This window comes from Sporomusa malonica (assembly GCF_900176355.1).
Lineage (GTDB): Bacteria > Bacillota > Negativicutes > Sporomusales > Sporomusaceae > Sporomusa > Sporomusa malonica.
In genome coordinates this window covers 1-57671 of the sequence record NZ_FWXI01000025.1, presented here as the reverse complement: position 1 = coordinate 57671, position 57671 = coordinate 1, and the positions used below count along the sequence as shown (strand labels likewise).

Genomic DNA, 57671 nt, shown 5'->3' with positions numbered 1-57671 from the left:
ACGGATTTCCTTCACCTTTTGCCCATTATTCACGCGGCCCCGGCTATGTGCGTATGAGCATGATTTTTGACACACTGCTGTGGAAAGATGCCAATGGCTACGTTCCTGCGCTGGCTGACAGCTGGGAATATCTCGCAGCAGAGAACGCTTATATCTTTCAATTAAACAACAAAGCGTTATGGCATGACAATCGCAAAGTTACTGTCGATGATGTTGTCTTCACTTTTGAATATCTTAAAAAGTATCCCTATCAGACCAGCAATCTGAGCATGATTAAATCAGTCCAAGCCGCTGGCAATAATGCCGTGAAGATCAGCTTATCCCGTGTACACGCGCCGTTTTTAGACCAGGTAGCCGGGACTATTCCTATCCTGCCGCAGCATATCTGGCAAAATGTAACCGATCCGGCTCAATTCCGGCAGAAAGAAGCACTAATTGGTTCCGGCCCCTTCCAGCTTGCTGATTACAACAAAGAACAAGGCTCTTATTTATATCAGCCTTTTGCCAGCTACTATCAGGGTAAACCTAAATTCAACCAAATCAAATTTGTCAAAATGAGTACCGAAATGGCGGCTGCCGCCCTTAAGCAAAAACAGATTGATATGGCGCAAATACCGGCAGAATTAGTTAAACCACTGGAACAGTCCGGACTTAAAATTCTTACCATGCCTCATGACTGGGTGGCTAAATTAATGATTAACCACCAAAAGGACCCTTTAGCAAGTATTGAGTTCAGACAAGCCCTGGCCTGCGCTATTGATCGCCAAGCCCTGATTGATACCACCTTGCGTGGTCAGGGACTTAAAGGCAGCCCGGGACTCCTCCCGTTTGACAACGAGTGGTATAACCCTGCCTTAGACAACGTTTACAAGTATAGCCCGGAGGCGGCAGCCACGCTTTTATCTAAACTTGGTTACAGCAAAAGAGGCAGCTATTGGGAGAAAAACGGTACTATCCTTGAACTGGAACTATTGGTCAGTCCCGGGTCAGGTCTTGCCGGTTCGCCCGGTGAGCGCCAGGGTGAATTTGTAAAAAGTCAGCTTGAACAGCTTGGTATAAAAGTCAATCTGCGCGCACTTGAAGGTAAAACGCTCGACAGCCTGATCAATGACGGCAAATATGATCTAGCCATCAACGGACATGGCGGTCTTGGGTCAGACCCTGATTATCTTACCAGCATCATTACCGGTAAGAGCTTTCAGAGCGCTAAATACCAAACTAATGACAAGCTGAATAAACTGCTTGCTCAGCAGGCCTCCACAATGGACAAACATCTGCGTAAGGAACTGTTTAACCAAATCCAGAGCGAATTTGCCAATGCTGTGCCTGCATTGCCGCTGTATTATCCTACCTGGTATTATGCGCACAGCAATAAAACTACCTTGTTTTTTACCAAACAAGGTCTAGGGTCAGGTGCCCCAATCCCGTTAAATAAGATGTCGTTTGTTAAATAGAGGCTATTTATGTTCAAAGCAAAAACCACTGCCGACTATATCATCGCACTGGCGATTATTCTGCTTGTAAACTTTATCCTGCCCAGGCTGCTGCCCGGTGATCCGCTACACGCCATCTATGGCGAAGAAGCGCTGATGACCATGACACCTGAGGTACAAGCTGAACTCATTAAGCGGTTTGCTCTTGACCAGCCCTGGTCAGAGCAGTTCGTCTCCTACATAGCATCACTGGCGTGCGGCGACTTGGGCTATTCTTACTTTTACCATGCTCCGGTCGCGGCCATCATTGGTGGTGTGCTTCCCTGGACCTTGCTCCTGTCCGGACTGGCCTTTGTCATTGCCACCATTGCAGGCTGGACGTTGGGTGTCGAGTCAGGCTACCGCTTCAATACCAAAGCTGATGGTCTTATCCTGGGGATTATGATGTTTGTCAGCGGTTTCCCGGATTTTTTCGCCGGGATACTGCTGTTAGTCGTTTTTGGTGTTTCTCTGGCTTGGCTGCCGCTATCCGGTGCATTTACTCCCTACAGCGGCTTTACAGGTTTAGAGCTGGCTGCCGATACTGCCAGGCATCTGGTCTTGCCGCTGTCAGCCCTGGTACTTGTCCGTTTGGCGGCCTCTTATTTGTTTACCCGTAGTGCCGTCGTTAGTATTATGGGGGAAGCCTTCATAAAAACCGCCCGCGCCAAAGGCTGTCCTGACTATATTATCCGCTACCGCCATGCCGCCCGCGCCGCCCTAAGTCCGGTAGTTACAGCTGCCGGGCTTAGCTTTAGCCATATAATCAGCGGCGTGCTATTTATTGAAGTAGTCTTTTCCTATCCCGGGCTGGGTTCACTGTTGTACAAAGCCCTGATTACCCGCGACTACCCGCTGCTTCAAGGCATTCTGCTCTTAGCAGCCATCAAAGTACTGACTGTAAATTGTCTGACCGACCTGCTCTGCAGCAAGCTTGACCCACGCTTAACCCCCCCCTGTCCGTCAAGGAGAACATACCATGCATATCAGGATTCATAAAGAGTTACTGGAAAACAACCTGGGACAACTGGGCCTCTTTTTACTCGGTCTGATCCTACTAACCGCACTCTTTGCCCCGTTTATCGCCAACCATAATCCGTTAGCCTATACTGGTGACATATTTCAGCCACCTGACGGCAAATACTGGCTGGGCACCAATGAGGTCGGCCAGGATATCTGGTCACAGCTTGTCTACGGAGCCCGCACCTCATTAACCATTGCTGCCGGAGCAGCATTACTGGCTGCAGCCCTTAGTCTCCTGGCAGGTGGAAGCGCCGCCATAAACGGAGGGTTGCTTGACCGCACAATTATGCGGACAATCGACATTTGGCTGGTGCTCCCGCCAGTCATTGTGACAATTCTTGTTGCCTCTTATCTACACCCAAGCCGGCTCCTGCTCATGGTATTATTAGCCCTTTTCATGTGGCCAGGCGGGGCCCGCATAATCCGAACCCAGACACTAACACTCAAAACCAAAGCCTCTTATGCTGCTGCCACCTGTTTTGGTGCAAGCCAGCCTTATTTGCTCACAAGACACATCCTGCCTGAGCTGGCCCCAACACTAACTGCCCTGTTTATCCAGTATTCGCGCCGGGCCATATTTATGGAATCAGGGCTTTCTTTTTTCGGTATTAGTGACCCCAGCCTACTCAGTTGGGGAAAAATGATGCAGCAGGCTTTGCCTTATACTTATCTTGACGTCTGGCAGTGGTGGCTTGTACCGGCAGGCCTGGCTGTTTCTATAACAATTGCCGGACTGGCGTTTACTGGGCTAGCCTTAGAAACAGTGCTTGACCCCAGACTGCGTCCGGAAAAGAGGTAATTATGGAAAACCAAGCTCTCCTTACTGTAACAGACCTTACTGTCAGTTATGAAACTACAGCTATCCTGCACAACATTAACCTACTACTGCATACTTCCCAAAAACTAGCTATTATCGGCGAGTCAGGCGCCGGCAAAACCTCGCTGGCTCTGACCATCGCCGGGTTATGCCCTGGCAAAGCTAAGGGCTCAGTCGCCTTAGGCAGGACCGAGCTCCTCACCTTATCCGAGGCTGAGCTGCGCCAGATCCGCGGCAAAGATATTGCACTGGTATTTCAAAACAGCGGTACTCAACTACACCCCCACTACCAGATTATCGACCAGGTAGCCGAAGCTATCCTCATTCATAATAATCACCTGCAAAACAGCGTTGCCTATCAGCAGGCGCTGGAAGCGCTGTTACAGGTCGGTCTAAGTGCCAACCAGGCCCAGACCTATCCGCACCAGTTGAGCGGCGGTCAGCAGCAACGGGCTTTCATTGCTATGGCACTTGTCAACAACCCAAAGTTGCTGTTGCTTGATGAACCAACCGCCTCGCTTGACCCTTTGACCAAGCAAGAGATTACCGCTCTGCTTAAAGAAACACTAAAAGAGCGGGCGGCTATCATCATTACCCACGATATTACCGCTGCCGCAGAAATGGCTGACAGTATTGCCGTGTTATATGGTGGCCGAATTGTGGAGGCCGGCTCGATCAAAGCAGTGCTGGAAAATCCCCGCCACCCCTATACCCGCGGCTTGCTGCGTGCTTACCCTAATATGACGACCGTAAAAGATCTGCAGGGTATTGCTGGTAGGATGGAGCATAATGTTCCCGGCTGTCCTTTTCATCCACGCTGCACCCAGCGGCTAACCACCTGCACGAACCAAATCCCGGCTTTAACTCCAAACGCAGATCGACAGTTGGCCTGTCACCGCGGCGGTATCCTGCCTGTGCTTGAAGTACACAGCTTGACGAAAACCTGGGAGAACTGCATCGCTGTAAATAACCTAAGCCTAACCTTATATGAAGGCGAGACACTCTCCATTGTCGGCGAAAGCGGCTCAGGCAAAACCACACTAGCCAAAACAATTATGGGGCTTATCTCATTAGACAGCGGCCAGTTAATCCTCAACGGTTCGCTAGTCGCAGCGAGAGATAAAGCTTTCTATAAACAAATTCAATTGGTTTTTCAAAACCCCAAAGACGCACTCAGCCATCGTTTAACTGTGTATCAGCTCATCAAGGAGCCACTTGTTATTCACAACGTGGGCAGTGAAGCTGACAAGCTTGCCACAGCCAAAGAACTGCTAGCTGAAGTTGAATTGCCGGGCGACGAAATTTTTCTCCATAAATATCCACATCAGCTTAGCGGCGGCGAAGCCCAGCGGGTCGTTATCGCCCGGGCACTTGCCTTAGACCCTAAAATTTTGATCGCCGATGAACCTACCTCGGCACTTGATGCCAGCATCCAGGCTAAGGTAGTTAAGCTATTGCTGACTTTACAGGAGAAAAGAGGACTGGCACTTTTATTCATAACCCATGACCTGGCATTGGCGCGGAAAATCAGCGACCGCATCATCGTCATGCAGCAAGGCCGCGTTGTCGAAGAAGGCGCGGCGGCCATAATTACCAGTATCCCCAAGCATCCCTACACACAGAAACTCCTGTCTGCTGCTGCCCATTTAAACGCCATATAACTAGTTAAGAAACTCATCCCTTGTCATTGCGAGCAATAGCGGAGCAATCTCTGGCATAATATCTATATGAGGTGATAATTATGTATAATGCCCAGTTTTGGGATAAAGCCTGGCAAGACACTAGCAAAGCAGCAGGCAGACGGCGTCCTGACCCCAAGCTTTGGCAAGAATATTGGAGCTGCTTCTCCAGCCGCTATGCTGAGCATAACGAAGCCAACAAAGAAGTTCACCAGAGCATCATTGACGGCCTAATTGCCCAGGGAGCAATCAAGCCTGGCGACAGTCTGCTAGACATTGGCTGCGGCCCTGGCACCTATGCCCTGCCACTGGCAGCATATAAGGTCAAAGTAACAGGCCTCGATACCTCCCAAGGCATGCTGGACACACTGTCTGACCAAGCAGTCAAAGCCTCCCTGACTGAAAGCATCAGCGTATTGTTGACCGACTGGCTGGATATTGCACCAGAGCCAGCCTATGATATAACCTTTGCTGCCAAAAGCCCGGCCATTAACAACTATGACAGCTTAATGAAAATGACCAAAGTAGCCCGCCGAGCCTGCTGCCTAATTGGCTTTGCCGGCAAACATGACATCGGCTTACGCCGCTTTTTATGGGAGAGACTCTTAAATGAACCAGCGCCTGGGCCAGCCTTTGATATCATTTATCCGCTTAACATTCTCTATCAGGAAGGCTACCGCCCCAATCTAACCTTCTCTACCTATGGACAAACCCAACAGGAACCGCTTAATTATCTTATTGACCACTATATTAGATATTTTGCCGTAATGGGTGTGACTGGCAATGAAGTTGAAAACAATATTCGCTGCTTTTTAGAAGGTGTCGCAATTGACGGCTATTGCGCCGAGACATCAGAAACTACCATTGGTATTATGTGGTGGCAGGTATAAAACAGGGACTGAACGCTATTAACAGGCGCTCAGTCCCTTTGTTTATCATTTACTTTATCTTCCGCCCCAGACAGCAGCGATCCACCAAAACAGCAATCGATTGATAACTGATACTGCTGTGATCGGCTAAGCCAATTTCACATGTGCGGCTATTGGAAAAACCACAGCTACAGTCTGCCGGTAACGCCTCTTTTAGGTGCGCCAGTGCTGATTCGTTGAGTTCAGGCACCTCAAATCCTTTATCTCCGGCGAAACCGCAGCACTTAACCTTGGGTGGTATAATCACTTCAGTAGCACAAGCCTCGGCCACAGCCCGGAACTTTTCTGCCAAACCCATTTTCGTTGCGCTGCAGGTTACATGAATGGCTACTTTTTCCGGTGATTTTACAAACTCTAGCTCGCTGAGCAGATAGTCGTGAATAAAATCGACTGTATCCAGGATTGTCAGTCGCTTATCCATTACCCGCTTCATCCGGTAAACACAGGGACTGGTATCACAGAGTACCGGATATTGTCCATTATTACTGCACTCCAGCAGCACCTTTTCCAGCTTAGCACTCAGTTCGTCGGCAGCGTCAATATACCCTTTACTCTCAAACGGCATTCCACAACATAAATCCTCCATATCGGGCGGAAAGATAACACTATAGCCAGCTTTATTTAAAAGTGACATCATTACCTGGTGCAGTGACCGTTGATCAATATCCTCTTTGGCCGGGCCCATTGTCCGGCTGACGCAGCTAGGAAAATAAACGATTTTGCGGCTACCAGCAGGAGCAGGCGGCGGCGCTGCTACACTCGCACTGGCTTTAGGCAGCCATTTATTCCATTTCGGCACACTGTGTCCAATCATCGAGCGGGCTGTTTTGGCTAACCCCCCCATCGTACAAGTGCCCAGTCCCCGATGCGCCAGATGAGCGCCTGCCAGGCCTAGCTTGGCTAGTGAAGTAACCCCGCCGAAATGCTCGGCCATAAATTTGGCAATGTTGCGTCCTCTTTTTGTAGTTTTAGTTGAGCGCAGATGTTTAGTAAAGCTGCCGGTATTAATGGACAGCGGGCAGGTGGTTTGACACAGTCCATCAGTCGCACAGGTAATCTCGCCAAAATAATCATAATCTTCTTCCACCCGCTCTGCCAGTGCCTTATCTGTTCCGTGAGCCCGCATCCTGGCAAGCTCACGCTGCACTGCAATCCGCTGCCGCGGACTGCTAGTCAAATGAAGAGACGGACAGTTAATCTCACAAAACCCGCACTCCATACATTTATCAACAAGATCATGAACCTGCGGCATGATTTTTAAATTTTCCACATAAACATCCGCATTATTGGTAATCACAACATCGGGGTTGAGCAATGCTTCCGGGTCAAAGGCCTGTTTTATCTGCTTCATATATTTATAGGCTTGTTGACCCCATTCCAGCTCAACGAACGGAGCCATATTCCGCCCAGTGCCATGCTCAGCCTTTAATGAACCGGTAAAACGTTCCACCACCATACTGCAGACTTCATTAATGAAGTCTTTATATCGCTTGATATCGTCAGGTGTATCAAAGTTCTGATTAAAAACAAAGTGGACATTGCCGTCTAACGCATGGCCATAGATTACGCCATCTGCATAACCATACCTGTTCATACACTCCCGCAGGGCCAGAACGCCCTCAGCCAAAAGTTCTTTGGGGAAAGCAACATCTTCGATGATAACTGACGTACCCTGACGGCGAATACCACCAACAGCGGGAAATACGCCAGCCCTGATTTTCCACAACTTCTCGTATTCGGCTTTCTTATCAGTAAAAGTAATCGGAAACAAGACAGGTATTCCAGCTAAGCACTCGATTGTTTTTTGGATGTTGTCATCAAGTGTAGCCCTGTCTAAGGCTCTAGTTTCCACTAACAGTGCAGTCGCCTGCTCGTCCAGCTCTTTTAAATAGGCTGGCATACCGGCACTGTCTTCCACTGAGCGCAGTGAAATGCGATCAAGCAATTCGGCTGCCGCCACAAGCGGACGCTCAAGCCGCATTACCGCCATGCAGGCCTGTTTGATATCCGGAAAAAACATGAGTGCCGAGGCTTTATGGGCATGTTCCACAACTGTCTTGTAGGTGATCTCCGCAATAAATCCCAGTGTTCCCTCTGAGCCGATCATAAGATGGCTAATGATGTCGATAGGGTTATGATAATCGACAAAAGCGTTAATCCCATAGCCGGTTGTGTTTTTGATTTTAAATTTGCGGACAATCATCTGCCGCAGCTGCTGGTCTGCATTAATCTCGTCCCTAATTTTTTCAATTGAACTGATCAGTTCCTGATGACTACTGATAAATAGCTGACACGACTCCGGGTCGGCAGTATCTAAGATTGCGCCATCGGCAAATATGATTTTCATAGCCGCGATCGTTTTATAGCTGTTATCATCGGTACCGCAGCACATACCACTGGCGTTATTAGCGGCAATACCACCGATCATCGCATAGTTGATCGAAGCTGGGTCAGGGCCGATTTTTCGTGAGTATGGACGGAGATACTGATTTGCTTCTGAACCGATAATTCCTGGCTCTAACATGATGGTTTCACCATGATCATCAATCTGGTAGCCACTCCAGCCACCTGCCAGCAACAACAGCACCGAATCAGTAAGTGCTTGTCCTGATAAGCTTGTTCCTGCAGCCCGGATAGTAACTGGGATTTTAAATTCACCGGCAATTTTGAAAATTTTGGCTACTTCTTTAGGACTACGAACTTTAACCACCAGCTTGGGTGTTATACGATAGAGACTGGCATCTACTCCATAGGCCAGGGTTCGAATCGGGTCTGCAAAAATATGGTTAGTAGGAATAAAAGCTGCTAGCTCCTCGTAAAACTTACGATAGCTCTCTGGAAGATTAAGAATATCACTCTTCACTATACCCATACCCACTCTTATCCACCCTTTCCTTCTTCATAAAATGGACTATTTACGATTATTTGTAATTATTTCGACAATAAGGTCAAATAACCTCTTAATTTGTTATATTTGTTAAAAAATTGTAGTTTTTTGTTACTGCATAATAGCTTTTCCGTATCCCGTACACACATAATTTCCATTAATAAAATACGGCATTTGGACAATCATATAATAGCACGGCACTTGCTTATAGTAGCTGCGTAGGAAGTATATAGCAAGCAAAGGAGAAATAAGACATGCCGGAAGCTCTCGAATATGCATTACGCACATCGCTGGCCTTTTTTATTGTTATGTTATTGACCCGCACTATTGGCCGAAAACAGCTTGCCCAAATTACCTTATTTGATTTTGTCAGCACCATTACCCTCGGAATCTTGGCAGTTTCTACGCTGGTGACACATACCCTTGGCATTTTCACAGGCCTAATTGCTCTTGCTGTGTGGGGCGGCTTAACCCTGGTCAGCAACCTCTTCAGTTTGAAAAGTCTGCCTGCCCGCAAATTCTTAACAAGCGATCCTGTTATGGTGATTCACAATGGAAAAATACTTGAAAACAATCTGGCTAAGACCTACTATAACGTGAATATCCTATTAGAACAGCTCAAAATTAAAAATATATTCGACCCGGCAGAGGTTCAGATTGGCATTCTTAAAATTGACGGCGAGCTAAATATCTTGAAGAAGACTGATATCCAGACAAAAAATCCAGCAGCAGGAAAGTTTACCGGCAAGGAGCTCATCATCGATGGCCAAATTATCGATACTGCTCTACGCCGTGCCGGCCTTACCAGGGAATGGCTGCTGTACGAGCTTACCAGCCGCGGCATCACTAATACCAGGGAGGTAGTTATCGCAGCCATAACCCCTACCGGAAAATTATATATTGACCTCGAGGAAGATCAGCCTAAAAAGAATTAAACCCCAGCTTTGCGCCGGAGTTTAATCCGATGAATAACCCGCTCTAAGACTCCCATCTTCTACAAGTGGGAGTTATACCCAAAGGGCACAGGCGAGCGGCTAAGTCTACTTTATCTTTCGCTACCTTATAGTACCTGTCAGACAAAATGTAATCGTAAATACTGTTCCCTGCCCCAACGTGCTTGACACCTCAACCCGGGCTCCATGCAGGCTGATTATTTCCCTGGCAATGGCTAATCCCAGGCCGGTACCGCCGCCAGTGCGGCTATGGGATTTGTCAGCTTTGTAAAACCGCTCCCAGATATAGGGCAAATCATTGGGCTCAATACCGCTGCCAGTATCGGCAATTGTTAATGTGATTAGACCGTCGGTCGCCGCCAGACTGGCGGTAATTACCCCGCCCTCTGGGGTGAACTTGAGCGCATTATCAAGCAGAATAAGAACCAGCTGCGTCAGCCGATCACCATTGCCATTGATGTCTGGCAGGTTTTCATCAATATCGGCACGCATTGTGACTCCCTTTTCTGTACTCCTCTGCTTAAATAAAGCTACAATATTATCAACAATCTCAGCCAAAGATACCTGCTCTGTCTCAAGCGAGTCAGTCCGCGTCTCCAGCTGACTGAGGTCTAAGAGCTCGTTTATTAGCTTTTCCAGGCGTACCGCCTCGTCACGCATAACCCTGTGGTATTTCGCCACCTGACTAGGCTCGCTTATTGTACCATCCAAGAGCGCCTCATTGTAACCGCGCATAATGGTAAGCGGCGTCCTAAGCTCGTGCGATACGTTGGCAACAAAATCGCGCCTGAGTTTATCCGTCTTTTCGGTTTTACGCACAAAGTCCTTTAGCGCCGTGGCCAGAGAGTTTAAGGATTGGCTCAGATCTCCCACTTCATCACGGGTGTTCACCTTAGCCTGAACAGAGTAGTCGCCCCCGGCCATGGCTGAGGCCACCGCTTGCATCGACTTCAATGGCCTGATAATGCCTGCTGACAGGTAATTGGCAATAAATATTGTAATTAGTACAACTACTGTTCCAGCTGCAGCAAGATACCAGTAAATCCGGCTTAAAAAACTATCAAATCCGGACAAGGGTGCATTAATCAGCACCGTCCCTTGTATTTGACCATCAGGCTTAAGCGGTACACCAACGACCAGCATATTTTCTTCATAGTAAGGATGATAGAAGGTCTTAGCCCACGCTGCTCCACTGCCAAGCTCGACCTGTTGACGAATTTCGTCTATCCCAGTTAACCCGGGACGATTCTGTGCTTGATTTTTTTCAGCCATTTTGCCGTGCATACCTTCTTGCCGGCCCATTCCCCGTTCCGGTCCCATACCGGAGCCATGACGCAGCATCTTTCCCAGCCCTCCCGGCATATCGCAATCTGGGCCCAAATCCATGGGGCTTTTTTTCATCATGCCGGCCTGCCGGTGAAAGCCACCTGCCGGCCCATGCTGTTCCTCAGATGCGGCAATCAAGTTAAATGCATTGTCTATGACCCATACCCTGGCAGTGAGCAAACTATCGATACTGTTAATAAACCCAGCAAGCTGGCCATAGTTTATTTGCCCATCATAATAGCTGCTTACCACCCGCGCCGTCTCATAGGCCTTATCAGTCAGTTCACGCTGTTTGCTGGCAATAAAATACTCGCGGATTAAGAGCGAGGCACCTACCGATACACTGGCCAGCACAAGGGCCACCACGATGATGAAACTGCCAAGAAGTTTGTGTTGCAGTGATATTCTCATTTTTTTACCTCAAACTTGTAGCCTATGCCCCATACTGTTTTTATATCCCACGGCGAGTCACCGTTTATGTCAAGCTTTTTTCTAATCCGTTTAATATGGGTATCGACAGTACGGGTATCACCGCAGTAACTGTACCCCCAGACGCTCTCCAAAAGTTGTTCCCGAGAAAAAACCAATCCAGGATGGGAGGCTAAATGCCATAAAAGCTCCATCTCTTTGTTTGCAAATGCTATCTCGTGTCCAAACGCAGTCACAGTATGTTCAGCCATATCAATTGTCAAATATGGGTAGCTTAAAGCAGCCTCAGGCCTCTTCTCATTTGAGACCAACCGCCGCAGTACAGCTTTGACTCGCGCTGCTACCTCTCGCGGGTTGAACGGCTTAGTCACATAGTCATCAGCCCCAAGCTCAAGCCCCATAATACGATCCTCATCCTCTGCCCGCGAGGTCAGCATGATAATCGGTATAGTTGAAAATTTACGAATTTGGCGACAGACCTCCAGTCCATCAAGTACAGGCATCATGATGTCCAAAATAATAATATCAGGTTTAAATTCCTGATGTTTGATAAGTGCCTCGGCCCCATCAGCTGCCTCATGCACTATGAAACCTTCTTTTGTAAGATATAGGGCTAGAAGCTCCCTGATAGGCTGCTCATCGTCAACAATAAGCACTGTTTTAACAGTCATGGCTTTCACCTCTTATCTTCAGCATACCACAAGCTGCGTCTAGCCAAAAGAGCCTGCCGCGCTTTGCGACAGGCTCTTTGCAGCTATATATTATTGTTGTACCGGAACGTTAGCGTTACCATAGCAGCCCTGCATCGGTCCCATACCCTGTCCAGGTCCCATGCCATGACCGCGTCTATGTCCCATACCCATGCCTGGTTTGCCATCTTTCTGCTGCTGCTCCATAAAAGCAATGTGCTCATCAGCCTGAGCCTGGGTTATCCAGCCCCATTCCACCTCTTTTTGCAGCACTTGTTTCTTGTGTTCAAGCATCTCTTTTTGCCAAGTGGCAATCTGGGCTTTTTGCTCGTCAGTCAGGTTAGCCTGCTGTCCTGCCGGTCCAAAAGGTGGGCAAAACATGCCAGGATTTCCTCCTGGGGCGGCCAGGGCGACCGCGCCAGCCAGTGACAGCACCAGAATTCCGATAAGGGCAAAGATGGTGATTTTTTTCATGACAACCACTCCTTGTTGTTTGATTTAACTCAAGTATAGCGCATCTTACTGGCAAAAGTGTGTCAGAACTGTGAACAAAGAGTGAACTTTATTGTATGGCACTGCCTTACTTTCTCTGTACCTTGACTGCTGTACCCATAATAACAATCATCATCAAACCCTCACCTACACTGGACATGGAGTGATGAACGCCAATTACTGCGTCTGCCCCCATGGCTTGGGCCCGTTCTTTAAGCTCGCTTCCTACGCTGTTGACACCTTTGGACAGCGAGTTTTCATATGAATTGCTACGCCCGCCAAAGATATCGCTCAAACCAGCCAGAAAGTCTTTAATTACATTGGTGCCCATAACGACCTCACCGGTCACTACCCCCAGATACTCTCTAACCTCATACCCTTCCAATATTGAGGTTGTAGAAACAATCATAATGACGCCTCCTCTATGTAAACTTAGCATTAGGACTACTTAATTATTATATCCAAGCTTTATCACCAGCATAATTTTAAAACACTACTCCCCCCCTTATACAGCTTCGTTATCATTCAAATATTGCTTAGCATCAGGACGTTCGCGTGCAAGCACTCTGAAAAAGGCGTCCAAAATTTCCGGATCAAATTTGCTTCCCCGCCCGGCACGCATTACCATCAAGGTTTGGTCCAGATTCATGGCCTTCCGGTATACCCGATCTGAAGTGATGGCCTCATAAACGTCAGCAACACTTAATATCCGTGAAACGAACGGAATATCCTGGCCCCTTTTCCGACTGGGATAACCGCGGCCATCATAACACTCATGATGATATAAAATATATTCAGCTACCTTTTCAAGCTGCTCAATATTAATTAATGCATCATAACCTAACTGGGGATGTTTTTGAATAACAGTAAATTCGCTTTCCGTAAGCTTACCTGTTTTGTTTAAGATCTGTTCCGGTATACCGATTTTACCAATATCGTGAAGAACAGCCGCAATAGCAAGCTCACTCATGGTGTCAGGCGCAAGCTCAAGCTCTTTACCGATAGCCAGTGCAATGTCTTTTACCCGGGCAGAGTGAACTCCGGTATATTGGTCGCGGCTACCGATTAGCTTGGCCAATGAAGTAACTGTCTCAACCGCCAAATGCTGGTTTTGCTGCTCAAGTTCAATTTTTTCAGTTATATCAAGTGTAAACTCCAACACATAACTAACAGAACCATTCCCAGCTAGCACAGGTACCGCCGTCTGCTCAATATACTTGACCGCCCCATGATGATTGCGTTCCTGCTTGGTGCGTTTGTGAGTTGTGGCAGTGGTAAGAGCCTCAGCCACTGGGCAACCCAAACAAATTGTACCCTCACCAAAGACCTCATAGCACCTCCTGCCAAGCGCCGCGTCTTTGGTTACACCGCTAATTGTTGTAGTAATTTTATTGACCATAAGTACTTGATAGGTGGGGGAAATCGCTGTGACAGCACAAGGAGCATGTTCCACCATAATGTCGAATAGCTTTGCTTTATTTCCCACTATCTCACTATCCACCGTTCCCTTAGCGCGGTTACCTTGGCTCCGGCGAACTGCAAAAGCCCAAGAGCTGATTATAACCAAAATAAGCACATTAATGCCGATTAACAGAGTTTCCGTTTCTAGCACTTATGACCCTCCAAACATTGCAACAAATAAAAAAAGCCAAGCTAACGAGAGCCTGGCTAAAATTGTTAGTGTAAATTAACTCTTTCGACAAAATCTTACCATATTCAACATATTATTGTCTAGCAGTTTATTGCCAAAACCAACTATAAGAATTTTCTTAGTTCATTACTAAAGTACTATTGTTTTTCTATTTACAAACATTATTTGGTAAAGTATAATGTGTTACGGTTCGTGCCACAATCATATTGAGAGGTGGTCTTTAAATGGCTGATAAATTTGACATTGGCATCATAGGCGGCGGCCCAGCTGGTGTATTTGCCGCCTATGAGCTTGTCATTAATAATCCGGATATCAAGGTTGCTTTACTCGAAGTCGGACACGACATTTATTCGCGTCGCTGCCCCATCTCGGATAAAAAAGTACCGGCCTGCATAAAATGCAATCCCTGCGCTATTATGCGTGGTTTTGGTGGTGCTGGGGCCTTCTCTGATGGTAAATATAACTTTACCACTAAATTTGGCGGCTGGCTGAACGAATACCTTCCTGACCAGACCGTGCTTGACTTAATTGACTATGTAGACCAAATCAATATAAAATACGGCGCACCTGCTGAATACTTCAGTACCCAAAACAGTAGTCTTGGCAAAGAGGCCCTGCAGTATGACCTACATCTTTTAGACGCCAGAGTCCGCCATTTAGGCACTGAAAACAACTTGAAAATTCTTGAAGCAATATATGATTATCTGAAAGAAAAAATAACTATGCTGTTCGGTGTAATGGTAAATACTATTAAAAAGCAGGATAGTACGTTTATTCTGGAAACCGCCAAAAATGGCGAAATAGAATGCGATTACCTAATAGCCGCTCCGGGCCGGGCCGGCTCAGAGTGGTTTGCCAACCAATGCCATGCCCTTGGTCTCCCACTCACTAATAATCAAGTAGATGTCGGTGTCCGTATCGAAATCCCGGCTGAGGTATTCCAGCACATTACCGATGAAGTATATGAAGCCAAGTTGGTATACCGGACTAAGCAGTATGGAGACTTAGTCCGAACCTTCTGCATGAACCCCAAAGGGTATGTTGTTGCTGAAAACACTGACGGTATTGTTACTGTCAACGGTCACAGCTACCGGGATGAAAAGCTGCACAGTAAAAACACTAACTTCGCGCTACTGGTCAGCAACAAATTTACCGAACCCTTTACCGAGCCACACCAATATGGTAAACGAATTGCTTCTTTCTCCAATATGTTGGGTGGCGGTGTGTTGGTACAGCGCTTTGGCGACCTATTAAAAGGCCGCAGGACAAACGAGCATCGTCTGGCGCAAAGCTTTACCCAGCCAACACTCAAGGCCACTCCTGGTGACTTAAGTCTGGTTCTGCCAAAGCGCCACCTGGACAATATCATTGAAATGATTTATGCACTCAATAAAATTGCCCCAGGTATGACCAATGATGACACCTTGCTGTATGGGGTTGAAGTCAAATTCTATAGCTCGCGCCTTAAGCTGACCGGTGAACTGGAAACTGAGATTGAAAACATGTTTGCAATTGGCGATGGTGCCGGTATTACCCGCGGCTTATCCCAGGCCAGTGCCAGCGGTGTGCATGCTGCCAGAGTTATAAATGATCGAATTAAAAAGTAAATAGCAAAAAAACGCCAATACCTTAACATGGTCTTGGCGTTTTTCGCTAGCATTGCTCTGTCAAATAAGATAACGCAGGTAGACATAAACACTTGCAATAAGCACAGACAGCATGGTAAGGGGAAATCCAACTTTCATAAACTGGATAAAAGATATCGGAGATCCTTCTTGCGCCGCTAGCCCTGCCACAATTACATTGGCACTTGCCCCAATGAGCGTACCGTTGCCGCCTAGACAGGCGCCAAGAGCCAGACTCCACCAGAGTGGTTCCAGGTTGGTGACTCCCATCATACCCATTTCTTTAATCAGCGGAATCATCGTAGCAACAAAAGGGATATTGTCAAGAAAAGCCGATGCAATGGCGCTCAGCCAAAGAATTAACATAGCTGTAGTTGTCGGATTACCTTCTGTAAGTTCAAACGCTTTCTGAGCCATCAGAGAAATTACCCCTGTCTCAACAAGCCCGCCGACCAACATAAACAGACCGACGAAAAAAAGGAGCGCAACCCATTCAACCTTATGGAATACATGTTCTAAGTCGTGGTCTGAATTTTTCCTGGCTAAGATGATCAGCAAGGTAGCGCCAAAGATAGCTACTGTAGCCGACTCTAAATGAAGCTGCTGGTGCAAAAAGAAGAGGGTTATCGTAAGAGCCAGCACGGCTAAGCTAATCTTAAGCAGCTTGACATTTTTTATTTGTTTACCCGGATCAAGACTCATAATCTTATCACTTAACTCTTTAGTTGTCTTAAGCTGCTTGCGGTAAATCAGGGTAAGCAGCACGATATTTACCACAAGAATTACCATCGATATGGCGGCAAGGTTGTTGACAAAAGCCAGAAAACTTAATTCCTTCACGGCACTGCCAATCATAATGTTGGGGGGGTCCCCGATCAGAGTAGCTGTTCCGCCAATATTAGATGCTATGATTTGCGATATCAAATAAGGTGCCGGCTTAACATTGAGCTGTTTGGTAATGCTCAGGGTTACCGGAACTGTCAAGAGTACGGTTGTGACGTTGTCTAAGAGAGCTGACGCCACAGCAGTGATTACCGATAAGGCAATCATTAGCTTTAACGGATTGCCATCAACTGCCTTGGCAGCCCAAATAGCTAAAAACCGGAATAGTCCTGTTTCACCGGTAATTGCAACTATAACCATCATCCCCACTAGTAACCCTAGTGTATTAAAATCGATATGATGAATGGCCTGTTCCTGGCTTAGAACACCTAGCATGATAACAAGCACCGCCCCCGCCAGGGCGACAACGGTGCGGTGGATTTTTTCCGAGATAATTAATGCATAGGCCACAAGGAAAACGCCCACTGCAATAGCTTCCTGACTAATATTCATTGTTCTCTCCCTCTCTACCATTCATGATTTGAACTTACTTTATCCAGAATTAAAGAATTGAAATCAGCTTGAGCATATCTTTATAAAAAGTATAGGAGGAGCCCTAAAAAACAGCTCCCCCCTACTAATTCTTGAAAAAGACAGAAGGAGCCCTTGGTGACAGGCTCCTCCTATAGCAAAACGTATTTTTTTGTGATTATATCATAAACAAAGCTGCGTCTAATGTCAATATTTTTTCGGCAGTAGTTTACTCCAGAAAAACATATACCGGGCAATCATCTGAAGTGCTTATACAAAATATGGAAGCAGAGTTGACTTGAACAATCAGATATCGTATTATTTTTATAATGATATAATCTTTTTGGAGGGGAGTCTGCCAATAGGACTCTCTTTATCCTTTGTAACTGACTGTTCACCTTAGGGAGGCGCTTTACTTTGCATGATTTAGCTTTTTGGGGTTCTGTTATTGTTTTCCTGGCCACCTATGCACTCATCATCTGGGAAAAATTCCATCGCATGGTTGTTGCCATGGGCGGCGGTATGCTAATGCTTTTACTCGGTTTTTTAACCCAGGAAACAGCACTTAAAGATGACATTGACTTTAACACAATTGGGCTGTTGACCGGTATGATGATTTTGGTTACTATCACTCGCCGTACAGGTGTCTTTGAGGCTGTTGCCATCTGGTCTGCCCGCATAACGAAGGGCGAACCGTTGCGTCTGCTGGCACTACTTTCACTCATTACTGCCCTGGCCTCAGCGCTTCTTGACAATGTCACAACTGTATTATTAATTGTCCCGGTAACACTGACACTGACTGATAAGTTGGAGGTTAACCCGACGCCGTTTCTTATCTCGGAGATTATTGCTTCAAACATTGGCGGTACAGCAACCCTGATCGGAGACCCGCCCAATATCATGATCGGCAGCGCTGTGGGCCTTGATTTCAATTCTTTTGTAATTAACCTGGCTCCGGTTAGTTTTTTGGTTTTAATAGTAACAATCGGCCTGCTGCTCCTTATTTATCGTAAAGATTTGCAAGTCGCCGACGAAAATCGCGAGGCTATTTTACAACTTAATGCTGCAGACCAAATAAAAGATTCGGTTTTACTAAGAAAATCACTCTGGGTGCTTGGTATCACAATTATCGCTTTTGTTTTCCACGGATTTCTACATTTGGAGTCTGCTACGATTGCCCTGGCAGGAGCCATTTTGTTAATGCTGGTCAGCCGTGAAGAACCCGAAGATGTCTTGCTTCATGTTGAATGGCCTACAATCTTCTTTTTCATCGGATTGTTTGTTCTCGTGGGCGGCCTTAAAGCGACCGGCGTAATCGGCGAACTGGCCCACTGGACCCTTACCGTAACTCATGGTGACTTGCTCCAGACCTCAGTAATAGTATTATGGGTTTCAGCCATTGCTTCGGCGTTTATTGATAACATCCCCTTTGTCGCCACCATGATCCCTATGCTGCAGGAAATGGGACAGCTATCAGGTATGAACATGGAGCCGCTGTGGTGGTCACTGGCACTGGGCGCCTGCCTTGGTGGCAACGGCACGTTAATTGGTGCATCGGCAAACGTTATAGTCGCCGGTATTGCCGAAAAGAATGGCATTGGTCTCTACTTTGTGCAGTATTTAAAAATCGCTTTTCCGCTGATGATTATCTCTATTATCATCTCTCACGCTTACATATTACTACGGTATTTTTAGTTAGCGCTTAAACCTAGTTTTGCCAAGAGGCACCTGTCATTGACAGGTGCCTCTTGGCTTATCCGCAGCTACTGCAGTACGATCTTAATGCTTACCTAATAACCAAGCAAAGTTCCCACCTGGAATACGATAAATGACAAAATCCAGGCCAATACAGTTGAATAAACAGGGCTAAACAAAGCCCACTTCCACGAGTTGGTTTCGCGTTTGATAACGGCAATTGCAGCCAGACAAGGCGAGTAAACTAAGACAAATATCATCAAAGAATAAGCAATAAGTGGCCTGAAACTAGGATCATTGCCAATAGCCTCTTGCAGCGCTACCGCAGTCTCACCAGTTTGATCAACATGATAGATGGTGCCTAAGGTGCTGATCAGTACCTCTTTAGCGGTAAAGGCTGATACCAGCCCTACACCAAGTTTCCAGTCAAAACCCAGCGGTGCAATCAATGGTTCTACCAATTTTCCCAATTGGCCGGCATAGCTTTGGGCAATTGGATCTGCCGTAGGATAGTTCACCAAAAACCAGACTAAAATAGATACTGACAAAATAATTGTTCCGGCTTTGCGCAAATACAGCAGACTGCGCTCCCACATATGGATTACCATGCTTTTGATAGTCGGCCGCCGGTATGGCGGCATTTCCATCACAAAGGGATCACTCTCACCCCTAAATATCAGTGTGCGGAATACGCGAGCTACCATGACAGCCAGCAAAATACCGAGGAAATAAATAGAAAACAAGACTGTTCCAGCAACAGTTTCATCAAAGAAAGCCCCAATCAGCACAGTATACACAGGCAGTTTGGCACTACAGCTCATAAAGGGCGCCACTAAAATAGTGACAAGTCTGTCACGCGGGCTTTCCAGCGACCGTGTTCCCATAATAGCAGGTACACTACAGCCAAAGCCTAATAAGAGCGGGATAAAGGATTTGCCGTGAAGACCTACAGCCCGCATAATTCTGTCCATAATAAAAGCCGCTCGCGCCATATAACCAGTATCTTCCATGAACGCGATACCTAAAAACAAGATGAGGATATTAGGCAAAAAAACGATAACACTGCCAACCCCGCCAAAGATTCCGTCAACAATAAAGGAGCGTAGTTCGCCGTCAGTCAGATATTCACTGACAAATTGAGCCAGACTACCAACACTATCTTCGATCCAAGCCTGGGGATAAGCCCCAACTGTAAATACCATATTAAATAACAACCACATCAGGCCAAGGAAAATCGGCAAACCGGAAAACCGCCCAGTCAATACCAAATCCAGCTTGTCAGAGGTAGTCATCTCCTCGTCCTCATGGATTGTTACTGAGTGGGCATATACCGCAGCAACAAACCGGTGTCTTTGTTCAGCAATTAAGAGTGCCGGGTCACCCAGTTCTTCAAACAGCTCCTGGCGAAAAAGCGACGCAGTTGCAATCGCAAGTTCACTGCCCTGAATACCGCTCAAATATTTGCTTGCTTCAGTGTCACCTTCTAAGAGTTTTAAGGCCAGCCACCGCCGGGGAAATCGCAATCCTGTCCTAATCTGAGACAGCAAATCGATTATCCGGTCAAGAGCCTCCTCAATCTTGCTACCATAGAGAAGAGTAAACCGGCAAGGCTGGCTATGTTCTGCTGTTGCTGCCGCTACTGCAAGAATATCCTCAGTCCCCTGATTTTGCCTGCCAACACTACGCACAACCGGTGTCTGCAAAGCCTGGGCTAACAGCCTGTCATCAATCTGTATCCCCTTACCGTCTGCAACATCAACCATATTTAGGGCAATAATAACAGGCCGCTCTAGCTCTAACAGCTGCAGTGTCAGATACAGATTGCGCTCCAGATTGGTTGCATCTACGATATTCACAATGATATCAGGTTTGTCATGGACAATAAAACTGCGAGCCACCAATTCATCTGCTGAGTGCGCCATTAACCCGTAGGTGCCTGGTAAATCCACGACAATAAACTCTTTGTCCTGGTATTTTCTGAACCCCTCCCGCTTCTCTACCGTAACTCCGGGATAATTGCCCACATGCTGATTAGAGCCTGTGAGGTTATTAAATATCGTTGTCTTACCTGAGTTGGGGTTACCGGCGAGAGCAAGGGTTAGCTGCGTATTCGTCACCCTATCGCCACCTCAATTAATCTGGCTTCTTTTTTGCGTAGTGACAAATTAAATCCTTTTACCTTAATTTCCATTGGATCACCCAGCGGGGCAAACTTTTGCACCGCTACCCGCGTGCCTGTGATAATACCCATATCGATCAGGCGCTGCTTGATTGAGCCCCTGCCGGTTACCTTGGTTACCCGACCTTGCTCGCCTGGCAGCATTTCACTCAGCCGCTTTACTGCCTCCGTGTCTCCAGGTAGCTTACACTCTTGACAAAGCCTGACAAATGCGTCGGCAATCGATGGATCAAATTGCGTACCCCGGCAGCGTAATACCTCCTGCACAGCCTCTTCCTGCGTCATGCAGGAACGATATGGGCGTTCACTTGTCATGGCATCAAAAGCATCGGCTAGTGCGATTATTCTAGCGCCTAACGGAATAGCGGTTCCGGCCAGACCTTCCGGATATCCCAGACCATCCCAACGTTCATGATGATAACGGACGATCTTGGCGATCGGCCGCAACATAGTTACTTTATTCAAGATGTCATATCCCACCTGCGGATGGCTTTTAATAACTTCAAATTCTTCTGAAGACAACCGGTCAGGTTTAAGGAGAATATGATCAGGAATTCCAATCTTGCCGATATCATGAAGATGAGCGGCAACATGAATGGTATCCTGGTTTGATTTTGTCATGCCCAGCTGTCTGGCCACAGCAGCTGCTATTTCAGCAACGCGATCAGAATGCCCCCGTGTATATGTATTTTTCGCATCAAGCGCAGCTGTAAAGGCCTCAACAAACTCATGGACACCGGCGTTTTGGAGTAATGCTTCCATTAATGAGTCACCCCTCTTGGCCCTAGCTGTTCAAACAATTCAACCTGCTCTTGTCCTAGTTTGGCACAATCATAATAAGCGACTTGGTCTCTCCCCGAATTCTTAGCGTCATAGAGAGCCTTGTCAGCGTATTTGTATAACAACTCCGCCTTTGTATAATCAGGCCTATCGCCGCTGAATGCCCCAATAGAGCAAGTAATATTTATACACTTGCCATCGCAAGTTTGAAACAAATACTCTTTTATATTATTGCGTATTTGTTCAGCGAGCTCGATTGTTTGGGTTAAATTAGTGTCTGAGAGCAAGACTGCGAATTCTTCGCCGCCAATCCGTGCTGCCATATCGCTGCGCCTTAAGCGAGTACGCAGTATATGGGCGATGGCTTTCAGAACAATGTCTCCAGCCTGATGACCATAGGTATCATTAACCCTTTTAAAATAGTCAATATCAAGAATAAATAGCGAAAGCGGCTGATCAATGCGATTCGCACGGCAAATCTCCTGTTCCAGATGGTCAAAGAAATGCCGCCTGTTTGATAAACCTGTCAACGGGTCAGTCATTGCCATTTCGTTTAGGCGCTTGTTTGCCACTTCCAATGCTTTTTTCTGTTCCATTAATTCTTGCTGAGCCACATCCAGCTCATCAATGGCCTCGTTTAATTGACCTTCCCGCAGTTTAATTTCACGGGCCATCCAATTCATATCACGCATCACTGATATAAACTCGTTTTCCTCGCCATTGTCTGGCGCTTCATTAGGCAAAGCTGTATGAACCCGATATTTCCCTTCCTTGACAAGCTTACATAAGGCCCTGATGTCTCCTAAATCTTTGGTTACTAACCAGCGCGCCGCCATAAATGGCCCAATCAAACCAACCAGTGCTGCTACACCGGCTCCAACAGCAACGGCTTGATCCATAAATATGATGACTATAACTGGCACTGCTGCCGCCACAGTCATCAGCATTTGCAGCTTTGTAGTTATTTTCACTGGATAACCTCCCAGGCTTATTATTTTGAGAATGGTTATCATTTTATATTTTTAAAAAAAGTACCGGCTCAGGCCAGTACCTATGATAATAGTTCTCAATAATTATTCTATTTTAATTGGGCTTTTTTGTCAATGAGTTTTTTGAACCATGGATACCATCCGCCTCTCTACTGGGTGAGATAAACACTATATCAGCCATTCTACATTCTCATATTGTTCTTATTGATAACTTTGTTTTTTACGGAAGGATTTTTGTGTAATACCACGAATATATGCTTGTGCACAATATGCATTGCATCAAAACTCAGGAGGAATTACACCCATGAAACTCGCCAAACGATTAAGCAATCTTGGTACTGAAAACGCCTTTGAAGTACTCAATGAGGTAAACCGCCTCAAATCCGCTGGCCGCAACATCATTAGTTTTGCCATTGGCGAACCCGACTTTGATACTCCGGACAATATTAAACAAGCCGGCATCAAGGCTATTCAAGACAATTTTACCCACTACAGCCCTTCAGCCGGTATTTTACCGCTTAGGGATGCTATTGTCAAATATATTTCAGCTACCCGCAGTATCCAGGTAAATCATGACGAAGTAGTTGTAACGCCTGGCGGCAAACCGATTATCTACTATGTTCTTCACGCCCTGGTTGACCCAGGTGACGAGGTTATCTACCCTAATCCGGGGTTTCCCATTTACGAATCAGTCATCCGGTTTACTGGCGGCGTGCCTGTCCCCGCTCCCATCTTGGAAGAAAAGGATTTCAGCTTAGATACTGCTGAACTGGAAAAACTGATCACCCCCAAAACCAAGCTAATTATCCTGAACAGCCCTCATAATCCTACCGGCGGCATGCTGACTGCACAAGACCTAAAAACTATAGCTGAACTGGCTTGCCGGCATAATCTCTGGGTATTATCAGATGAAATTTATAGCCGGATCACATATGCCGGAACCTTTGCCAGCATATGTTCACTACCTGGTATGCAGGAGAAAACAATAATCCTTGATGGCTTTTCTAAGACATACGCCATGACCGGCTGGCGGTTAGGCTACGGGGTTATGCCTAAAGAGCTAGCCGTCCATATTGCCCGCCTGATTACCAACTGCGAGTCCTGTACCAATACCTTTGTGCAGTACGGTGGCCTGGAAGCCTTAACCGGCCCACAGGACTCTGTCATCAGCATGGTCAGTGAGTTTAAAGCCAGACGTGATTTTATTGTCGCCGGTTTAAACAATATTCCTGGGTTTTCATGCAAAACACCAAACGGCGCCTTCTATGTTTTCCCCAATGTAACTGAGGCCTGCAAGCGTTTGGGTCTGCCTGACAGTAAAGCCCTGCAGCAACACTTGCTCCATAACGGGGATGTTGCCGTACTGCCCCGATCGGCGTTTGGGGTACGCAATACTGGTGAAACGCAGGAATATCTACGTTTTTCCTATGCCGCCTCCTGTGATATAATCGCAAAAGGCCTGGAACGCATCGAAAAGGCCATGAGATAATATCTCTAATATGCTCCCGCCGGCAAATTGCCAGCGGGAGCATATTTCTGTTTTCGCATTTAGTTTACAATTTAAGCAATTTTAAGGTTTGTTCATCAGTAATACCAGTCTCGGGCAGACGATTATCTCGTTGAAAAGCCCTAAGTGCTGCCTCAGTATCTTTGCCAAAGGTTCCTTTTGCCCGTTCCTGGTAGTAGCCTAATGCAACAAGCTTAAGCTGCAGCCTGACAACATCTGGGCCGACTGTGCCCCGCCTTAGCGTTCTTTCTATTTTTGGTATTGGACCAATAATATTGACAGGTGTACCTACAGGCACCCATTCATACAGCTCCTCAGAATTCCGATTAGTCATCCGAATACAGCCGTGGCTGGCAAAGCTACCAATGGACCACGGCGCACTGGTGCCATGAATCCCGTAACTTCCCCACGGAATATCAAGCCCCATCCACCGGGTGCCCATCACTTCTTCCGGGCTCCAGCCTTTATACACAACATTCCATTCACCGATTGGCGTTGGTGTCGCCTTTTTGCCGACAGCCACCCGGTAGCGTTTGAATAACTTGCCATTGTCGTACAGTTCAAGTACCCGGTCATAAATTCTTATTGTTATCGATAATTCACCTGTTGGTGTCTTAGTTTCCTGGGTAATAGAATAATTTAGCGCTGCGGCATCAATATAATCATATAGCCAAACACAACCAAACAGAATAAACAGTGCAGCAATTACTATACCAAACCGGTTTTTTGCCCTTTTAGCATTTAAATAAAAAAAAGCCATCTCACTCTGCTCCCGCTTAAGTATTTGCTACTATATTCATATTACCGTCAGCAACGATCAATGCTAAGAAAATTAAAATAAAAAACGCCACTTCCTCTAGGAAATGGCGCTAACAAATTATATACCTGAATAACCCAACGCTCTTGATATCTCTTTAGTGCTCTCCAATAACCTATCTGCTACATCTTTTTCAATCTGCTCCCTGGAGAAGCGGGAGGCTAACCCCGAGATGCTGATAGCGGCAACTACATTACCTGCGTTGTCATAAATAGGTGCTCCAATGCATCTGCCGTCAAGCTCGCTCTCGCAGTCATCAAATGCATAGCCGCATTTACGAACCTGCTCCATTTCTTTCAGATAGTCTTCCGGGGTACAATGTGTGTATTCTGTCCGTCGTCCCATGCCCTCAGCCTCAAGAATTTCTCTGATTTTTGCATTGTCATGCTTGATCAGCAGTGCTTTGCCCAAGGCTGTGCAGTGAACAGAATTTGTAGTTCCCAATTTTGCTACAAGGCGCAAGGCATGAGGGCTTTCGACAGTATCCACATAGAGCACTTTATTCTTAGCCAGAACAGCAAGGTGGATTGTCTCTTTTGTCAGCTCATTGAGTTGATGCAGATATTTTCTGGCTAAATGTTTGATATCAAAATTCTGTTCGGCACGCTGGCTCATCATGAGTAGTTGAAGGCCTAGCCGGTAATTACCGTTCGAATCACATCTCACATAATCCCGTTTTTCCAGGTTGTTCAAAAGACGGTAAACGGTAGATTTAGGCAGGGCTGTTTCATCAGTAATATATTTAAGACTTACCGGCGTAACGCTGTTGCCAACTACTTCTAATATATCAAATGTTCGCTGCAAGGACTGCACTTCTAAACCCGACATCTGCAACCTCCCTATCACTTACCACAAATCCGGCATATCTAATATACTACATAAATCGCCAGTTTCCTGCCTAGCCTTACTTATCCTGATAGAAAGTCTACTTTATCTGGCCAGCCAGCCGCCATCAACGGCTATCGTATAGCCACTGACATAATCAGAAGCAGGGGCAGCCAGGAAGACAACAGGTCCGCCCAGATCAGCCGGGGTTCCCCAGCGTCCAGCCGGAATCCGGCTCAGAATTTCAGCGCTGCGCTCTTCATCAGCACGCAAAGGGGCCGTATTGGCTGTTGCCATATAGCCTGGAGCAATGGCATTGACGTTAATATTATGTTTAGCCCATTCATTGGCCATTAGACGGGTTATTCCCATAATCCCGCTTTTGCTGGCAGTATAGGATGGTACTCTAATGCCGCCTTGGAAAGACAGCATCGAGGCAATATTAATAATTTTACCACCGGTACCCTGTTTAATAAACTGTTTGGCAACTGCCTGGCAGAAGAAAAAGACGGTTTTAATATTGATATTCATTACATCGTCCCAGTCTTTTTCGGTAAAGTCTACAGCATCTGCCCGCCGGATAATGCCAGCATTGTTAACAAGTATATCAACGTGACCAAATTCGGCCACAACCTGGTCAATAACCCCTTGAATGGGTTCGGTGCTGAATAAATCTGCATCAATGGCCAAAAACTTCCGGCCTACAGCCGCGATCTTTTGCGCTGTTTCCGACTGATCGCCTAGCCCAACGCTAACAATATCAGCACCAGCCTCTGCCAACGCAATGGCCATCCCTTGCCCCAGGCCTGTAGCGGCGCCGGTAACAATAGCCACTTTTCCGTTTAAACCAAACATATTCATGCTATTTCCACCTTCCAAATAGTTTATTTCAGGTTCTTCATTGCAACATGATCCATATCATCAAAGGTCTGGTTTTCGCCAGCCATGCCCCAAATAAAGGTATAGCAGCTTGTGGCCACACCCGAATGAATCGACCAGCTTGGAGAAATAACTGCCTCTTCGTTACTCATAACAATATGGCGTGTCTGACTAGGTTCACCCATTAAATGGAAAACAGCAGCATCTTCAGGAAGATTGAAATAGAAATAGACTTCCATTCGACGGTCATGTGTATGGCAAGGCATACTGTTCCACATATTTCCTGGTTCCAATGCAGTCATCCCCATGACTAACTGGCAGCTCTTAACACCCTGGGGATGGATATACTTGTAGATATTTCTTTCATTTGAACTCTGAATTGAGCCAAGGTGAGCCGGTGTAATACTCTGACGTTCAATCTTGGCGGTAGGGTATGTGGTATGAGCTGGTGCACTGTTAAAATAAAACTTAGCAGGTTTACCAGCATCATTGCTTGAAAAAGTAATTTCCTTCGACCCCTTGCCGACATATAGTCCATCGGTAGTATTTAAGGCGTATTCGACCCCATCTACCTTAACAACACCTGCACCGCCAACATTGATTACACCTAATTCTCTTCTTTCCAGGAAATATTCTACACCCAGGCCTTTACCTACTTCCAGTGCCAGCGGCTTAATTGGGCAGGCACTGCCAGTAATCATGCGGTCAACATGACTATATACCATCTTAATTTCGTCAGGCTTGAACAACCCCTGAATCAGAAACCGCTCTCTAAGTTCCTCTGTTGTGAGTCTTTTTACATCCTCAGGATGAACTGAATGTCTAACTTCCATCTAATCTCCTCCTAAATTAACCCTTAATTATTGTTCACTATCTACAGTCAACAACAGCACTATTAGCATTTACAGGAATCCCGTTTCATAATGCAGAACTAAATACTATTTTATATTTATTAATACGCTTAACCAACAAAAAATCCTGCTATGTTTTGCTCTAAAAACACAACAATCCACGATGTGGAATTTGATTTCAAAAAAATAAAGACGACTTGTTAGCCGCAGCCACAAGTCGCCTTTATTTTTTTTATTCATACCTTAGTGCATCAATAGGGTTTAAGAGCGCCGCTTTGCGTGCAGGGTATAGGCCGAAGAAGAGACCAATACCAACAGAGAAACCAAAGGAAACTAGAATCGGCATTGGTGTAATCACTGTCTTCCACCCAGCAAAAGAAGAAATGACATAAGAACCGCCGACACCTACCGCAATGCCGATAGCACCACCGATTACCCCAATAACAACTGCCTCAATGAGGAATTGCATCAAGATATTAGCGTATCTGGCTCCTAACGCTTTACGAATACCAATTTCTCTCGTCCGCTCGGTGACAGATACCAGCATAATATTCATAATGCCAATCCCGCCAACAAGCAGTGAGATGGCTGCGATGCTGCCAAGCAGCATAGTAATAGTACCAGTCGTCTCCTGGGCTGTCGCCATGACACTGGCAAGATTGCGCACAGTAAAATCATCAGCCTTGTCGCCAGTAATGCCATGACGTGACCGGAGTAAACTGGTTACTCCATCCTGGACATCGTTTACAACCTCAGCATTTGCTGCCTGCACACTAATTGTCTGGACATAGGTAATGCCCATCATGCGCTCCTGTGCAGTTGTCAGCGGAATAATTACCGTGTCATCCTGATCCTGGCCCCCGGCTGACTGCCCCTTGCTCGCCAATACGCCGATGACGGTGAACGGAGCGTTACCAATGCGAACACTTTGTCCCACCGGATTGATATTATCAAACAAGTTGCTGGCTACTGTTGAACCAATAACGGCAACCCGATTTCTTGTCTCCACATCTTCATTGGTGATGAAACTGCCGCTCTCAACGCTCAAATTGCGAACATCCAGGTATTCCGGAGTGGTTCCCTGAACACTTGATGTCCAGTTCATATTTCCGGCAACAAGCTGATACTGCTTGCCTACACTGGGGGCCACAGCGCCTATTCCAGGAATCTCACGCGCCATAGCTTGTGCATCTTTCAGTGTTAAGGTGGTACTGGTTCCTGCCGCCTGCCTTACACCAGAGGAGGAGGCCGCCCCTGGCGTAACAATAATCAGGTTGCTTCCCAGGCTGGCGATAGAGCTTGATACCTTCTCTCTCACCCCCATGCCAATGGAAACCATGGCGATTACTGCACCAACACCGATGATAATGCCAAGCATAGTTAGGATAGAACGCAGCTTGTTGGAGACTAATGCATCTAAGGCAATCTTTACACTTTCCCAGAACACATTATTCATCCCTCTCTGTGTCCCGGACAATGAGTCCGTCCCGGACATGAATCACCCTTTTTGCATGGGCAGCAATATCTGGTTCATGAGTTACGAGGATAATGGTCCGGCCAGCAGCGTTGAGTTTTTTAAAGATGTCCATAACCTCATTGCCTGACTTAGTATCAAGCGCCCCTGTCGGTTCGTCGGCCATGATAATCGTAGGTTCATTAACCAGTGCCCTCGCGATCGCAACCCGCTGCCGCTGTCCGCCTGATAACTCATTAGGTACGTGATCCATTCTGTTTTCCAACCCAACAGCTGCCAGCGCTTCGGCTGCCCGCTTTTTGCGTTCTTTACCCTCAACACCTGCGTAAACAAGCGGCAAGGCGACGTTATCAAGGGCCGTAATCCGTGGCAGCAGATTAAAGTTCTGGAAAACGAATCCAATCTTCTTGTTGCGTGTTAATGCCAGCTCGTCATCAGTCAAAGATGATACTTCTTGCTTATCAAGAACATAAGATCCGCTGGTCGGGCGGTCCAGACAACCCAAAATATTCATTAACGTTGATTTCCCTGAGCCTGAAGGGCCCATAATGGCGGTAAATTCACCTGCGCTAATAGTAAGCGTTACTCCCGCTAACGCGGCAACAGGTGTATCTCCCATCTGGTATATCTTTTTTACGTCAGATAATGCTATTGTCATTTTTTGACCCCCTTATTTAGCGCAACAAACCTATGTCATTGCGAACGCATGTGAAGTAATCTTGATTCTAGAACATTGGCCGGGCTCCTGTGCCTTGACGTGAGCCCTGTTGGCTGCCGCTTGTTTGTGTTTGCGTCTTAGGCTGTGATACCACAACTTTATCGCCTTCACTGAGCCCACTGGTAATCTCAACGCGATCATCGCCGGTATTGCCGGTAGTTACAGTGACATTTTGGGTTTGACCATTCTGTCCTGGAGTAACAACATATTTGCCTGTTTTATCTGTTTTTATTGCCGAAAGCGGCAGTGTTAGTGCACCTTTGCTTTCGCTGATAGTGACAGAGACCCTGGCCACCATCCCAGGATTAAGCAGGTTTTCAGCATTATTAACATCAATGGTTACTGGATAGTAGGTGACATTCGAGGAAACGACAGATTTCCTGGAGATAGTGGCTACCGTACCTGTAAATGTTTTGTTCGGGTAAGCATCAACAGTAAAGGTAACTTTTTGTCCAAGGACAATTTTACCAATATCAGTTTGGTCAATATTGGCTTCAATCTGCATTTTAGACATATCCGCCACTGTCAAAATTACGGTTGGATTACTCACACCCTGAGCCACCATCTCACCGGCTGTCAGCGGTTTGCCGATGACACTGCCATCAATTGGCGAAACAATGATGGTTTCGTTTAGGCTGGACATAACTTCATCGTAGTTTGCCTTGGCAATGTTATAATCCATGCTGGCATTATCCAGCTGTTCGTTAGATGAGCCGCCAATCGTATTGAGCTTTGCCGTTCTTTGATATTTTACCGCAGCGTTATTAAGTTTTTCTTTAGCCTGGGTTACCTTAGCCTGTAATCCGCTGTCTTCTAGGATAACAAGAACTTGGCCTGCCGTTACCTGCTCGTTTTCTTTAACTTTTACCTCTTTGATTTGCGCCGTTATTTTTGAGCTGATGTCCACCATGTTGACTGGCTTAATTGTGCCAGTTGCCGCCACTACAGAAGTAAGGTCACGGCGCTCTACCTGGATAATCTGCTGCGCAGTAACAGACGAAGTTTTGCTCTGGCTTTGATAGTAGTATCCGCCAGCCGTAACAGCAGCCAGAATAAGGATAGCAAGAAGCAGCCATTTCTTATTCTGCTTAGCTCTCAGCCATAGATTTCTCATCATTTTACCTCCGTCATTTTGTCTATCATCACTTGCTCTACTCGACCTTCAATCCGATTGCTTTATCCAGTTTGGCCTTATTGATATTGTAATCATAGAGCGCCTGCACATGGTTGGTCTTAGCCTGATTAAGTGCCAGCTGGGCATCAAATACGTCAAGATTAGTGCCTGCACCGGCCTTATATGTTTCCTGGGCAATATAGAGATCTTCTTTTGCCTTATTGGCTGCTACCTCGGTCGTCTTGAGGCGTTTTTCCGCTTCTTTCATATTAAGATAGCTTTGACGCACTTCCTGCTCTACAGCATCCTGAGTCTGCTCAGCCTGAAGTTTAGCCTTATTGAGAGAGGACTCAGCCTGGTTTATCTTAGACTTGGTAACGCCGGCATCAAAAATGCTCCAGCTGGCTGAGGCTCCGACTGACCAGTTGGTATCATCGCTAGGCAGCAGAGTGTCATTCCAACCGGTCGACGCCGATAACGAAACTGAAGGCAGCTTATTGCTTTCCGCAATTTTAATGCCTTTAACCGCACTGTCAATACTTACCTTAGCTTGAGCAACCTCAGGGCGATTTTCCTTAGCAAGGGCGATTGCTTCTGCCAATGTTCTAGTATCTGCCTGATAGGTAAGCTCACCCACTAATTGGATATCTGTCCCTGCATCCATATTCATGGTATTAAGTAAGCTTGATACCGCCAGGTCATACTGATTTTGCGCCTTTATCTGATTCTGCTCGGCGTTGGCAACTTCTACTTCAGCCCGTAGAAGTTCAGACTTAGCCACAACACCGGCCTCGTATTTTGCCTGCACGATAGTTAAGTGAACCTTTAAATTATTGACACTTTCCTCATTCACTGCAAGCATATTCTTCGACTCAAGAACACTATAGTACCCAGTAGTCGTGTCTTGTTTTAGCTGTTGCTTTGCTTTAACAACGTTTAAATCGGCAGTAGTAACGCCAAGTTTCGCCTGCTCAATCTGCGACTCAGTCCGGCCCCCATTGTAAAGCTGCCAGTTCATTCTTACATTGTTACTAAAACTGTCTTGGCCTGAATCATTTTGGTTATAGCTGCTGCCAAGTGAAACAGTCGGCAGCTTCGCGGCCTTGGCTTCATCAACACTCCATAAGGATTTTGCTTTATCTTCGCCTGCAATTTGAATTGATGGATTGTTTTTTAAAGCAAGTTCAATACTTTGTTCTAATGACAGCTTTATAGGTGCAGCAAATACAAATGTGTTCTGTAACAGAATTAGACTTGCGGTAATCCATGCAGCCTTATTTTTTAAGCTTGGCATAGTGTTGTTGCCTCCCTAAAGTCAGTTTTCTAATTTTAAATGATATCAGAATTCTAATCAATGTTTTTTTGAATCTCTTTAGATTGGTTACCTACTTTGCGTCTGTAATACCATTGTGATTGATTAGTTTTAGATTTCTTTTAGAAATCTCCTTAATCTTTAGAAGTTTATTGGTAAACCAAAGAATTTTCCAAGGTTAATCTGCTAAAATATATACTGGTAAAGCTGTCCATGGAAGGATAAATTTCACAAGGCTGTGGCATTGAAGGATGTTATCAATGAATTTACTGCTAGTAGAAGATGAGGGTAAATTAGTCGAATCCTTATCACATTTGCTGAAAATGAACGGCTTCGTGGTAGATGCTGCTCTCGATGGGCAAACAGGCATGAACCTGGCATGTACCGGACTCTATGACATTATTGTCTTGGATCGCATGCTGCCCCAGCAAGATGGTATTTCTTTCCTGAGATTATTTCGCAGCCTGGGGCATGATACCCCAATCCTTGTTTTAACAGCGAAAGACTCTCCCGCCGACCGGGTAGAAGGGTTAAATGCCGGTGCCGACGATTACTTAACAAAGCCTTTTTTCACCGATGAATTAATTGCAAGATTACAAACCCTGGTCCGTAGAGCCAGAAAAGGGAAGGCTCCAGAGATTGCAATTAAAGCGGCGGGGTTAATCTTAGACCCCCTGCGTAGTCAAGTAGTAAAAGGTATAGAAACATTTCATCTGACAGCAAAAGAAGCCTCACTCTTAGAACTTTTAATGCGCAATTGCAGCCAAGTTGTTACAAAAAAACAAATCTCAGATAAAATCTGGGGAAGCCACTCCAAGACTGCAATGGCCAATGTAGATCTATATATTCATTACCTCCGCAAAAAGTTGAATATCCGCGAAATTAGAACAATACGCGGTGTAGGTTACTCCTTGCAGGGAGACAATCATGTTTCATAGACTGCGTTACAAGCTCACCTTAATCAACGTATCGATTATCTTGATCCTCTTTCTTCTGCTTATTGCAGGTGCGTACTGGTTTGCCCAAACTAAAATCAGTAAATTTACAGATAACCTAGCTCAGAAAATAGTATCAGATATACAAACAGGTCGAATCAACGATCTCCCCTCGCGTAATGAGCCACGACCGATGCCACCCTCTGGACCGCCGCTTGGTCTCCCGCTCCCGCCTCCACCGGGACCGCCACCTGGGCCTAATTTCTTTTTTGTAAAAACCTCGCCTGCTGGCGCCATTATTTCTCAATCATCTGTCCTGCCGCTTAATTCGGAGGGCTTGGCAGCACTAACGGCACAAGCACTGCAGGGTGCCGCCAGCCAGGGAACAATTGTATTCGAACAAACAAAATATTCTTATGTAAGAGCACCATTAACTACGCAACCAGGTATGCTTGTCTTGTATCATGATTTAACTCACGATACAAATATACTGCGGGTTGTGCTGACAGCTTTACTGGCTGTTGGCCTTATTTGTTCATTGCTCTCGTTTGCTGCCAGTTTCTTTATGGCCAATCGCGCCATGAAGCCAATCAAAAAGGCTTGGCAGCAGCAAAGCGATTTTCTCTCCGATGCGTCCCACGAACTGCGTACGCCCCTATCTGTTATTCAAATTAACCTGGATATCCTTAGGGGAAGCCCAGATGATACGGTTTCCAGCCAAAGCAAATGGCTAGACAACATCCAGGAAGAATCCAAATGCATGATCAACCTTGTTGATTCTCTGCTCTTTCTGGCACGGGCCGATTCACAGCAACAGCCGCTCCATAAACAGCCCTATTCCTTTACTACCTTACTTACGCGGGCAGTGGCGCCATTTGAGGCGGTTGCGGCAGCCAAAGGCTTGTCTCTTGAAGTAGCTGCTGCTGTTGCTGGCAATGATTACGGCGATGAGCTGCGAATTAAACAAGTAGTCACAATCTTACTGGATAATGCCATTAGACATACTTCAGTTGGTACCATCTCGGTCTCATTATCGCAATCTAACGCTAACACACAATTATCGGTTACTGACTCTGGTGAGGGAATTGAACCAGAGCACCTGACCAGAATCTTTGACCGCTTTTATCAGGTGGATACATCCCGGCGCAAAGGAGGTTCTGGACTGGGACTAGCCATCGCCAAATGGATTATTGAAAGCCATGACGGAACAATTGCTGTTACCAGCACTCCCGGGGTAGGAACAACCTTTGTTGTTCAGCTCCCACGCAAACCTGATGCTTAATTTTTATTCAACTTATTGAGAATAAATGTTGGAACTAAATAAAGTTCTAACATTTATCTGCGATAATATAAACAATAACATTCCACGGAAGGAAAAACTTCACAAGGCTGTGACTCTAAAGGATGTCGTAGCATGAAACTGCTGCTTGTAGAAGACGAGAATAAATTAGTTGATTCATTATCTCATTTATTAAGAAAGAACGGCTTTGTCGTAGATGCTGCCCTGGATGGGGAAGCAGGAATTGATATGGCCTGTACGGGAGTCTATGACCTAATTGTTTTGGATCGCATGCTGCCTAATAAAGATGGACTATCTCTGGTAAAAGAATTTCGCAGTATGGGACATGATACCCCAGTTCTTTTTTTAACAGCAAAGGATTCCCCTGAAGACCGGGCCGAGGGTCTGAATGCCGGAGCAGATGATTATTTGGTTAAACCATTTTTTTCTGTCGAATTATTGGCAAGACTACAAGCCCTAACCCGCCGCCGGAGCAAGGAGCTAACAGACAACCTATTGACAGTTAACGGTCTTATTTTTAATCCGCTGCGCAACCAGGTCATTAAGGATAACGAGGTCGTTCAGTTAACACTCAAAGAATCACAGTTATTAGAACTGCTAGTACGTAATTATGGGCAAGTCGTCACTAAGGAGCAAATCATCCAAAAAGTATGGGGCTACTTCTCAGATGCTGAATTTACCACCGTCAACCTCTACATTCATTACTTACGTAAAAAGCTTAAGCTCTCGAATCTAAAAACCGTCTGGGGCGTAGGCTATTACTTGCATAAAGAAAATAACGCAACATTAGCTAATTAGTGGAACAAGACTACCGACACCTAACCTAGTTAGGCTGAGCTAGGTAGTCTTTTTATATAGAAGATTGCTGCAAAAAGCCCCTGATAATGGACTTGTTTCTAAGTGTCCAGTATCAGGGGCTTAATTTAATTTTTGGGAACTACCCTATAAATTTATTAACCTTGCAGTAGAGTCAATACTTGTTGCGGCTGGGAGTTGGCTTTAGCCAGCATTGCAGTGGCTGCCTGGGTGATAACGCTTAGTTTGGTATATTCCGCCATTTCGGCAGCCATATCGGTATCGCGGATATTAGATTCGGCCGAAGTCAGGTTTTCACTTTCGGTGTCCAGATTATTGATATTGCTTTCCAGACTGTTCTGGATGGCACCAAGATTGGACCGTTCAGAAGCAATCTTACTGATGGCCTTATCGATGGTTGTGATTGCATCGGTAGCATTTTCGGCAGAGCTTAGATCAATACCGGTGTCGGAAGTACTGCCAGCTACACCCAGAGCGTTGGCGTCCATATCGTTGATGGAAATCGTCATGGTCTGATCGGAGTTGGCACCAACCTGGAAAGTCAGGGCACTGCTGTTGTCTACAGTAACCTCAGCAGTAGCAGTAGCAGTAGCAGCTAAATATTGAGCGACTGTAGTAGTACCGGGAGCAGCATCAGAAGCTGCTGCTACATCGGCTGCATTATCAAGAGTCTTAGCAGCAATGTAAGTAGCATAATTACCAGCATCAGCAGCGTCAGTACTTTCAGCAACAGCAATGGCTAATTCATTTACCGCAGCATCATACTCATCAGTATAAGCGGTAGTGGCTTGTAGAGTAGTTAATGCAGCAGTGACATCAGTGTCGGTACTACCAGATAAAGCAGTTACTGCAGTATCTAAAGCAGTCTGAGTCGCAGTGGCTGCAGCTGTTAAAGTATCAGTACCAGTAGCGTACGCAGCCATATCGGCTTTAGCAGTAGCAAGCTTTTCCAAGGTTGCATCATCACCAGTAACAGTGAGATCGAAAGCCGTTAAGGTATTCCCTTCAGCGGTAGCAGTTGCCCCGTTAATGGTACCAGTTGCGTCTGTACCGGTAACAGTAACACTTGTGGTAGTAGTGTCTGTTGTTGTATTAAACAGGCCAGTTAATGTGGCATTTGCAGCAGCTACAGTAACTGAAGAAGCACTACCATAGGTTTCGTCTTTTAATTCAATGTAGTATTGACCAGCAGTATCTGTATTCAAGGTGGCAGTTACGCCAGTAGTAGCAGTTTCGTCATTAATCTTTTCAAGAACACCCTCAATAGTATCACCAGACTCGATGGTTATTGTTGTGCCGTTAATGGTAACATCGCCGGCAAAAGCCGAGGCGTCGTCAGTTATAGATGCAATCCCAGTAGTGGATGTTGCAAGACCGGTAGTTGCCTGCGTTGCAACCGAGGTATAATTTACCGTATAGTCACCTGTTGTTGTATTATTGCCGGCAGCAGTTGAGGTAGCAACAATGGCAGATGAATTTACACCAGATACGGAGGTCGCAGAACCGCTGTTGCCATTGAGCAGCTTTATGGTGTTATATTCGGTATCATCAGAGATACGGTCGATTTCCTGACGGAGTGTGTCAACCTCATCCTGGATGGCTTGTCGGTCATCATCGGTTAAGGTATCAGAAGAAGCCTTTACAGCCAGTTCGCGCATACGTTTTAGGATCTCGTTGGTTTCGTCAAGTGCTCCATCTGCCGTCTGAGTCAGGGATATTGCGTCCTGGGAGTTGTCACTGGCCTGATTAAGACCTTCAATCTGGGCGCGCATTTTTTCGGAGATGGCCAGTCCTGCAGCATCATCAGCGGCACTGTTGATGGAATAACCGGATGACAGTTTTTCCAATGATGAATTCATGAGAGCCGAGTTTTTGTTTAAAATATTTGTGGTGTTTAAAGCAGACATATTTGTACTGATTACCATTGACATAATTATTCCTCCTTGATTTTGAAAAAAATTTAGCTTCCGTGCACCATTTTTGCATTAGATTTTTGCGCGAATGAGCGACTCCTGACGAGGAGTCAATGGTGAGAGGCCTCCTTTCCTGTTTACTTACAATAATTTTCGAGGATGAATATTGGAAAAATGTTTAGTAATTCACAAAACGACTTATTATTATCTTTTTTTTAAAAGGGGCTGTGCTGATTTTTTCCAGCACAGCCCCTTTTTTAGGTTTCAGCATAACCGCTATTTAATTTTTCTTGCAAATTAATTAATTGACCGTCGTATATTTCTCCACGGATAATATTTATAGATTTTGGCGCATCAATTGCCAGTCTTAAGTGGCCGTCATCACTTTTGACGACCTTAACCATTATGTCTTTTCCGATCATAACGTATTCGCCAGGTTTTCGTCCTAATACCAGCATAATGCTTCCACCTCGCAAATAATTATTTCCCTACAGCTTTATCCATTCGCACCAGCTTCATAGCTTGAAACCATGTATCGCGAAATTCTATCAGCAATCTTTTGGCTTCTTCCAGTTTGAGCTTATCCTTTTTTATATTGCCCTGAATTAAGCAATGTAGTATATATTCATCAATCAATATCCATTTCTGAGAAATTTCCTGTTTCATGTCCAGTGTCACCATAAATTCACGCACGATATTCTGCGCCTGCATATTCGCAGTGTGTGCCTTTTTTATATCTTTTTTTTCAATAGCCAGAATGCTCTCTGTGACAAAGCGGACAGCTCCGTTGTACAACATCAGCGTTAACTCTTCTGGCGACGCGGTCATGATTTGTTGTCTTTTATATGCATTGGCAGTATTTGCAGCATTCATGACACTTCCCCCTCGTACCTTCAGATTAATCAACATCCTGCCAACAGCAGTAGGCTATGCCTTTTTGTCCAAAAAAACGCCTATACACTCCCTTATTCTAGTCACCATATCTAAAAGTTCATGTGCAGGAACTTCTTTGAGTACTTCGTGAGTTTTACTGTCCTCAACCTGTATCATGAGCGTATTGGTTTCAGTATGCAATTCAAATCTGATATCGGTATTAATTGATTGCATAAAATTATTTAATTTTTCGGTAACATTTTCCAGCTCACTTTTACTAAACTGATTTTTATCAGCAGTGGTTCCCGGATATTGTTTATTATCTGCATCTTGTACAACACGGCTATTTGATTCATTCGTTATTATTACGTCCTGGATATTAGCTGGCTTAGTTGCCGCTACCGCTGTTGAAGATATTCTACTAGCATTACTATTAACATTTGTAATGCTCAAATCATTAACCACCTTCCGTATTTTTATAGTATTTCTCAGCCTCTTTCATTGATGAGGTGTCCCCGCGCCATACTAGCCCAGGGATTTACATACTGACTTTTGACTTGCCGCTGAATCTTGCTATTTTTTAATTCGGCGGCAATACAAGCCTTTTCGTCGATAGCTTGCTGCAACACTTGGTGGCTGCGATTTATCATTTCCTTTTGCTTATTGGTGGTATCCTGCATCATTGCTACTAACTGAGGTAGAAGCTGCCAGCTTTGATCGCTTGCTAACGCTGCATTTATAGCCACCAGTTCTTCGAGTAGCTCAGCTCTTTCTCTCAGCACGCGCTCTAGACCTTTCATCTTTCGGTTCTGGATAAAACGGCACTGGGTTTCGGTGTTGGCAGCAATTTTCTCAAGAATTTGTATCTTTTGGTTTAAGCAACAGTAAGCTTCTTCCCATTGCCCCATACTATCCACTCCTCGAAAAAGTATTATTGCCAGATCAACTACTGGTAAGTGAAGTAATGGCTGAAAGCTGTGAATTCATGGTACTAATATAAGTTTCTAATGTCGTATATTTGGCATATAGTCTCTCTTCGAATTCGTCCAGCCGGTCTTCCTCATCCTCAATTTCCTGTTCATACTTTTCAATGAGTGTGGTCAACGTGTTGTCCGTTTCGGTAGCATCATTCTCAGTACCGGCTTTTTCCAATAAAGTTCCTTTATTGCCTGCACTATCGCGAATGGTCGAAATATTTGCCTGAAGGATATCGTAAAAACGGTAGGCAATGCCTTCCTCTTTGTACCTAGTACTCAAGTCAGTTGCGTTCAAAGAGCGCATAACCGAATTATTCCCAAGTGACTTGCCAGCAACTGATGTGGTGGTAGCCGTGGAGGTAGCTGTCTGTGTAAAAAGATTCATAATGGCTTCCGGATCACTTGCAATGGCTGCTGTCAGTGCGTCTTCATCAATAGATAGCGTACCTTGCTCGTCATAGTTACCGGTGCTTATGCCGATATCGGAGAGACTGGTCGTCAAGCCGGAAATTGAATCAATCAGTGCTGTCCGTAAGTCACCTAAAATATTTTCTAAGATCGAGTCACTTTCTAGTAACCCTACTTTCGCTTTGGCTTCCCAATCCTCAATCTCATCATCGGTCATTTCTTCTTTTTGAGCGTCCGTAAGTGGCGGGTAGTCTGAATCAGCATTTTCATCCACCAAGCTATTGATGGAATCAATCAACGTATTATAAGCGTCCACGAAACTTTCGATCAGATCATAAACGCCATCAGTATCTTGCGTTACTGTTACCGTGGCAGGTTCGTCATCAGTGATAGTACCGTCATCGGCAATCGTTGCCGTTACAGCATTTGCTGTATATGTCACGCCGTCAATAGTAACAGAGTTAGTGCTACGGGTTAAAGCCTGACCGTCAATCGTTAGTTTGGCATCTAAGCCAGCAGTGGCCTCCCCTAGCAGCAATGCCGCAAAGTTACTTGTGCCCGAGTCAGCCACTACCAAAGAATTACCAGCGCCTGTCTTGTCGGCCGTCATCACCAGCTCGCCAGTAAGCGAGTCATAGGTCATTGTGACCCCTAAATCAGCATCGTTGATCTCGTCCATCATCTCATCTAGTGTATCGTCTTTGTCAAAAGATAAGGTAGTACCATTGATCGTCAATTCGACCTCTCCATCAGCAGTAAACGCCAATGCTGTAGACGAGTTTAACTGGTCGGCAATTGTTTCTAGTGTATCAGAGGTGTCCAAGCGGTTGGAAAGTATGGCATCGGTACCGAAACCGAGGTGGGTCAACCCCTTATCGCTTGAACTAGTGGCGCTGACGGTAATAGCCTGTACACCCGAGTCGACGTCAGCTGTGATTTCCAGATAGCCGCTGGCGTTTTTACTGACAGTAACTTTGTCTGACCCGACGGCTTCATCAATCGCCGCTTGCAATGATGCGAGATCAGAATCATCAGTTACAGCGCCAAGGTCAACTGTATAATCAGTACCATCTAAGGTGATAACAAAGCTTTCACCGCTAAGGCTGGTATACTCAGCCGCCGCCGACCCCTGAACCTCCTTGGAAACACTGCTGCCACTGCTAAGCGTAGCTTTCGTAGCCAGTTGAGTGACTGATACAGTATGACTCCCAGCACTAGCCGAGCTAGCGCTCGTCACTGTAACGGCACTGTCACTGCTAGTGGCAGAGTACTGTATAAAATTACTAGCTCTCATGATGCTGCTGGACGAGGTTGTACTAAAGTACGTATTGCTGAAATCTGTAAGATCAGAGGTAACGCTTTGATATGCTTCCTGGGTCCATTCTGCTGTTTGTTCCGCTTGTTGTAATTTGTTTAACTTCTTGGCCTTCTCAGCAGTCATCAGTTGCTCAACAATGCCATCCACATCTATGCCGGAAGACAAACCAGTAATCCGGGTTGTTCCATTAACCGTGCTGGTGGTTATGCTGCTGCTTGAGGACATTTACGCCGCCTCCTTTTATCATTATTACGCGATATAATCAATCAGCGACTTGGAAATTACCTTAGCCCCGACCGCAAGCGCCGCTTCATACGTATACTCAGCGCTAGATAATTCGGTAGTCGCTACTGCCGTATCGATATTCTCATTGTCTGTCAGCAGCGAACTATACGCCTCATAGGCCTCGTCCAACCGGTCAGCTACATTGGTCACACTAGACATACTCGCACCCAATGAGGCCTGAGAAGCCGTCACCCGGCCAAGAGCAGTGTTGAATTCGTCAATTAGATCGGTTATAGATAAATCAACTGTTTCAACGATCGCAGTACCTGACGAGTCAGTTCCGGTAACCGTCTTATAGCTGGTATCACCATCCAGCGCGAGCAATAGTTTTTGAATCGTATTAAAGAGATTGTCGGACCCTTCGCCGGTAACGTCTTGTCCCTCAACATTTACGGTAACTTCAGTGCCAAAATTGATATTGTAGTTAATATCCTGATCTGAGTTAGTAACAGCAGCCGCTAATGTTTTAGAAGTGGTATCAGCCTCAGCTGCCGCAGCCGTCAGGGTAGTAGCACCACCATAAGTAGTAACAGCGGTCGCTAATGTATCCGAAGTAATCTTAGCCTTAGCTGCAGCCTCAGCTAAGGCAGTGTCGGTGGAATCAGCATCAGCAGCCGCCTGAGCAGTCGTATAATCAGCCAGCGCATTCGCTGCTGCAGTTGTTAAATCGGTAGTACCGCCATAAGTAGTAATGGCTGTTGTTAAAGTATCAACATCAGTCTCAGCCTCAGCCGCCGCCGTAGTTAGATTAGTAGAACCGCCATAAGTAGTGACAGCCGCCGCTAATGTATCGGAAGTAGTCTGAGCAGAAGCGGCCTTAGCAATTAGAATAACATTAGTGGGATCAGCAGCGAGAGCGGCTTGCGCCTTGGTATTAGCAGCCAGTGCAGCATCTGCTGCATCTGTTAAAGAATCATAGACATTGCTGGCATTCGCAGCATAGAAATTTTGGATATCACTATCAGATACCTCTGCTGATATCACACCACCCAAGCTCAAATATTCTCCTTTGAAAGTCACAGTGTCACCAATGTCGGTGCTCACCACCTCATAAGGTGCCTCGCTGGTACTGTAACCGCCAAAAATATAACTACCGGAAGTATCATTATTCAAAACTGAAATAACATCTTTCAGCAATGCTTCGACTGATGTCTTAATCGATTGCAGATCCTCAGCAGTCTTAGTATCACTAGATGCAGCAGTTGCGTATTCTTTCAATTGTGAAACATAATCGCTCACTGCTGATAAAGAATCATCGGTGACCGTCTGCCAGGCGTCTGCGGCGTCAGCGTTATCCTGGTATTGCTTTATCTGGGAGACATAGCTGCGGTAGGTTACTGCCCGCGTCGCCACCTTCGAGTCATCGGAAGCCAATTGAATCTTCATATTGGACGCAACAGCCTCATTTGCTGTTGCCAGCCGACTGGCGGCAGCGCCAATATTCCTCAGAGTATTGGCTGCCATCATGCCATTAGTTACACGAAACATAAGAAACCTCCTTTCTAATCATCTACCATCGCCAGGATAGTATCATATACTTCATTCCAGGCACTCGCCATGGAGGCTGATGCGGCATACGCTGACTGATAGACAGTCAAATTAACCGTCTCCTCATCACTGGAAACCCCTGACACGGAAGACCGGCTGGTATCGATATAGGTTGCGTTAGCACTCTTACGCTCGTATGCGTTTTTCGCAGAGCCACTGTCGCCGGCGACAGTGGCGACAATCACATTGTATAAATCTGTAATTGTGGCATTTCCGGAAACATTGACATCCGAACAGATGCTGATAATATCATCAATATTTTCACTATTCCCTTCCTCGCCGTCAGACGAGGCTGTTGCAATCTTGTCAGTATCCTCTTGAATGTCTTTTGATACAGAGATATTCGCTGCAGTAATATTACTGTAGATCTCATCCATATCTGTGCCACTTGCCATCAGCTCTTCTGACGATAGGTCATCATAGGTAAAGAAACGGATATCGGTCGTATCGTCAATACCTACCCCATCAGCATGACCATTATAGGTGGTTGTGCCAGAGGTAACACCTTCATTGAAGGCCTCGGCAAAGGTCCGCGCAAATTCATCCAATTGGTTGCTATAGTAGACTACACCTTTGTTCTCCGAGCTGTTACCATCCCGTACCGCAAGGTAGCCATTGAGTGCGCCTGAATCACCTGTATCAAAATCTTCGCCGCTTTCTGCCCAGCGGATGCCGTACATGCCATACTGATCACTAGTGGCATCGGTGACCGTATAGCATTCCAGTTCGTTCGCGTCATCACCGCTTACCAATGCGACTCCATCAACAGTAATTGTATATTCGCCTTTATCGGTTTCAGTTACGCCAATACCAATCAGCCCAGAAAGTTCATCAACCAGTAAATCCTGCTGATCCTCTAAGTCATTAGTAGAAGCATCCGAGGCCGTAGCTACGGAAATCTGCTTGTTCAATGCGGCAATTTGCTCAGCATAAGAGTTGATCTGCTCCACGGTTGTGTACACATCGCTGTTGATATCGCTGCGTATCTGGGACAGCTCATCAGCGGCAGAATTAAGTGTTTCACAGAAGGTTTCAGCATCTGCCAGTACCGTAGCCCTGGTTGATTCATTGGTCGGGTCGGTAGCTAGAGTTTCCAGGTCTGTTGCAAAAGTATTCAGATCTGTAGTGATATCACTGGTAGACGTACTGCCGAAAACCTCCTCTATAGATTCCAGGTAATAGGACTGGGCTTCTAATTCACTTGCTGCGCTATTTGTCTGCCAGTACTTTTGGTCAAGTCGGAAACTCCGCACCCTATCTACAGAAGTAACCTCTACCCCAGCACCAACTAAACTGCTACTATAAACCGCCGCCGGACCAATTGATGTCTGACTCACCACTTGCCTGGAATAACCATCTGTATCTATATTGCTCATATTATTCGTGGTCACCGTCAGTCCTACCTGAGCAGCATTTAACCCTCGGCTGGTAATACTAAGTCCCGCAAAAGTTGAAGCCATTTCGCTCCCCCCCTTATTCTAATCAAATTGCATCCATCAGAGCAGCAAGCATTTCATCAATCGTATTCATAACCCTGGCACTGGCAGAATAGGCCGTTTGAAACTTGATCATGTTCGACATTTCCTCATCGATGGAAATGGCAGAAACAGCTTGTCGCTGGTTGTCTAACTGCGAGACTAGAGTTGCCTGAGTTTCATAATCACTCGCCGCGGTATCGCCGGCAGTCGCCAGCCAGGTAGTCACCGCCGCATAAAAATCGATGATATCAAGTGATGTCCCGTCGTTTTGATAGGAGGTATCACTATCAAGGTCGCAAATCGCATCAGCAATACTATTGTTACCGTCTTGATCGCTGGATGAAGTAACTACTTTGTCCGCATCCTTGACCAGTTCAGGGTTAACCTCGATATTGGTGATACTTAGCGGCTGACTGGAATCAATGGCTGTAAAAAAATCAAGACCGGCATTGCCGTCAAGGTCGACACCCGAACTGGCCAAGGAGTTAAGTTCAATGGCAAGCGTAGTAATCAAAACATTGAGAGCTTGCCGCATGGTGCTAATCGAACTAGTTGCACTTGTAGTAAAGTCATAAGGAAGATCGCTGGCGTCAATGGTTTCGTAACCGGTTTGATCTGCATCTTCCAGATAACCCTTTATACTCCCACTGCTAATATCGGCTTCGACGCCCGAATCAGCCCACTTCACTGTCAATGGATCATCGGTTGTCCCACTGCCTTCAACAACCAATGTATTCGTCTTACTACCATTCACCAGCGATACACCATCCATTGTAACTCTAAGCGTTCCATTGGTTTCAGTAACACTAATATTGGCCAAACCAGACATCTCATCTAACAGAGCATCCCGCTGATCCCGCAGGTAGCTGGCCTCGCCGCCGCCTACCTCTGCCTGAGCAATCTGCACATTCAACTCTGCAACTTGCCCGGCAAGGTCGTTAAGACTGTCCACACCATCGTTCACCCCAGTTACAGCATCTGCCTGCAGTTGCTGTAACGCCTCGTCGATAGAGGTTAGCGTGCTGAGCAAATCACCCCCAGCTGTTACCACCGCCACGCGATCACTTTCGGCAGTCGAAGATGTAGACAACGTTTCCCATGCATCGAAAAAATCAGTGATCGCCGCTTCCACACCGGAGGTGGTGGTAGTAGTATCATCGTCACTAGTAGTAACAACGTCATATTCAGTCAACAGAGTGTCGATATACTCCATATTACCGCTTTTTACCGACAAATAGGCAGAATCGGCATTTTGCGTCCGGTAAGTGCTGTCAAGATATATATCACGCGATCGCGTAATCGATGCTACGCTAACACCATTTCCCTTCGATGTCTCGCTTGACGTGACAGTGTATGAATCAGCACTGGCCACTTGCACCTTTGAAGCTCCGGTAGTATCGACGTTGGCAAGATTAGTGCTTGTTGTTGTCAGAGCGGCCTGATTCACATACATTCCCGAATAAGCGATGCTATATGTGCCGAAAGTCGACATACTTTGCCTCCCTTTACCAGATAACTGTACCGACCGCGTTGCACATACGCCGGCAGCCGGCTGTTATCATCGTTTTGCTATATTACCGGCGTTATCCCACCATATTGATAAGCGACTGCAGCATATCGTCGGAAGTGGAAATGACTTTACTATTAGCCTGATAGGCCCGCTGACTGATCATCATCGAACTAAACTGAGACGCCAAATCGACGTTGGAAAGTTCTACTGCGTAGGAGGTCATCTTACCTGAGCCGCCTTCACCAGCAACAACGGTGCGATAATCACCTGAACTGATCGTAGCAGTATAAAAATTGCCCCCGACTTTTTCCAATCCTTCCGCATTATCAAACACCGCCAGCGCAATTTGGCCTATTGACAATTTTTCTCCATTATCGTACGTACAATAAATAGTGCCATCTGAAGAAATACTATAACTTGACGCTGTTCCTGCCGAATAGCCATTGGCATCACCAGCCACTGAGTCGCTGGTATTAGAGGTTGTAATATCCGCAAAGTCCAATGCGACAGTAATTGCGTCTGTGCCAGCTGACGCCGGTGTTGTTACGGTAAGGGTCGGGGTACTATCGAAATTGGTGGTCGTTGAGGCGACAGTAAATGTCGTCGTACCCGCTTGCACACTCGTCGGTGCAGACAAGGTGATGGTTCCTGCCGTTGTCGTAAATGTAGCTGCACCATCCTTAGAACCAGTTACCGTCTTGGTCGTTCCGTCCGGATAGGTCAATGCGACATCCCAGGTGGAGCCATCTGCATTCTGTGTTACAGTAGTACTGTAAGCACCTGCTGCCGAACCGGCACCAATGCTAACATTGGAATATGCGTAGCCTGCGTCAGTGACTGCCGCCGTGCCAGATGCGACCGTAAAGGTAGATGTGCCTGTCGAAACCGCTGCTGGTGCAGACAGGGTGATGGTTCCTGATCCTGTAGTAAACGTAGCTGCGCCATCGGTTGAACTTGCTGTATAGGTATTCGTACCATCTGACAGTGTGACAGTATAGGCACCACTTGTACCCGTTACTGTCACATTATAAGTACCATCTGCCACGCCAGTCCCCACACTCACATTGGAACTGGTATAACCGGCCGTGTCCGCGACTGCTGCCGAAAGTGTGGTAGCCGAAGTAACCATCTTACCCTCTGAATCAAAAGCAACATAACCGCTGGAAGGGCTTATTGTCGCATCATCAGCACTGGCTTCCCAATACCAAGTGGTTATGTCACCTTCAACAGCGCATTTTTTCCAGTTGGTGGTAACATCATAGTCGTTACCTTGTTCATCATATATAGTAATTTCCGAGGCTGCGTCATAATCCAGATCTGTTGTGTCGCCGATAGAGGTCAGCCCAGTGGCACCTGCCGTCACGTCGGCTGAGGAGCCAAGAACCCCAGAAAAATCCGCAGAAGAAGTTTCCAGTGCAGCCAGCGTTTTCTTATTGCCGCTGTAATCATCGCTGTAAATATTAATCGGCTCTACATCACCATCGGTATTGTAAACCTTGTTGCCATCAGCATCGAGAGTATATTCCTCCCAGCCGCAAACGATATAACCATCAATATTCAGGTTACCAGAGTCGTCAACATTTAAAGTGCCAGCTCGAGAAAACTCATATTCACCAGCAGTTTCGGTCTGTACAATAAAGTAGCCTGAGCCGGTAAGAGCCACATCAGTCCAATTGCTGGATGACGAGGTGCTGCCTACGCTCAAATCAGTGTCAGTGCTGGCAATACTGACACCGAGACCAATCTGCTGGGAGTTGGTGCTGCCAGTCGTTGCGGTAGCACCGGAACCAGCGCTGATCGTCTGGCTCAACATATCACTGAAAGTAACTGTCTGTGATTTGTAGCCTGTAGTATTAACGTTGGCGATATTATTAGCGATTACGTCGAGGGCAGTCTGTTCAGTCTTGAGCCCCGAAACCGCGGAAGATAATGCGACCATCATAGCCATACAAGAAAAAACCTCCTAATTATCCATATTACTATTTCATCTGTCATTCAGAAATAGAAAATAACCTCCCTGATTGGGTCCGGTTAAAAGTAACACTTACTTAATGAGTATCTAGTATTTTCATACTAGGTTGAAGATGTAGTAGTATCTTCACTTCCCACCTTAGTAATGGAACCATAATCTACCGTTGTGCCGTCAACATTGACATATGTATTGCTGCCGGAAACCGTTACCGACAGCACCGTCCCCGTGCCTGTAACCGTTTCGCCAGAAGTGTTGGTAGTAGAATACGTAACCTCTTCTCCAATCAGACTAAACGCTGCAGAATTATTTACTGAAGTGCTGATCTCGGACAACGCGGATAACGAGCTGATTTGAGCCAGCTGAGACACATATTCGGTACCGCTGACTGGATCGTCAGGATCCTGGTATTTCAGTTCTGTAGCCAATATCTGGAGAAACTCCTCAAAATCCAAACTTGCAGAAGATGAACTGGTGGTGCTAGAGGTACTTGTTGTCGACGTAGTCGAACTAACCGATGATGTAGTACTCATATTTCTTTTTCCTCCCTTATTTTGACAAATATTTTAATTCTATGCTTAGTATCGCAAATAAATATTTATTTTTTATTAAAGAAAATTAAATAAAAGGTGTTGCCTCAAATTCTGGATTGAGACAACACCTTTTATTACCGTTTTGGTTTACTTGCTTTTGACCTAGCATCTTTTTGTTTAGTAGTCGGTAACTTAATATCTGTTATAGGTTTAGATTTAACTTTAGGTACTATTGGCCCAATAGCTGGCGGTCTATTTAGCATATTAGGTGGTACCGTAACCTTTGTTGGTTTATTCTCTGATTTACTATCTGGTGGCATAACCTTTTCTTTTGGTTTAATAGCTGCTGGCGCAGTATTGACTGGTTCAACAACTGGTTTAATATCTACTGATGTACTCTTTACTGGTTTAATCTCAACAGGAAGAAGCGGTGGTTTAATATGGGTTACGTTTGATGAGAGTGCCTTTTCTCGCAAACTTGGATTGTTTGTTATAAGAATTACTTGTGAGTGCGGGTTTGCCTTTACAATTTCAAAATATGATGCAATTACTACATCGTAATTATTATTTATGTCGAGCCATGATAGTGTTTTTTCTGTTTTTTGTAACTCATCAACAAGTTTAATTATATTGTGTTCATTAATTTTTACTCCATCAATAATATTGCCAAGCTTTGTATATTCCAAAATTTTATTTTTATGCTTATTTCTCACGGGATCATTATTTGTAATGGCTTTCTCGAGTTCATCTACTACTGTTGGCAATAACATTATTTTAAATCTGTCGATCTCCTCGAATTTCCACTTATCAATCTCCGAATTAGCAATCAGAGTACTACTATCAGGAATTATCAAGCAGTAGTCATCTGTCACTTCATATGATGTAGCTATCAAATTAAATTGTTGATCAATAGCCTTCATTGCACTATTAATCTGCTCTTCTTTATTCATTCTAAAAAGAAAACCATTTTGTTCAATGAGGTTAAACACCTTTTGGGCTGAGGTCTCCATAGCACGTTGTTGAGCACTCGACAAATCATTTGTCAAAAATCGAATCAAAGTGGTAAATCGATTATAATTATTAAGCAACTGATCTTGTATTTTTCGTCCATTATCATTCAATTCTTCCCAGTGGTAGTCACCGCCAGACATTATTATCTTCGAGTAGTTCCATCGAACAATATCAGAACACTCCATAAGATCATTCAATAATTTCTTTAAATTTAACACTTCCGTATTTATATGCTGAATTACAGATTGCACAATTTAATTCTCCTTTTAACAGCAGTTTAAAGCCCCCGCAATTATGTAGCAATCAAATAGGATTTTATCCTCAAATGATATTTAATATTATATATATAATATTAAATAATCGTTTGAAATATAAATTAAACCAGCTAGACCTTTTTCAGAAATCTAGCTGGTTTTAGGCTGCCCCTAGTAGTCCAATGTTGCCGCTGACTTAAAAGGACCGAAAACTGACGGGATTGCCTGAAGGGAAGCTGCTGTACATAATGACCATAGAATGATGCGAAAGTATTGCGCTTACATTAAAAAGCAACTTTAGCTGCTCATCTTTGGGCAGCCTTTGAGCTTAATTTGCCGCACTTAGCGCATCTTTACTTTTATGCAAACAATAACCTACGCCCCATACGGTTTTCAGATTAGATATCTTGAGTTTTTTTCGCAGGTAATGAATATACAGATTGACGGTGGTAAACTCAGCTTCAGAAAAGTATCCCCATACCTTTTGGATAATTTGCTCTTTGGTCACTACATGTCCGTAGTTACGGATTAACAGCTCCAACAATTGGGATTCCTTCAGTGTTAACTGAACTACCTCATTGCCTTTTACTACTTGGCAGCGCAGCGGGTTTAAGACAATGTCGTCGGCAGCTAATACAGTTTCCGCTAGTTCTTTGCCGCGACGACGGGTTAAGGCTCTGAGCCGCGCTAATAACTCAACCGAGTAAAAGGGCTTAATCAAGTAATCGTCAGCGCCCGCATCCAGGCCCTCGGCCCGGTCTTCAGGCGAATCCTTGGCAGTTAAGAAGATAACAGGGATATCATGGCCCAGACCGCGAAATTCCTTTAGTAAAGATACTCCATCCTGATAGGGCAGCATGCGGTCTAGCACAATAATATCATAGATACCGGTGCAGGCCATTTCCAGGCCTGTTTGGCCATCAAGCGCGGCATCCACTACGAAGCCATTCTTTTTTAATAAATGCGATAATGAGTCAACTAGTTTACTTTCGTCTTCTACGAGCAGTAGTTTCACGTAACTACACCCTTTGTAACCACAACCTTGTGAAAATTACCCATCCTTGGGTTCCATATATTCTATTCTGTCAGATAAATATTGGAAATTTATTTAGTTTAAATATTTATTTGAAAAGAATTAAGCACTAGGCTGAGAAGGAAGATGCAGGCGTCAGCTTCGCTTTTAGTTGTGCTTGGATTAATTTCTTTCAAATAAATTTCTAAAAAACCTACATTATAATGTACATAATGTCAACACGATTATCTTTGAAGAAAAACCAGTTACCTTCTTGCATATTACAATCAGGAGGTACTCATTGATGGAAACAATATTTTACCTATTGGTTGCGGCAGGATATCTCTTTTTCTTGCACCGCGTTAATAAAATACTAGACCTGAGCTAGTTTACTCGGATAACCTTCTATGTTATAACCGTAAAACAACAGCATTGAATTTTAATTAAGGCACCCAATCATCTACACTACATGATGATTGGGTGCCTTGGCTTTACCTTTATATTTATTGTTACTACTCGTATCTTAGTGCATCAATAGGGTGCAAGAGCGCTGCTTTGCGTGCAGGATAAATTCCGAAGAAAACGCCGATCATGACTGACACACCAAAGGCGGCGATAATGGCCAATGGGGAAATAACGGTATTCCAGCCGGCGACCAGCGATATCACGCGGGCTCCAGCCACTCCCAGCAAGATGCCAGCCAAACCACCGGTAACACTGATAACAATGGCCTCAATCAGAAATTGCAGCAAGACATTCCGGTAAGTGGCCCCCAAGGCCTTCCTGATACCGATCTCCCGTGTCCGCTCAGTTACTGAAACCAGCATGATATTCATAATCCCAATACCGCCGACCACCAAAGAGATAGCAGCAATGTTACCCAGTAATATCGTAATGGTGCTGGTAGTCTCGGTCATCATCGCCAACAGTGCTGTCAGATTGCGTACTGAGAAATCATTGTCGGCATTCGCCGCTAAACGGTGACGCGCCCGTAAAAGGGTAGTAATATCATTTTGGGCCTGATCAATCAGTTTCTCGCTCTCTACCTGGACACTGATGCTGTTTATGTATGTAATCCCCATCATCCGCTCTTGCGCTGTGCTTAGCGGCACAAGAACCAAGTCGTCCTGATCCTGCCCCATTGAGGATTGACCTTTGCTTGCCAGTACCCCAACGACCCGAAAGGGGGCGTTGCCCATACGGATGGTCTGACCTACCGGGCTGATATTGCCAAACAGATTGGTTGCTACTGTTTGCCCCAGTACAGCCACCCGGGCCCGGGCATTATCATCCCGACTACTAAAAAAACTGCCAGAGGCAACCTCAAAATTACGGATCGTCAAAAACTCCGGCGTAGTCCCCTGGACACTGGTTTTCCAGTTCTGATTATTATAGATAATCTGAAACTGTTGGCTGACAGCAGGTGCAACATAACTAATACCGACAATTTCGCGGGCAATGGCTTGGGCATCCTGTTTGGTCAGCGTAATATTGGAGCCTGCTGCCAGACGTACCCCGCCTGAAGGAGAATTAGCGCCAGGCATAATGATGAGCAGGTTGCTGCCCTGACTGGCAATCGAAGCTTGTACTTTTTGCTGCACACCTAAGCCAATAGACACCATGGCAATAACAGCGCCAACACCAATGATAATGCCCAGCATAGTAAGGATGGCTCGAAGCTTATTTGCTCTGAGCCCCTCGAATGCAATTAAAACACTTTCCCAAAACATGACCTCACCCCCTCTATTTCACTTTACCTCTACATGGGAGGCGGCCCTTGATTATTGTTGCTTGTTGCTGTTTTTGCCTTGGCTGCAGGCAGCACAACCTGATCGCCTTCATTTAAGCCGCTTAGGATTTCTACTTTTTCATCATCACTCAAACCGACTTTGACCAATGCCTTTTCAGATTTACCGTTCACCATCACTTGAACATACTTTTGTTCCTTTTCTTCCTTAATTGCCGCTAATGGCACCACAAGTGCATTTTTGCTCTCACCGACATTGACCGTAACCCTGGCTGTCATAGTAGGATATAATAAGCCTCCTGGCGAATCAACATCAACATAGACCGGATAATAGACCACATTCGATGAGGTGGTAGCACTCTTGGAGATACTTGTTACCTTACCGGAAAATTTTCTATCGGTATAAGAATCTACGCTGAAGGACACCGTTTGCCCAACCTTAATCCTGCCAATGTCGGTTTCATCAACAAGCACCTTAATCTGCATTTGGGACATATCGTCAATTGTCATAATAACCTGCGGCGTAGAGATACCCTGAGCTACCGTCTGGCCGGCAGGCGTAGGCTTGCCGACTACAATGCCATCAAGGGGCGCCTTGATTACATAATAGTCTAGTTGTAATGCATAATTGTTATAGGTAGCCTGGGCTACAAGATAGTTTGTACGGTCAGCTTCCAGCTGCTGAAGTGACTGTCCGCCGATATCTGCCAGTTGTTTACTCCGCTCATAGATAGAGGCATAGTTTGATAATTGGGCCTCATACTGGGCCAATTGCGCTCTGAGAGTAGAATCATCCAGCACAACTAATACCTGTCCGGCTGTTACTCTGTCATTTTCTTTTACATTCAATCGTTTGATTAGACCGGTTACGCGTGAACTGATCTCAACTGAGTTAACGGCTGAAATCGTTCCTGTAGCTGACACTGTCGCAGTAATATCACTGAGCCCTACAGTACTTGTTGTTGCCTCGGCAACAACTGCAGTGTTCCGCTTAGCAAAATAGGCTGCCCCGCCTGCTGCAGCCAGTGCCACCACAACAAGCACGATGACCCACCCTTTATATTGCTTAATTTTCTCCCAAAATCTTTGCATACCTAACCTCGTTTCTCCTCAATTGCTGTACCTATGGCTTTTTCAAGTTGGGCTTTGCTGGTATTATAGTCATATAAAGCCTTAATGTCGTTCAACTTAGCCTGGTTTAAAGCCACTACGGCGTCAAAAACGGCTAGATTTGTGCCCACGCCCACCTTGTAACGAGCCTCGGCAATTTTCAGACTCTCTTCAGCCTGCTCAACCGCTACTTTCTTGATATCAATCCGTTTTTCGGCTTCGCGCATGCTCAAGTAATACTCGCGCACCTCTAACAATACCGTGTCTCGCTGCTGTCTTGCTTGTTCCTGCACTGTGTCTAAGTTGTACTTTGACTGTTTAACCTTAGACTTGTTAAGACCTGAGTCAAATAGATTCAAGGAGGTTGTCAGCGTTGCTTGCCAATTGCTATTGTCTAGGCCAGGGAAATCTTTGTCATACCAGTTTTGGGACAGGGCAAATTCAACAGTTGGTAAGTAGCCGCTTTTGGCAATCTTGATATCTGCCTGGGCACTGGCAATTTTTGCCTGATATTCGGCGATCTCAGGCCGGTTAACTAAGGCGGTTTGAGTACAGTCTTCAAAGGTGGCAGGATAGGTTTGATACTTCAAGTCTTCTTTAAGTGTTAACTCACTGACAAGCGGGAGTCCGATGACATGATTAAGTTTGGCTACTGCCAATTGATAGTTGCTTTGAGCCTGGATAAGATCGTCCTCTGCATTGGCTAGCTCAACCTGACTTGCGAGTACGTCAGACTTGGCCACAGTCCCGATTCGGTATTGATCCTGCACATTTTTTAAGTGGGCAGCATAATTATCCACCGTTCCTTGATTTACTTTCACTTCGTTGCGATAGTGCAGCACATTGAAATAGTAGGTAGTCACAGTTTGCCTGAGCTGTTGTTTTGTCAAATCTATAGTAAGGTCAGCAACTTTAAGATCAAGTTTTGCTTGCTCGACTTGGCTTTCTAATTTTCCGCCTGAATAAATCGGAATACTGAGCGACAGCTGATTGTTAAATTTATTAGCACTGCTCTGGTTATCAGTAATCGTTACCGGTGAACTATAGCGCGTATCTGTGTGAGCAAGGCTTACATCTAAGTTTTTATTTGATTCTGCTTGTTTAACTGTCCAATATGTCTTTTCTCTGCTGGATTGAGCGATTTTTAGATCGGCGTTATTTTTTAATGCCAGAGCAATACTATCGTCTAACGATAACTCAATCGACGCAGCCATCACCGGCTGACTCAGTGCAAACACAATCCATATTGTTCCTAACAATTTGGCAATACGCCCTTTTTTATTTGGTTTCACAGGTATTCTCCTTCATGCTACTTATCCACTACCCTTAATTATGAAGGAGATTTGTTACATTTTTGTTACGAAAGTTATATTTACGCAATATTTTCCTCAGAGGAGACTTTTATGAATAAAACAGTTTTAATTGTTGATGATGAACTACGCATGAGAAAACTGGTTGCCGACTTCCTTATACGCGAAGGCTACAGCATACTTGAGGCAGATAATGGACAATTAGCTCTTGAGCTTTTGCCTAAAGAAAAGGTGGATTTGGTTATTCTTGATGTCATGATGCCAAAACTGGATGGCTTGATGGTATGCAAAGAAATCAGGAAAATCGCTAACATTCCGGTTATCATGCTGACAGCCAAGGGAGAAGAAGCCGATCAGCTTGTGGCCTTTGAGCTGGGCGCCGACGAATATGTCACCAAGCCGTTTAGTCCTAAGGTCCTGACAGCACGGGTGAATGCGCTGTTCCGGCGAGTTGATCAGGAAAACAAAGAAAAAACCGCCTTATATAGCGGCCTATTGATTGATGCAGCCGCCCGCCAAGTATTCATCGACGACCAACTGCTTGATTTGAGTCCCAAAGAATATGAACTTCTTTTTTATTTGACAAAAAACAGCGGAACCGCATTAAGTCGCCAGCAAATTCTCGACCAGGTATGGACTTATGACTACTTCGGCGACCTAAGGACTGTGGACACTCATATAAACAGGCTTAGAAATAAGCTAGGAGATAAAAGCATTCTTATACATACCATCCGGGGTTATGGTTATAGATTCGAGGAAGACAAATGAGAGTATCTATTAAAACAAGACTCTTCGTTAGTTTAAGCTGTCTTATGCTATTTTTTGTACTTATATCCTTAAGCTTGATGGGGATTGGCCTAGAAAAATTCTACACCTGGCAAAAGCAAGAGGCCTTGCTGGCAAATAGTCAAACGATAAATGACTTATACCACGGAAGCCCAGAAGAAATATCCCTGGAACTGGAGCGGGCAGCAAACACCTTAGGGGCCGGTGTCATCATCTTCGCGCCTACTGGTCCGATTAAGTATACCTCTTTCGACCGCTTCATTAATCATAGGCCGCCAGATTCTCTGCTGCTACCTAATGCAGATGCTAATTATACCCCGAAAAATCAGTTCAGAATTCCACCCAAATCAACACAATTAGTCAAAAGCAGCCAAGCGATTAATAGCCAAACTATCCTCGAGATACAGCTCGATCAGATGTTACAGATTGAGTTCATGGTTCTGGAACGCCAGCTTAAAAACGGTGATATCTTAATCATCAGACAACCGCTCGCCCCTATGTCAGAAAGCGCTGTTGCAGCAGCTCATTTTATGACCTTAACAGGAATACTGACACTATTAGCAGGATGCGGTTGGGCTTTCTTTTTTTCCAGGAAATTTACATTACCGATATTGGATCTTAATCGAATTGCCCAACGCATGTCTAAGCTTGACTTTTCGCAGAAATGTACAGTAACCCGTGGCGATGAGCTGGGCGAACTTGGCCAAAACATTAATTATTTATCTGACCAACTAGATGCTGCTATCTCTGAGCTAAACAAAAAAAATCAGCAACTAATGGCTGATGTTGAGAAAGAACGATCACTGGATCAAATGCGCAAATACTTCGTTTCCAGTGTTTCACATGAACTAAAAACCCCGATCTCGCTGATACTGGGCTATGCCGAAGGGTTGAAGGAAGATATTGCACGCGATGCGGCTAGCAAAGATTTTTATTGTTCGGTAATTATTGATGAAGCTGAAAAAATGGACAAGCTGGTCAAAGACTTGCTCAACCTTTCCCAGATTGAATCAGGACTATATCAATTAAACAGAACCGATTTTGACCTTGACCTTATGCTGAAAGATATTGCAAAAAAATACCTGACCGTTCTGGAAAAAAGAGCTATTACTCTTGAGTATGCCAGTACAGCCAGTCATTGGGTCAATGGCGATCCATTGCGCATTGAGCAGATTCTTCTCAATCTTTTTACTAACGCCATTGACCACGCTGAACTGCCATATCTCATTAAGATTACTGCTCTGAATATAGAAGATAAAATCAGAGTCTTTGTCTATAACTCCGGCCAACCAATACCGGAAGAAAGCCTTGAGAAAATATGGTTAAGTTTCTATAAAGTAGACGATGCCCGCACTAGAGAATATGGCAGATACGGGTTAGGCCTATCTATTGTGCGGGCTATCCAGGAACTACATGGCAATGGTTATGGAGTTGAAAATGGTGAAGGCGGTGTTATGTTTTGGTTTGACCTCACCGAAGCCAATAAAATTTGAACCGTCATATGTCCCCCCCATGCAGAACTCCAGCAGCCTTCCGCCACTTTTTTTCACTACCACGTCCATGGATCACGGGGAATTTGAACAGCAAATTTTCCGCCGCTTATTTCTAAATCAGTGCCAGGTCCAGAATGCACCCACAAACGCATAGATGGCAGCCTGGCTTACGCACAATAGCACCATTGAGGCCATTAGATTAGTAGTCATAAGAGAATATCTTTTTACAATAATCAAGGCAAACTAAAAGGACTGAATCCTATGCAATACAGGATTCAATCCTCATTATCAGCTTAATTATATTGTCTAACTTTTGGAGTCACATCAAGATTTGAGACAGCAAAATGCACCTCCAGCAGTTGGGGTACTCTGAACGGTCTAAGCTTTTTCGCTATATATAATAAGAAAAGACTTGGCTTGTGCCAAGTCCTTCAGGACGCCGGCAGAAGCCTTAGTCGTTCTTATGTCAACAGAATTGCGTTATAAATTCTGGTAGACCAAAAAAGCACTCACTTTCGTGAGTACTTTACTAACCAGCAACTTCCTAATCTCCCAGGCCGTTTCCAGCCAAGTACCTTCGGCGTTTATCAGCGTTCTGTTTATGTACTTTATCTTAATTC

The 57671-nt window shown here is 45.4% G+C and carries 48 protein-coding genes (1 of these 48 running past the window's edge); 14 read left to right on the top strand and 34 right to left on the bottom strand.

The window, feature by feature from the left end:
• The 5 genes from B9A22_RS21250 to B9A22_RS21230 form a co-directional block, all read left to right on the top strand.
• Positions 1 to 1454, top strand: the 3' portion of a protein-coding gene (locus B9A22_RS21250) for an ABC transporter substrate-binding protein (RefSeq protein WP_217806014.1). The gene continues 139 nt to the left of window position 1, outside the view; only the last 1454 of its 1593 coding nucleotides appear in the window; the start codon falls outside the window, past its left edge; the stop codon is at positions 1452 to 1454.
• Between the two features lie 9 nt (positions 1455 to 1463).
• Positions 1464 to 2471 carry an ABC transporter permease gene (locus tag B9A22_RS21245; protein WP_084577954.1) on the top strand — a complete coding sequence of 336 codons (1008 nt, stop codon included), beginning with the start codon at positions 1464 to 1466 and terminating at the stop codon, positions 2469 to 2471.
• Positions 2452 to 3294, top strand: coding sequence for an ABC transporter permease (locus B9A22_RS21240; protein WP_084577953.1), 843 nt, complete (start codon positions 2452 to 2454; stop codon positions 3292 to 3294). Before B9A22_RS21245 ends, B9A22_RS21240 begins: the two co-directional genes overlap by 20 nt.
• A gap of 2 nt (positions 3295 to 3296) precedes the next feature.
• Complete coding sequence (locus B9A22_RS21235) at positions 3297 to 4973, top strand: ABC transporter ATP-binding protein (RefSeq protein ID WP_084577952.1); 1677 nt, start codon at positions 3297 to 3299, stop codon at positions 4971 to 4973.
• An 80-nt stretch (positions 4974 to 5053) separates the two neighbouring features.
• The gene (locus B9A22_RS21230; RefSeq protein ID WP_084577951.1) at positions 5054 to 5881 is read left to right on the top strand and encodes an SAM-dependent methyltransferase; all 828 of its coding nucleotides are present in this window, start codon (positions 5054 to 5056) and stop codon (positions 5879 to 5881) included.
• 49 nt (positions 5882 to 5930) lie between these two features.
• Here B9A22_RS21230 and B9A22_RS21225 read toward each other — a convergent pair whose 3' ends face one another.
• Entirely contained in the window at positions 5931 to 8792 is a 2862-nt protein-coding gene (locus B9A22_RS21225; protein WP_245824090.1) for an FAD-binding and (Fe-S)-binding domain-containing protein, read from the bottom strand.
• A 269-nt stretch (positions 8793 to 9061) separates the two neighbouring features.
• Between B9A22_RS21225 and B9A22_RS21220 the strand changes: the two genes are divergently transcribed.
• The gene (locus B9A22_RS21220; protein ID WP_084577949.1) at positions 9062 to 9742 is read left to right on the top strand and encodes a DUF421 domain-containing protein; all 681 of its coding nucleotides are present in this window, start codon (positions 9062 to 9064) and stop codon (positions 9740 to 9742) included.
• A 120-nt stretch (positions 9743 to 9862) separates the two neighbouring features.
• Here B9A22_RS21220 and B9A22_RS21215 read toward each other — a convergent pair whose 3' ends face one another.
• The 5 genes from B9A22_RS21215 to B9A22_RS21195 form a co-directional block, all read right to left on the bottom strand.
• Positions 9863 to 11497, bottom strand: a complete 1635-nt coding sequence (locus B9A22_RS21215) for a sensor histidine kinase (RefSeq protein WP_084577948.1) — start codon at positions 11495 to 11497, stop codon at positions 9863 to 9865.
• Positions 11494 to 12186, bottom strand: coding sequence for a response regulator transcription factor (locus B9A22_RS21210; protein WP_084577947.1), 693 nt, complete (start codon positions 12184 to 12186; stop codon positions 11494 to 11496). Before B9A22_RS21210 ends, B9A22_RS21215 begins: the two co-directional genes overlap by 4 nt.
• A gap of 90 nt (positions 12187 to 12276) precedes the next feature.
• Entirely contained in the window at positions 12277 to 12678 is a 402-nt protein-coding gene (locus tag B9A22_RS21205; protein ID WP_084577946.1) for a DUF2680 domain-containing protein, read from the bottom strand.
• 106 nt (positions 12679 to 12784) lie between these two features.
• Positions 12785 to 13105, bottom strand: coding sequence for a YbjQ family protein (locus B9A22_RS21200; protein ID WP_084577945.1), 321 nt, complete (start codon positions 13103 to 13105; stop codon positions 12785 to 12787).
• A 96-nt stretch (positions 13106 to 13201) separates the two neighbouring features.
• Positions 13202 to 14308, bottom strand: a complete 1107-nt coding sequence (locus B9A22_RS21195; protein ID WP_084577944.1) for an HD domain-containing phosphohydrolase — start codon at positions 14306 to 14308, stop codon at positions 13202 to 13204.
• A gap of 263 nt (positions 14309 to 14571) precedes the next feature.
• Between B9A22_RS21195 and B9A22_RS21190 the strand changes: the two genes are divergently transcribed.
• Positions 14572 to 15954, top strand: coding sequence for an NAD(P)/FAD-dependent oxidoreductase (locus B9A22_RS21190; protein WP_084577943.1), 1383 nt, complete (start codon positions 14572 to 14574; stop codon positions 15952 to 15954).
• A gap of 60 nt (positions 15955 to 16014) precedes the next feature.
• Here the strand turns inward: B9A22_RS21190 and B9A22_RS21185 are convergent, their stop codons facing one another.
• Positions 16015 to 17307, bottom strand: coding sequence for an ArsB/NhaD family transporter (locus B9A22_RS21185; RefSeq protein ID WP_217806013.1), 1293 nt, complete (start codon positions 17305 to 17307; stop codon positions 16015 to 16017).
• A 435-nt stretch (positions 17308 to 17742) separates the two neighbouring features.
• On the opposite strand from B9A22_RS21185, the gene B9A22_RS21180 reads away from it, so the two are divergent.
• On the top strand, positions 17743 to 19020 hold the full coding sequence (locus B9A22_RS21180) for an ArsB/NhaD family transporter (RefSeq protein WP_084577942.1): 1278 nt from the start codon (positions 17743 to 17745) through the stop codon (positions 19018 to 19020).
• 95 nt (positions 19021 to 19115) lie between these two features.
• Here the strand turns inward: B9A22_RS21180 and feoB are convergent, their stop codons facing one another.
• The 3 genes from feoB to B9A22_RS21165 are packed head-to-tail and all read right to left on the bottom strand — an operon-like array spanning position 19116 to position 22950.
• On the bottom strand, positions 19116 to 21137 hold the full coding sequence (gene feoB, locus B9A22_RS21175) for a ferrous iron transport protein B (RefSeq protein WP_084577941.1): 2022 nt from the start codon (positions 21135 to 21137) through the stop codon (positions 19116 to 19118).
• Complete coding sequence (locus B9A22_RS21170) at positions 21134 to 21961, bottom strand: HD domain-containing phosphohydrolase (protein ID WP_217806012.1); 828 nt, start codon at positions 21959 to 21961, stop codon at positions 21134 to 21136. The genes feoB and B9A22_RS21170 overlap by 4 nt, the downstream gene beginning before the upstream one ends.
• Positions 21961 to 22950: a GGDEF domain-containing protein gene (locus tag B9A22_RS21165; protein ID WP_176215636.1), complete on the bottom strand. Its 990-nt coding sequence runs from the start codon at positions 22948 to 22950 to the stop codon at positions 21961 to 21963. The genes B9A22_RS21170 and B9A22_RS21165 overlap by 1 nt, the downstream gene beginning before the upstream one ends.
• Positions 22951 to 23272: 322 nt before the next feature.
• Between B9A22_RS21165 and B9A22_RS21160 the strand changes: the two genes are divergently transcribed.
• On the top strand, positions 23273 to 24457 hold the full coding sequence (locus tag B9A22_RS21160) for a pyridoxal phosphate-dependent aminotransferase (protein WP_084577939.1): 1185 nt from the start codon (positions 23273 to 23275) through the stop codon (positions 24455 to 24457).
• Positions 24458 to 24521: 64 nt separating this feature from the next.
• Here the strand turns inward: B9A22_RS21160 and B9A22_RS21155 are convergent, their stop codons facing one another.
• The 8 genes from B9A22_RS21155 to B9A22_RS21120 form a co-directional block, all read right to left on the bottom strand.
• The gene (locus tag B9A22_RS21155) at positions 24522 to 25235 is read right to left on the bottom strand and encodes a L,D-transpeptidase family protein (RefSeq protein WP_084577938.1); all 714 of its coding nucleotides are present in this window, start codon (positions 25233 to 25235) and stop codon (positions 24522 to 24524) included.
• 117 nt (positions 25236 to 25352) lie between these two features.
• Complete coding sequence (locus tag B9A22_RS21150; RefSeq protein ID WP_084577937.1) at positions 25353 to 26120, bottom strand: IclR family transcriptional regulator; 768 nt, start codon at positions 26118 to 26120, stop codon at positions 25353 to 25355.
• 102 nt (positions 26121 to 26222) lie between these two features.
• Positions 26223 to 26978, bottom strand: a complete 756-nt coding sequence (kduD, locus tag B9A22_RS21145) for a 2-dehydro-3-deoxy-D-gluconate 5-dehydrogenase KduD (protein ID WP_084577936.1) — start codon at positions 26976 to 26978, stop codon at positions 26223 to 26225.
• Positions 26979 to 27001: 23 nt separating this feature from the next.
• On the bottom strand, positions 27002 to 27829 hold the full coding sequence (gene kduI, locus B9A22_RS21140) for a 5-dehydro-4-deoxy-D-glucuronate isomerase (RefSeq protein ID WP_084577935.1): 828 nt from the start codon (positions 27827 to 27829) through the stop codon (positions 27002 to 27004).
• 250 nt (positions 27830 to 28079) lie between these two features.
• Positions 28080 to 29294, bottom strand: coding sequence for an ABC transporter permease (locus B9A22_RS21135; protein WP_084577934.1), 1215 nt, complete (start codon positions 29292 to 29294; stop codon positions 28080 to 28082).
• Position 29295: 1 nt separating this feature from the next.
• Entirely contained in the window at positions 29296 to 29979 is a 684-nt protein-coding gene (locus tag B9A22_RS21130) for an ABC transporter ATP-binding protein (RefSeq protein WP_084577933.1), read from the bottom strand.
• 67 nt (positions 29980 to 30046) lie between these two features.
• Positions 30047 to 31156: an efflux RND transporter periplasmic adaptor subunit gene (locus B9A22_RS21125; protein WP_342747867.1), complete on the bottom strand. Its 1110-nt coding sequence runs from the start codon at positions 31154 to 31156 to the stop codon at positions 30047 to 30049.
• Positions 31157 to 31190: 34 nt separating this feature from the next.
• Positions 31191 to 32447 carry a TolC family protein gene (locus tag B9A22_RS21120; RefSeq protein WP_084577931.1) on the bottom strand — a complete coding sequence of 419 codons (1257 nt, stop codon included), beginning with the start codon at positions 32445 to 32447 and terminating at the stop codon, positions 31191 to 31193.
• Positions 32448 to 32725: 278 nt separating this feature from the next.
• On the opposite strand from B9A22_RS21120, the gene B9A22_RS21115 reads away from it, so the two are divergent.
• From B9A22_RS21115 to B9A22_RS21105, 3 genes are all read left to right on the top strand, one after another.
• Entirely contained in the window at positions 32726 to 33403 is a 678-nt protein-coding gene (locus B9A22_RS21115) for a response regulator transcription factor (RefSeq protein WP_084577930.1), read from the top strand.
• Positions 33393 to 34682, top strand: coding sequence for a sensor histidine kinase (locus tag B9A22_RS26130; RefSeq protein ID WP_245824089.1), 1290 nt, complete (start codon positions 33393 to 33395; stop codon positions 34680 to 34682). Before B9A22_RS21115 ends, B9A22_RS26130 begins: the two co-directional genes overlap by 11 nt.
• Positions 34683 to 34814: 132 nt before the next feature.
• Complete coding sequence (locus B9A22_RS21105; RefSeq protein ID WP_084577929.1) at positions 34815 to 35498, top strand: response regulator transcription factor; 684 nt, start codon at positions 34815 to 34817, stop codon at positions 35496 to 35498.
• Positions 35499 to 35653: 155 nt separating this feature from the next.
• Here the strand turns inward: B9A22_RS21105 and B9A22_RS21100 are convergent, their stop codons facing one another.
• The 16 genes from B9A22_RS21100 to B9A22_RS21025 all read right to left on the bottom strand — a co-directional run bounded on the left by B9A22_RS21100 (position 35654) and on the right by B9A22_RS21025 (position 54754).
• A complete protein-coding gene (locus tag B9A22_RS21100) occupies positions 35654 to 37447 on the bottom strand; it encodes a flagellin N-terminal helical domain-containing protein (RefSeq protein ID WP_084577928.1) in 1794 nt (597 codons plus the stop codon).
• 239 nt (positions 37448 to 37686) lie between these two features.
• A complete protein-coding gene (locus tag B9A22_RS21095; protein ID WP_084577927.1) occupies positions 37687 to 37887 on the bottom strand; it encodes a carbon storage regulator in 201 nt (66 codons plus the stop codon).
• A 22-nt stretch (positions 37888 to 37909) separates the two neighbouring features.
• Complete coding sequence (gene fliS / locus B9A22_RS21090; protein WP_084577926.1) at positions 37910 to 38302, bottom strand: flagellar export chaperone FliS; 393 nt, start codon at positions 38300 to 38302, stop codon at positions 37910 to 37912.
• Positions 38303 to 38356: 54 nt separating this feature from the next.
• Positions 38357 to 38755 carry a flagellar protein FlaG gene (locus B9A22_RS21085; RefSeq protein WP_176215635.1) on the bottom strand — a complete coding sequence of 133 codons (399 nt, stop codon included), beginning with the start codon at positions 38753 to 38755 and terminating at the stop codon, positions 38357 to 38359.
• A 35-nt stretch (positions 38756 to 38790) separates the two neighbouring features.
• Entirely contained in the window at positions 38791 to 39210 is a 420-nt protein-coding gene (locus tag B9A22_RS21080; protein ID WP_084577924.1) for a hypothetical protein, read from the bottom strand.
• Between the two features lie 34 nt (positions 39211 to 39244).
• Positions 39245 to 41230: a flagellar filament capping protein FliD gene (gene fliD, locus B9A22_RS21075; RefSeq protein WP_084577923.1), complete on the bottom strand. Its 1986-nt coding sequence runs from the start codon at positions 41228 to 41230 to the stop codon at positions 39245 to 39247.
• 24 nt (positions 41231 to 41254) lie between these two features.
• Positions 41255 to 42778, bottom strand: coding sequence for a flagellin N-terminal helical domain-containing protein (locus tag B9A22_RS21070; protein ID WP_084577922.1), 1524 nt, complete (start codon positions 42776 to 42778; stop codon positions 41255 to 41257).
• Between the two features lie 14 nt (positions 42779 to 42792).
• The gene (gene flgK, locus B9A22_RS21065; protein WP_084577921.1) at positions 42793 to 44298 is read right to left on the bottom strand and encodes a flagellar hook-associated protein FlgK; all 1506 of its coding nucleotides are present in this window, start codon (positions 44296 to 44298) and stop codon (positions 42793 to 42795) included.
• A gap of 22 nt (positions 44299 to 44320) precedes the next feature.
• Entirely contained in the window at positions 44321 to 45808 is a 1488-nt protein-coding gene (gene flgK / locus B9A22_RS21060) for a flagellar hook-associated protein FlgK (RefSeq protein ID WP_084577920.1), read from the bottom strand.
• A gap of 91 nt (positions 45809 to 45899) precedes the next feature.
• A complete protein-coding gene (locus B9A22_RS21055) occupies positions 45900 to 47774 on the bottom strand; it encodes a flagellar hook-basal body complex protein (protein ID WP_084577919.1) in 1875 nt (624 codons plus the stop codon).
• 125 nt (positions 47775 to 47899) lie between these two features.
• A complete protein-coding gene (locus tag B9A22_RS21050) occupies positions 47900 to 48328 on the bottom strand; it encodes a flagellar hook capping FlgD N-terminal domain-containing protein (RefSeq protein WP_084577918.1) in 429 nt (142 codons plus the stop codon).
• A 134-nt stretch (positions 48329 to 48462) separates the two neighbouring features.
• On the bottom strand, positions 48463 to 49590 hold the full coding sequence (locus B9A22_RS21045) for a PIN domain-containing protein (protein WP_084577917.1): 1128 nt from the start codon (positions 49588 to 49590) through the stop codon (positions 48463 to 48465).
• A gap of 331 nt (positions 49591 to 49921) precedes the next feature.
• Positions 49922 to 50608, bottom strand: coding sequence for a response regulator transcription factor (locus B9A22_RS21040; protein WP_084577916.1), 687 nt, complete (start codon positions 50606 to 50608; stop codon positions 49922 to 49924).
• Between the two features lie 509 nt (positions 50609 to 51117).
• On the bottom strand, positions 51118 to 52335 hold the full coding sequence (locus B9A22_RS21035) for an ABC transporter permease (protein ID WP_084577915.1): 1218 nt from the start codon (positions 52333 to 52335) through the stop codon (positions 51118 to 51120).
• 29 nt (positions 52336 to 52364) lie between these two features.
• On the bottom strand, positions 52365 to 53444 hold the full coding sequence (locus B9A22_RS21030) for an efflux RND transporter periplasmic adaptor subunit (RefSeq protein WP_084577914.1): 1080 nt from the start codon (positions 53442 to 53444) through the stop codon (positions 52365 to 52367).
• A gap of 2 nt (positions 53445 to 53446) precedes the next feature.
• Complete coding sequence (locus tag B9A22_RS21025) at positions 53447 to 54754, bottom strand: TolC family protein (protein WP_245824088.1); 1308 nt, start codon at positions 54752 to 54754, stop codon at positions 53447 to 53449.
• Positions 54755 to 54865: 111 nt separating this feature from the next.
• Here B9A22_RS21025 and B9A22_RS21020 point away from each other — a divergent pair, with 111 nt between their 5' ends.
• Both B9A22_RS21020 and B9A22_RS21015 read left to right on the top strand, forming a co-directional pair.
• Positions 54866 to 55540, top strand: a complete 675-nt coding sequence (locus B9A22_RS21020; protein ID WP_084577913.1) for a response regulator transcription factor — start codon at positions 54866 to 54868, stop codon at positions 55538 to 55540.
• Between the two features lie 44 nt (positions 55541 to 55584).
• On the top strand, positions 55585 to 57051 hold the full coding sequence (locus tag B9A22_RS21015) for a sensor histidine kinase (protein ID WP_245824087.1): 1467 nt from the start codon (positions 55585 to 55587) through the stop codon (positions 57049 to 57051).
• Positions 57052 to 57671: the final 620 nt, after the last annotated feature.

Excerpts from the sequence above, each read along its gene's own strand:
- B9A22_RS21245 (WP_084577954.1), top strand. The coding sequence starts at position 1,464 with ATGTTCAAAGCAAAAACCACTGCCGACTATATCATCGCACTGGCGATT.
- B9A22_RS21240 (WP_084577953.1), top strand. The coding sequence starts at position 2,452 with ATGCATATCAGGATTCATAAAGAGTTACTGGAAAACAACCTGGGACAA.
- B9A22_RS21235 (WP_084577952.1), top strand. The coding sequence starts at position 3,297 with ATGGAAAACCAAGCTCTCCTTACTGTAACAGACCTTACTGTCAGTTAT.
- B9A22_RS21230 (WP_084577951.1), top strand. The coding sequence starts at position 5,054 with ATGTATAATGCCCAGTTTTGGGATAAAGCCTGGCAAGACACTAGCAAA.
- B9A22_RS21225 (WP_245824090.1), bottom strand. The coding sequence starts at position 8,792 with ATGGGTATAGTGAAGAGTGATATTCTTAATCTTCCAGAGAGCTATCGT.
- B9A22_RS21220 (WP_084577949.1), top strand. The coding sequence starts at position 9,062 with ATGCCGGAAGCTCTCGAATATGCATTACGCACATCGCTGGCCTTTTTT.
- B9A22_RS21215 (WP_084577948.1), bottom strand. The coding sequence starts at position 11,497 with ATGAGAATATCACTGCAACACAAACTTCTTGGCAGTTTCATCATCGTG.
- B9A22_RS21210 (WP_084577947.1), bottom strand. The coding sequence starts at position 12,186 with ATGACTGTTAAAACAGTGCTTATTGTTGACGATGAGCAGCCTATCAGG.
- B9A22_RS21205 (WP_084577946.1), bottom strand. The coding sequence starts at position 12,678 with ATGAAAAAAATCACCATCTTTGCCCTTATCGGAATTCTGGTGCTGTCA.
- B9A22_RS21200 (WP_084577945.1), bottom strand. The coding sequence starts at position 13,105 with ATGATTGTTTCTACAACCTCAATATTGGAAGGGTATGAGGTTAGAGAG.
- B9A22_RS21190 (WP_084577943.1), top strand. The coding sequence starts at position 14,572 with ATGGCTGATAAATTTGACATTGGCATCATAGGCGGCGGCCCAGCTGGT.
- B9A22_RS21185 (WP_217806013.1), bottom strand. The coding sequence starts at position 17,307 with ATGAATATTAGTCAGGAAGCTATTGCAGTGGGCGTTTTCCTTGTGGCC.
- B9A22_RS21170 (WP_217806012.1), bottom strand. The coding sequence starts at position 21,961 with ATGGAAGCATTACTCCAAAACGCCGGTGTCCATGAGTTTGTTGAGGCC.
- B9A22_RS21160 (WP_084577939.1), top strand. The coding sequence starts at position 23,273 with ATGAAACTCGCCAAACGATTAAGCAATCTTGGTACTGAAAACGCCTTT.
- B9A22_RS21155 (WP_084577938.1), bottom strand. The coding sequence starts at position 25,235 with ATGGCTTTTTTTTATTTAAATGCTAAAAGGGCAAAAAACCGGTTTGGT.
- B9A22_RS21150 (WP_084577937.1), bottom strand. The coding sequence starts at position 26,120 with ATGTCGGGTTTAGAAGTGCAGTCCTTGCAGCGAACATTTGATATATTA.
- kduD (WP_084577936.1), bottom strand. The coding sequence starts at position 26,978 with ATGAATATGTTTGGTTTAAACGGAAAAGTGGCTATTGTTACCGGCGCC.
- kduI (WP_084577935.1), bottom strand. The coding sequence starts at position 27,829 with ATGGAAGTTAGACATTCAGTTCATCCTGAGGATGTAAAAAGACTCACA.
- B9A22_RS21130 (WP_084577933.1), bottom strand. The coding sequence starts at position 29,979 with ATGACAATAGCATTATCTGACGTAAAAAAGATATACCAGATGGGAGAT.
- B9A22_RS21125 (WP_342747867.1), bottom strand. The coding sequence starts at position 31,156 with ATGATGAGAAATCTATGGCTGAGAGCTAAGCAGAATAAGAAATGGCTG.
- B9A22_RS21120 (WP_084577931.1), bottom strand. The coding sequence starts at position 32,447 with ATGCCAAGCTTAAAAAATAAGGCTGCATGGATTACCGCAAGTCTAATT.
- B9A22_RS21115 (WP_084577930.1), top strand. The coding sequence starts at position 32,726 with ATGAATTTACTGCTAGTAGAAGATGAGGGTAAATTAGTCGAATCCTTA.
- B9A22_RS26130 (WP_245824089.1), top strand. The coding sequence starts at position 33,393 with ATGTTTCATAGACTGCGTTACAAGCTCACCTTAATCAACGTATCGATT.
- B9A22_RS21105 (WP_084577929.1), top strand. The coding sequence starts at position 34,815 with ATGAAACTGCTGCTTGTAGAAGACGAGAATAAATTAGTTGATTCATTA.
- B9A22_RS21100 (WP_084577928.1), bottom strand. The coding sequence starts at position 37,447 with ATGTCAATGGTAATCAGTACAAATATGTCTGCTTTAAACACCACAAAT.
- B9A22_RS21095 (WP_084577927.1), bottom strand. The coding sequence starts at position 37,887 with ATGCTGGTATTAGGACGAAAACCTGGCGAATACGTTATGATCGGAAAA.
- fliS (WP_084577926.1), bottom strand. The coding sequence starts at position 38,302 with ATGAATGCTGCAAATACTGCCAATGCATATAAAAGACAACAAATCATG.
- B9A22_RS21080 (WP_084577924.1), bottom strand. The coding sequence starts at position 39,210 with ATGGGGCAATGGGAAGAAGCTTACTGTTGCTTAAACCAAAAGATACAA.
- fliD (WP_084577923.1), bottom strand. The coding sequence starts at position 41,230 with ATGTCCTCAAGCAGCAGCATAACCACCAGCACGGTTAATGGAACAACC.
- B9A22_RS21070 (WP_084577922.1), bottom strand. The coding sequence starts at position 42,778 with ATGTTTCGTGTAACTAATGGCATGATGGCAGCCAATACTCTGAGGAAT.
- flgK (WP_084577921.1), bottom strand. The coding sequence starts at position 44,298 with ATGGCTTCAACTTTTGCGGGACTTAGTATTACCAGCCGAGGGTTAAAT.
- flgK (WP_084577920.1), bottom strand. The coding sequence starts at position 45,808 with ATGTCGACTTTCGGCACATATAGCATCGCTTATTCGGGAATGTATGTG.
- B9A22_RS21055 (WP_084577919.1), bottom strand. The coding sequence starts at position 47,774 with ATGGCTATGATGGTCGCATTATCTTCCGCGGTTTCGGGGCTCAAGACT.
- B9A22_RS21050 (WP_084577918.1), bottom strand. The coding sequence starts at position 48,328 with ATGAGTACTACATCATCGGTTAGTTCGACTACGTCGACAACAAGTACC.
- B9A22_RS21035 (WP_084577915.1), bottom strand. The coding sequence starts at position 52,335 with ATGTTTTGGGAAAGTGTTTTAATTGCATTCGAGGGGCTCAGAGCAAAT.
- B9A22_RS21030 (WP_084577914.1), bottom strand. The coding sequence starts at position 53,444 with ATGCAAAGATTTTGGGAGAAAATTAAGCAATATAAAGGGTGGGTCATC.
- B9A22_RS21020 (WP_084577913.1), top strand. The coding sequence starts at position 54,866 with ATGAATAAAACAGTTTTAATTGTTGATGATGAACTACGCATGAGAAAA.
- B9A22_RS21015 (WP_245824087.1), top strand. The coding sequence starts at position 55,585 with ATGCTATTTTTTGTACTTATATCCTTAAGCTTGATGGGGATTGGCCTA.